The sequence below is a fragment of the Vibrio sp. MM46 genome, assembly GCF_027587135.1.
GTDB lineage: Bacteria > Pseudomonadota > Gammaproteobacteria > Enterobacterales > Vibrionaceae > Vibrio > Vibrio harveyi.
In genome coordinates, this window is the sequence record NZ_JAPPTO010000031.1 from 1 (window position 1) to 57,671 (window position 57,671).

52 protein-coding genes (1 of these 52 running past the window's edge) are annotated in these 57,671 nt (G+C 43.7%); 34 read left to right on the forward strand and 18 right to left on the reverse strand.

Features of this window, described 5'->3' with window-relative positions; all coding sequences use genetic code 11:
- The first annotated feature begins 31 nt into the window (after positions 1 to 31).
- Both OH459_RS24280 and OH459_RS24285 read left to right on the forward strand, forming a co-directional pair.
- A complete protein-coding gene (locus tag OH459_RS24280; protein ID WP_269989130.1) occupies positions 32 to 2,920 on the forward strand; it encodes an Ig-like domain-containing protein in 2,889 nt (962 codons plus the stop codon).
- Between the two features lie 135 nt (positions 2,921 to 3,055).
- Positions 3,056 to 3,655 carry a cytochrome b gene (locus OH459_RS24285; protein WP_005447113.1) on the forward strand — a complete coding sequence of 200 codons (600 nt, stop codon included), beginning with the start codon at positions 3,056 to 3,058 and terminating at the stop codon, positions 3,653 to 3,655.
- An 83-nt stretch (positions 3,656 to 3,738) separates the two neighbouring features.
- Here the strand turns inward: OH459_RS24285 and OH459_RS24290 are convergent, their stop codons facing one another.
- Complete coding sequence (locus OH459_RS24290) at positions 3,739 to 4,311, reverse strand: YceI family protein (RefSeq protein WP_047515943.1); 573 nt, start codon at positions 4,309 to 4,311, stop codon at positions 3,739 to 3,741.
- A 428-nt stretch (positions 4,312 to 4,739) separates the two neighbouring features.
- Here OH459_RS24290 and OH459_RS24295 point away from each other — a divergent pair, with 428 nt between their 5' ends.
- The gene (locus OH459_RS24295) at positions 4,740 to 6,299 is read left to right on the forward strand and encodes a methyl-accepting chemotaxis protein (RefSeq protein ID WP_269989134.1); all 1,560 of its coding nucleotides are present in this window, start codon (positions 4,740 to 4,742) and stop codon (positions 6,297 to 6,299) included.
- A 70-nt stretch (positions 6,300 to 6,369) separates the two neighbouring features.
- Here the strand turns inward: OH459_RS24295 and OH459_RS24300 are convergent, their stop codons facing one another.
- A complete protein-coding gene (locus tag OH459_RS24300; protein WP_269989135.1) occupies positions 6,370 to 7,893 on the reverse strand; it encodes an AGE family epimerase/isomerase in 1,524 nt (507 codons plus the stop codon).
- A gap of 99 nt (positions 7,894 to 7,992) precedes the next feature.
- The gene (locus OH459_RS24305; RefSeq protein WP_269989136.1) at positions 7,993 to 8,538 is read right to left on the reverse strand and encodes a sugar O-acetyltransferase; all 546 of its coding nucleotides are present in this window, start codon (positions 8,536 to 8,538) and stop codon (positions 7,993 to 7,995) included.
- 320 nt (positions 8,539 to 8,858) lie between these two features.
- Here OH459_RS24305 and OH459_RS24310 point away from each other — a divergent pair, with 320 nt between their 5' ends.
- The 6 genes from OH459_RS24310 to OH459_RS24335 all read left to right on the forward strand — a co-directional run bounded on the left by OH459_RS24310 (position 8,859) and on the right by OH459_RS24335 (position 14,278).
- On the forward strand, positions 8,859 to 10,004 hold the full coding sequence (locus OH459_RS24310) for an AI-2E family transporter (protein ID WP_172580966.1): 1,146 nt from the start codon (positions 8,859 to 8,861) through the stop codon (positions 10,002 to 10,004).
- Between the two features lie 290 nt (positions 10,005 to 10,294).
- Positions 10,295 to 11,140: an enoyl-CoA hydratase/isomerase family protein gene (locus tag OH459_RS24315; protein WP_005447102.1), complete on the forward strand. Its 846-nt coding sequence runs from the start codon at positions 10,295 to 10,297 to the stop codon at positions 11,138 to 11,140.
- A gap of 442 nt (positions 11,141 to 11,582) precedes the next feature.
- Positions 11,583 to 12,908 (forward strand): sensor domain-containing diguanylate cyclase, encoded by a 1,326-nt coding sequence (locus OH459_RS24320; RefSeq protein ID WP_009696279.1) that lies wholly within the window; start codon positions 11,583 to 11,585, stop codon positions 12,906 to 12,908.
- A 141-nt stretch (positions 12,909 to 13,049) separates the two neighbouring features.
- On the forward strand, positions 13,050 to 13,400 hold the full coding sequence (locus OH459_RS24325; protein ID WP_005447099.1) for a DUF3147 family protein: 351 nt from the start codon (positions 13,050 to 13,052) through the stop codon (positions 13,398 to 13,400).
- Positions 13,401 to 13,642: 242 nt separating this feature from the next.
- On the forward strand, positions 13,643 to 13,915 hold the full coding sequence (locus OH459_RS24330) for a DUF3601 domain-containing protein (RefSeq protein ID WP_269989191.1): 273 nt from the start codon (positions 13,643 to 13,645) through the stop codon (positions 13,913 to 13,915).
- Between the two features lie 30 nt (positions 13,916 to 13,945).
- Positions 13,946 to 14,278, forward strand: a complete 333-nt coding sequence (locus tag OH459_RS24335; RefSeq protein WP_269989139.1) for a hypothetical protein — start codon at positions 13,946 to 13,948, stop codon at positions 14,276 to 14,278.
- A 312-nt stretch (positions 14,279 to 14,590) separates the two neighbouring features.
- Here the strand turns inward: OH459_RS24335 and OH459_RS24340 are convergent, their stop codons facing one another.
- On the reverse strand, positions 14,591 to 15,421 hold the full coding sequence (locus tag OH459_RS24340) for an AraC family transcriptional regulator (protein WP_152164543.1): 831 nt from the start codon (positions 15,419 to 15,421) through the stop codon (positions 14,591 to 14,593).
- A 108-nt stretch (positions 15,422 to 15,529) separates the two neighbouring features.
- On the opposite strand from OH459_RS24340, the gene OH459_RS24345 reads away from it, so the two are divergent.
- Positions 15,530 to 16,006 (forward strand): YHS domain-containing (seleno)protein, encoded by a 477-nt coding sequence (locus tag OH459_RS24345; protein WP_009699010.1) that lies wholly within the window; start codon positions 15,530 to 15,532, stop codon positions 16,004 to 16,006.
- Between the two features lie 138 nt (positions 16,007 to 16,144).
- Here the strand turns inward: OH459_RS24345 and OH459_RS24350 are convergent, their stop codons facing one another.
- The gene (locus tag OH459_RS24350; protein WP_061066476.1) at positions 16,145 to 16,477 is read right to left on the reverse strand and encodes a PepSY domain-containing protein; all 333 of its coding nucleotides are present in this window, start codon (positions 16,475 to 16,477) and stop codon (positions 16,145 to 16,147) included.
- A 266-nt stretch (positions 16,478 to 16,743) separates the two neighbouring features.
- On the opposite strand from OH459_RS24350, the gene OH459_RS24355 reads away from it, so the two are divergent.
- Positions 16,744 to 18,048: a ferredoxin reductase family protein gene (locus tag OH459_RS24355; RefSeq protein WP_238788153.1), complete on the forward strand. Its 1,305-nt coding sequence runs from the start codon at positions 16,744 to 16,746 to the stop codon at positions 18,046 to 18,048.
- Positions 18,049 to 18,139: 91 nt separating this feature from the next.
- On the opposite strand, the gene OH459_RS24360 is transcribed toward OH459_RS24355, so the two are convergent.
- Positions 18,140 to 19,471: an MFS transporter gene (locus tag OH459_RS24360; protein ID WP_269989144.1), complete on the reverse strand. Its 1,332-nt coding sequence runs from the start codon at positions 19,469 to 19,471 to the stop codon at positions 18,140 to 18,142.
- Positions 19,472 to 19,585: 114 nt separating this feature from the next.
- Positions 19,586 to 20,377, reverse strand: coding sequence for a CLCA_X family protein (locus tag OH459_RS24365; RefSeq protein WP_026000380.1), 792 nt, complete (start codon positions 20,375 to 20,377; stop codon positions 19,586 to 19,588).
- Positions 20,378 to 20,891: 514 nt separating this feature from the next.
- On the opposite strand from OH459_RS24365, the gene OH459_RS24370 reads away from it, so the two are divergent.
- Entirely contained in the window at positions 20,892 to 21,896 is a 1,005-nt protein-coding gene (locus OH459_RS24370; protein WP_050907801.1) for a metal-dependent hydrolase, read from the forward strand.
- On the opposite strand, the gene OH459_RS24375 is transcribed toward OH459_RS24370, so the two are convergent.
- Positions 21,893 to 22,285 carry a hypothetical protein gene (locus OH459_RS24375; RefSeq protein WP_172580963.1) on the reverse strand — a complete coding sequence of 131 codons (393 nt, stop codon included), beginning with the start codon at positions 22,283 to 22,285 and terminating at the stop codon, positions 21,893 to 21,895. The genes OH459_RS24370 and OH459_RS24375 overlap by 4 nt on opposite strands.
- A 486-nt stretch (positions 22,286 to 22,771) precedes the next feature.
- On the opposite strand from OH459_RS24375, the gene OH459_RS24380 reads away from it, so the two are divergent.
- Positions 22,772 to 22,963: a hypothetical protein gene (locus tag OH459_RS24380; RefSeq protein WP_005447081.1), complete on the forward strand. Its 192-nt coding sequence runs from the start codon at positions 22,772 to 22,774 to the stop codon at positions 22,961 to 22,963.
- Between the two features lie 110 nt (positions 22,964 to 23,073).
- Positions 23,074 to 23,532, forward strand: coding sequence for a hypothetical protein (locus OH459_RS24385; RefSeq protein WP_009699017.1), 459 nt, complete (start codon positions 23,074 to 23,076; stop codon positions 23,530 to 23,532).
- 409 nt (positions 23,533 to 23,941) lie between these two features.
- Here OH459_RS24385 and OH459_RS24390 read toward each other — a convergent pair whose 3' ends face one another.
- Entirely contained in the window at positions 23,942 to 26,659 is a 2,718-nt protein-coding gene (locus OH459_RS24390; protein WP_269989148.1) for an SO2930 family diheme c-type cytochrome, read from the reverse strand.
- 45 nt (positions 26,660 to 26,704) lie between these two features.
- Positions 26,705 to 27,991 (reverse strand): outer membrane protein transport protein, encoded by a 1,287-nt coding sequence (locus OH459_RS24395; RefSeq protein WP_269989150.1) that lies wholly within the window; start codon positions 27,989 to 27,991, stop codon positions 26,705 to 26,707.
- Positions 27,992 to 28,458: 467 nt separating this feature from the next.
- Between OH459_RS24395 and OH459_RS24400 the strand changes: the two genes are divergently transcribed.
- Positions 28,459 to 29,436, forward strand: coding sequence for a ribonuclease Z (locus OH459_RS24400; RefSeq protein ID WP_269989152.1), 978 nt, complete (start codon positions 28,459 to 28,461; stop codon positions 29,434 to 29,436).
- An 87-nt stretch (positions 29,437 to 29,523) separates the two neighbouring features.
- Here the strand turns inward: OH459_RS24400 and OH459_RS24405 are convergent, their stop codons facing one another.
- Entirely contained in the window at positions 29,524 to 30,003 is a 480-nt protein-coding gene (locus OH459_RS24405) for an aminoacyl-tRNA deacylase (protein ID WP_009699021.1), read from the reverse strand.
- A 129-nt stretch (positions 30,004 to 30,132) separates the two neighbouring features.
- On the opposite strand from OH459_RS24405, the gene OH459_RS24410 reads away from it, so the two are divergent.
- From OH459_RS24410 to OH459_RS24420, 3 genes are all read left to right on the forward strand, one after another.
- Positions 30,133 to 31,674 carry a glutamate synthase-related protein gene (locus tag OH459_RS24410; protein WP_269989155.1) on the forward strand — a complete coding sequence of 514 codons (1,542 nt, stop codon included), beginning with the start codon at positions 30,133 to 30,135 and terminating at the stop codon, positions 31,672 to 31,674.
- Between the two features lie 113 nt (positions 31,675 to 31,787).
- On the forward strand, positions 31,788 to 32,240 hold the full coding sequence (parS, locus tag OH459_RS24415) for a type II RES/Xre toxin-antitoxin system antitoxin (RefSeq protein ID WP_005426938.1): 453 nt from the start codon (positions 31,788 to 31,790) through the stop codon (positions 32,238 to 32,240).
- Between the two features lies 1 nt (position 32,241).
- Entirely contained in the window at positions 32,242 to 32,712 is a 471-nt protein-coding gene (locus OH459_RS24420) for an RES family NAD+ phosphorylase (protein WP_269989160.1), read from the forward strand.
- Positions 32,713 to 32,766: 54 nt separating this feature from the next.
- Here the strand turns inward: OH459_RS24420 and OH459_RS24425 are convergent, their stop codons facing one another.
- The gene (locus tag OH459_RS24425; protein WP_269989194.1) at positions 32,767 to 34,614 is read right to left on the reverse strand and encodes an acyltransferase family protein; all 1,848 of its coding nucleotides are present in this window, start codon (positions 34,612 to 34,614) and stop codon (positions 32,767 to 32,769) included.
- A gap of 255 nt (positions 34,615 to 34,869) precedes the next feature.
- On the opposite strand from OH459_RS24425, the gene OH459_RS24430 reads away from it, so the two are divergent.
- Complete coding sequence (locus OH459_RS24430) at positions 34,870 to 35,145, forward strand: nitrogenase-stabilizing/protective protein NifW (RefSeq protein ID WP_005441361.1); 276 nt, start codon at positions 34,870 to 34,872, stop codon at positions 35,143 to 35,145.
- Positions 35,146 to 35,293: 148 nt separating this feature from the next.
- On the opposite strand, the gene OH459_RS24435 is transcribed toward OH459_RS24430, so the two are convergent.
- The gene (locus tag OH459_RS24435) at positions 35,294 to 36,394 is read right to left on the reverse strand and encodes an alkene reductase (protein ID WP_017190841.1); all 1,101 of its coding nucleotides are present in this window, start codon (positions 36,392 to 36,394) and stop codon (positions 35,294 to 35,296) included.
- Positions 36,395 to 36,405: 11 nt separating this feature from the next.
- Entirely contained in the window at positions 36,406 to 36,792 is a 387-nt protein-coding gene (gene gloA, locus OH459_RS24440) for a lactoylglutathione lyase (protein ID WP_009699026.1), read from the reverse strand.
- Positions 36,793 to 37,082: 290 nt separating this feature from the next.
- Between gloA and OH459_RS24445 the strand changes: the two genes are divergently transcribed.
- On the forward strand, positions 37,083 to 37,460 hold the full coding sequence (locus OH459_RS24445; protein ID WP_029789708.1) for a MazG nucleotide pyrophosphohydrolase domain-containing protein: 378 nt from the start codon (positions 37,083 to 37,085) through the stop codon (positions 37,458 to 37,460).
- 140 nt (positions 37,461 to 37,600) lie between these two features.
- On the opposite strand, the gene OH459_RS24450 is transcribed toward OH459_RS24445, so the two are convergent.
- The 4 genes from OH459_RS24450 to OH459_RS24465 all read right to left on the reverse strand — a co-directional run bounded on the left by OH459_RS24450 (position 37,601) and on the right by OH459_RS24465 (position 41,974).
- Positions 37,601 to 37,780: a hypothetical protein gene (locus OH459_RS24450; protein WP_005447058.1), complete on the reverse strand. Its 180-nt coding sequence runs from the start codon at positions 37,778 to 37,780 to the stop codon at positions 37,601 to 37,603.
- 40 nt (positions 37,781 to 37,820) lie between these two features.
- Positions 37,821 to 38,159, reverse strand: coding sequence for an Hpt domain-containing protein (locus OH459_RS24455; RefSeq protein ID WP_005447056.1), 339 nt, complete (start codon positions 38,157 to 38,159; stop codon positions 37,821 to 37,823).
- Between the two features lie 3 nt (positions 38,160 to 38,162).
- Positions 38,163 to 39,707 carry a response regulator gene (locus OH459_RS24460; RefSeq protein WP_053052472.1) on the reverse strand — a complete coding sequence of 515 codons (1,545 nt, stop codon included), beginning with the start codon at positions 39,705 to 39,707 and terminating at the stop codon, positions 38,163 to 38,165.
- 122 nt (positions 39,708 to 39,829) lie between these two features.
- On the reverse strand, positions 39,830 to 41,974 hold the full coding sequence (locus OH459_RS24465; protein WP_269989167.1) for a serine/threonine-protein kinase: 2,145 nt from the start codon (positions 41,972 to 41,974) through the stop codon (positions 39,830 to 39,832).
- 318 nt (positions 41,975 to 42,292) lie between these two features.
- On the opposite strand from OH459_RS24465, the gene tagH reads away from it, so the two are divergent.
- The 14 genes in view from tagH to tssF are tightly spaced (at most 57 nt apart) and all read left to right on the forward strand, a layout consistent with a single transcriptional unit that may run on beyond the window.
- On the forward strand, positions 42,293 to 43,465 hold the full coding sequence (gene tagH / locus OH459_RS24470; RefSeq protein WP_059678435.1) for a type VI secretion system-associated FHA domain protein TagH: 1,173 nt from the start codon (positions 42,293 to 42,295) through the stop codon (positions 43,463 to 43,465).
- Positions 43,466 to 43,474: 9 nt separating this feature from the next.
- On the forward strand, positions 43,475 to 43,930 hold the full coding sequence (tssJ, locus tag OH459_RS24475; protein WP_047515905.1) for a type VI secretion system lipoprotein TssJ: 456 nt from the start codon (positions 43,475 to 43,477) through the stop codon (positions 43,928 to 43,930).
- A 20-nt stretch (positions 43,931 to 43,950) separates the two neighbouring features.
- On the forward strand, positions 43,951 to 45,276 hold the full coding sequence (gene tssK / locus OH459_RS24480; protein WP_114321657.1) for a type VI secretion system baseplate subunit TssK: 1,326 nt from the start codon (positions 43,951 to 43,953) through the stop codon (positions 45,274 to 45,276).
- Positions 45,277 to 45,290: 14 nt separating this feature from the next.
- Positions 45,291 to 46,583, forward strand: a complete 1,293-nt coding sequence (gene tssL, locus OH459_RS24485) for a type VI secretion system protein TssL, long form (protein ID WP_269989173.1) — start codon at positions 45,291 to 45,293, stop codon at positions 46,581 to 46,583.
- Positions 46,584 to 46,597: 14 nt separating this feature from the next.
- Entirely contained in the window at positions 46,598 to 50,116 is a 3,519-nt protein-coding gene (gene tssM, locus OH459_RS24490) for a type VI secretion system membrane subunit TssM (RefSeq protein WP_269989174.1), read from the forward strand.
- On the forward strand, positions 50,098 to 50,793 hold the full coding sequence (tagF, locus tag OH459_RS24495; RefSeq protein WP_053049073.1) for a type VI secretion system-associated protein TagF: 696 nt from the start codon (positions 50,098 to 50,100) through the stop codon (positions 50,791 to 50,793). The genes tssM and tagF overlap by 19 nt, the downstream gene beginning before the upstream one ends.
- Positions 50,794 to 50,803: 10 nt before the next feature.
- Complete coding sequence (locus tag OH459_RS24500) at positions 50,804 to 51,598, forward strand: PP2C family protein-serine/threonine phosphatase (protein WP_017818775.1); 795 nt, start codon at positions 50,804 to 50,806, stop codon at positions 51,596 to 51,598.
- A complete protein-coding gene (gene tssA, locus OH459_RS24505; protein ID WP_005447042.1) occupies positions 51,591 to 52,712 on the forward strand; it encodes a type VI secretion system protein TssA in 1,122 nt (373 codons plus the stop codon). The genes OH459_RS24500 and tssA overlap by 8 nt, the downstream gene beginning before the upstream one ends.
- A 15-nt stretch (positions 52,713 to 52,727) precedes the next feature.
- Complete coding sequence (gene tssB / locus OH459_RS24510) at positions 52,728 to 53,255, forward strand: type VI secretion system contractile sheath small subunit (protein ID WP_009699036.1); 528 nt, start codon at positions 52,728 to 52,730, stop codon at positions 53,253 to 53,255.
- Positions 53,256 to 53,257: 2 nt separating this feature from the next.
- Positions 53,258 to 54,751, forward strand: coding sequence for a type VI secretion system contractile sheath large subunit (gene tssC, locus OH459_RS24515; protein WP_005447040.1), 1,494 nt, complete (start codon positions 53,258 to 53,260; stop codon positions 54,749 to 54,751).
- Between the two features lie 57 nt (positions 54,752 to 54,808).
- Positions 54,809 to 56,320, forward strand: coding sequence for a type VI secretion system contractile sheath large subunit (gene tssC / locus OH459_RS24520; protein WP_269989179.1), 1,512 nt, complete (start codon positions 54,809 to 54,811; stop codon positions 56,318 to 56,320).
- Positions 56,321 to 56,329: 9 nt separating this feature from the next.
- Positions 56,330 to 57,127, forward strand: a complete 798-nt coding sequence (locus OH459_RS24525) for a type VI secretion system accessory protein TagJ (protein ID WP_017190828.1) — start codon at positions 56,330 to 56,332, stop codon at positions 57,125 to 57,127.
- Positions 57,128 to 57,135: 8 nt separating this feature from the next.
- Entirely contained in the window at positions 57,136 to 57,600 is a 465-nt protein-coding gene (tssE, locus tag OH459_RS24530) for a type VI secretion system baseplate subunit TssE (protein ID WP_017190827.1), read from the forward strand.
- A protein-coding gene (gene tssF / locus OH459_RS24535) for a type VI secretion system baseplate subunit TssF (protein WP_269989185.1) crosses the window boundary here: on the forward strand, positions 57,597 to 57,671 show its 5' end (the start). Its footprint extends 1,749 nt past the window's final position; only the first 75 of its 1,824 coding nucleotides appear in the window; it begins with the start codon at positions 57,597 to 57,599; its stop codon lies beyond the right edge, outside the window. Before tssE ends, tssF begins: the two co-directional genes overlap by 4 nt.

Genomic DNA, 57,671 nt, shown 5'->3' on the forward strand with positions numbered 1-57,671 from the left:
AAATAATTAATATAAGACTAAGGACTTTATTATGTATCTAAGAAAGAGCAGTGCTACGCAGACAAACTCCATTGGTTATCGCACGCTAGGGCTTACAATGCTTTGCTCCGGTTTATTACTGAATCCTATTTCACAAGCCATGGCTGCGGAGTTTAGTACTGATGCGGTTGCTCAATCAGAAAGCGAATACTGGAGCACTTATAAGCTGGATATCAAGAACACAGGTTCTGAAACGGCAGACATGCGTGAAGCTGTCATTGAGTTCGTATTGCCTGTTGCAATCAATGACTTCGGTTGGGCGTCAAATCACCTTTCGTATCCGTCATGGGAAATCTCTCATACGACACAATCTAACGGTGTACTGAACTCTGTCTCGCTGAAGTTTCCGCAAGGCTCTTGGGTAGATAGCGAGCTTGCTTCTGGAGAATCTGCGGCACTGACGATTTCTTTCGGTGGAGAGTTGACGGATCTGAGTGCGTTTGAAAATTCAGTGGTAGTGAAAGTGGATGGTGAAGTCGTTCCTCCACCTGAGTTCTCGCTCGATATTTTGGCTCCTGCACAAAACTCAGTGGTTTATACTGGCACAAATGTAGACATCATCACGAATATTGCGGGTGAAGGTGCAACCAAACTAGAGTTCTGGGTAAACAACATCAAGTTGGGAGAGCAACCTGTTGTAGAAGGCACGACAGAGTATCAACAGGCTTGGCTCCCTGACACTATTGGCGCAGCATCGATTGCGGTCATGGCATTCGATGAGAGTGGAAAGAAACTGACAGAACAAACGGTTCAAGTAACGGTTGAATCGGAATCTACTGCACCAAATCCACCTGTGATTGAGTTTATCTCACCAGACGCTGGCTCTTCTCACCAAAAAGGTGACACCATTACAATCTCGACCAATGTCTCTGATCCAGATGATGATTTAACAACCGTCAAATTCTTCGCCAACGATGCTGAAGTATGTCAGTTAGACGCGAAAGCGACTCAAGATTTCTCATGTGATTGGACGGCACACACAGCGGGGTCAACAACGCTTCGCGCTGAAGCTCAGGATGACGAGCAGCATACTTCACGCAAGAGCCTAACCATTACGGTCACAGACACGGGCACAAGTTGTGGCGATATTCCTCAGTACGAAGATGGTGTGCCATACAAAGTAGGCGATGAAGTCACGAATATTGGCAATATTTACTCATGTACCGTCGCGGGTTGGTGTGGTAATCCGGTTTGGACACCGGGCACCGGCCACCCTGATTATCCTGATGCGTGGAAAGACGCATGGAATGAAGTAGGGCAATGTGATCCGAACCCTGTGCCAGTTGTTAAGGTTCAGTCCCCTCAAGATGGACAAAAAATCGCACCAAACCAAGCATTCGATGTGGTAGTTGATGCAACGGATGATACCGAAGTTGCTCGCGTTGACGTTCAGTTGAATGGACAAGTGGTAGCAACCTCAGGCACACCTTCACAGGGCGATACTTATACCATCACGGTTCCTGCTCAAGTTGAAGGTCAATACACATTGACGGTTATTGCATACGATGATCAAGGTGCGAGTGCAGAAGCTGCGCCAATTTCTTTGGCTATCACTGACAAGGACTTGGTGGTTTCGCTTTCATCTCCTGTCGATGGTTCTAGCTACTTCGAAGGTCGTGCGATTTCTATCAAAGCGGATGCAAAGAGCTACGAAGGCGATATTACTTCTGTAAGCTTTATCGCCAATGGTAATGAACTGTTCAAAGACACCGAAGCGCCATACGAATATGAATGGCTAGGTGCGCAGAAGGGGGCTTATGCCATCACGGCAAAAGCGGTAAACACAGCAAGCCAAGAGCAAACCTCAGCGACATCTAACATTACAGTTAAAGAAAGCACGGGCGGTGGCGGTTTAGTTGATAACCCAGATCGCTCTATCAGTTACCTAACATCTTGGGGTCTAAATGACTACGAGCAGTTGTTCAACTCAGAAGGAGACGGTTACCTATTGTCATTTGGTAAGTGGGATTCAAGCGGTAATATCACGATCTCTGACGGCATGCTCACACCGCCGGATTACAACCCAGATTGGATGCCAACGCAGTACCTCGCTTGGTCAACTCTTAAGCATGACAATGAAAACGTCACGATGATGGTAGCGTTCGGGGGCCAAACTTACGAAAGTATTTGGTCGGCGATCAGCACCCCACAAAGCCGTGAAGCGGTCGCGACTGGATTGGTTGAATTGGTCCACACGCCATTCCCTGTGTACAAGAAGAACCTGAAACCTGAAGAGATGGAAGGTGAGTGTCTTGCATCAAAACCAGATGGCAGCTGTGATTACAGCAAGTATCAGTTAGCTGGTTATGTGCATATTGATGGGTTGGATTTCGACTTCGAAAAAGCCGCTCGAATCACAGACAAAGAGAACCAAGACTTAACGGCATTGATCAAACTGATCCGTGAGAAAGTCGGCAACACCAAAGTGCTGTCCCTGACCACTTATCATGTAGGTGCCGACCCTGTCGAGTGTATGAATGCAAACGTATTCGAAAACTGTTCTTATGTTGAGCCATCTGGTCGCTCATCGCATCATGGTGAAGTCATTGATCTACTCAAAGCGACTAAAAATGACTTTGATTTCTTCAACGTCATGACATACGACGCTGGTCGAAACTTCCTATACGATGTCGCGATGGCGAACTATGCTGAATATATTGGAGACAAGTCGAAGATTGTTTTAGGTAACACGATCAACAGTCAGTGGGCACCAGGTGGTAACTTTGTTGAAACGCGTCAGAACAACCTAGACCGTGCTAAATGGCAGAAAGATAACGGTTATGGTGGTTTCTTCATGTGGACGTTGGGTTCAAACAACCAAGGTTTGAGTATGGCAGAACAAGTTGACTACTTTAACGACATGATCAATGTAAGTAAGTAGTACCTACCTCATCTTGTAATCTACTTGAACGACGGAAGGCTCAATGCCTTCCGTTATTTCTTCAATCTTCATCATGGGAAAGCCTTCTCTCGTCGTATTCCCATGTACATCTCAAACTAATTCAGTGGTGACAATATGTCGAGATTAGATTCTGGTCAGCACCAGAAAGCGATTCCGTGCGTCCAAAATACCTCCACTCAACACTACGATGCGTTCAGTAAATGGCTACATTGGGCTATGGCGGTGATTATCATTTATGCAACGCTTGCAGGCTACGGCATGTTATTCGTTATGGATATGCCGCAGGTGTTCCATGTTCTATCTACGCTCAATATGTCGTTTGCAACCATCGCCTCCGTGTTATTGATTGTACGTTGGGGGTGGTCATTCTTTCGTAAAGCCCCAGAGTTACCAAAATCGGTTTCTCATACCCAGAAAAGCATCGCTAAACTCACACATGGCGCTATCTATTTGGTGATGTTTGTAGTGTTTGTTAGTGGCTTTCTAATGCTTAAACATGAGTATCCATTCTTTTGGCTGTTTACCATTCCAAACCCAATTTCTAATGCCGAAGTGAATGCGTTCTTTTTTATGGTTCACCGTTTTGGCTGTGCCACACTCGCGAGCTTGGTGTTGCTACATGCGTTAGCAGCGTTGAAACATCACTTTGTGAATAAGAACGACGTATTGCGGAGTATGGCATTTAATGTGACTAAGCAAAGTCAGTCGTCGTAAGCCGCACAGTACGGTTGGTTGAAGGCGTGTAGAAAGAAAAAAGGCTTGGTGAGCCTCCAAGCCTTTGTGTCCACTTAATCTAACTATTTTTTAAAGGTTAGATTCAAAGTGAGTGGAACTCGATCAGAAATCTTAATCCCGCCAACTGTTGCCGCGAGGTCAGTTAAGTTCTTACTAGGAATACCAAAGTCAGCAGCACCAATAATCACAGGCGCACTTGAGCTCACCATTACCGTATCGCCAGCGTTTAGGATAACAACCGGAAACTCAACGGATTTTGTCTTACCAAACAGCGTTACTTCAGCAGGTACTTTTACCTTGTGTGAGCCTTCACCCAGAGAAGCCCAATCAACTTTTCCCATAACTTTTACTGGTGCGTGTTTTGCAGATTCAAAGAAGATTTCATTAAGACGGGTGTTACGAATAGGGATACCTGTCTCAATGCTATTTAGATCGATAGCAACATCAAATTTGCCATTGCTGTCTAACGTGCCGGAAAGATCATTGATGGTCGCAGGCTCGACAACAAACTGGTTCTTGATGGTAGCAAAGCTTACTGAAGAAAAGTTTGAATCTAATGTGTAGTTGTCAGCAGCAAATGAAGCACTTGAAAACAGCGCCAGCGCAATGCTTAGGGTGGATAAAGTCTTTTTCATTATTATTAGCCTTATATACGTTGAACGGTTGTTCCCCTTGATACTAGTCCGGATTTATAAAAGTTAATAAGGAATTAAATCGATTAATTTTGGTGATTTTTTCGATGTGATTAACTGTGCATTAATGATGTTCGAATATCAATTTGAATGATTATGAGAGCGTATTATTTGTCAGAAACTTGCTAATTAGCAATGGCTTATTTAGGTGTTGGTAAATCTACACGGCTTACATGGTTATTCTATAAAAGTGTGATACTGATATAAAAACGGTTCATTTTATTAAAGTTGTTGCATTTGATGCGGATAACGTAACTGAATAGTTAAAACCAGTGTCGCGGGAGAATGGGTTGGCAAAGAGAGTAATGCCAAGTCATCGGCTTAATTAACCCCGTTGATAGAAATTAATCGCTTGCGTTGAGACAACCATAATGAAAAGAATAATCCTATTAGCCGTTTGTGCCATGTTTGGCATTGCTGTCATGGCGAGTATGGCGTCTACCTACTTTATCTCCAGTCAGAAAATCGATGACATCATCTTGCACAAATCTCAGGTTCAGGCTGAGTTCTTAGCCGAGAATGCAAGTTACATTTTAGAGAACTCAAACCATCCGGTCCAAGATCTCCAAGCGTTAGTTGACCAGTTAAAGCAACGCTCAGATGTAAGTTATGCCATTGTAATTGATAGCAATGTTTCGGCGGTTGCACACAGTGATAAACAAAAGCTAAACAAGAAGTACGAAGATGACTATACAGTGGCGGGTGCAACCAAAGGTGTGCAGCAATACTCGAAGTGGTACGCGGATGTGCAGCAAGTGTGGGTGTTCGATATCATGGCTCCAATCTACGTGAATGGTCAACTCTACGGCACGTTCGATATCGGTATTCCAATTACGGATGTGAGCCAAGCAACGAACGGTATTATTAGCTACCAACTTGGTTCAATGACCGTGATATTTGTACTCTGCGTGCTATTACTTTCACTTCTGCTAAGCCACTTAATGCAGCCGTTATCTGTATTGAAAAATGCACTGCATGACATTTCCCAAGGGGAAGGCGATCTGACTGTTCGTTTGCCAACAAAAGGTAATGATGAAGTGGCTCAGATTTCATCAGCATTTAATGTCTTTGTCGAAAAGGTTCATGGCATTATTTCGCAAGTGGTGAGCACTGGTGTTGCATTGAATGGCTCTGCAACTGCCTTACGTGAGCAATCTCAACAGGCGTTGACTCGTGGGCAGGAGCAAAACGAGCAAACCATGCTGGTGGTGACGTCAATGAATGAAATGATTGCGACGGTTAACGAAATTGCATCGAACGCAGCAGGTGCAGCGAGTGCGGCAAGTACTGCAACGGATGAAACGCAAGAAGGCTACAAGACGCTGCAAAAGACCACTACGGCAATCACAAACCTTGAAACCGAGATGAACAGCACGTCCAGCATCATCGTCAGTTTGGCAGATAATACTCAGTCGATCGGTTCAATCCTTGAGGTGATTCGAGGTATCTCAGAACAGACGAACTTATTGGCACTTAATGCTGCAATTGAGGCCGCTCGTGCAGGGGATGCAGGCCGTGGTTTTGCGGTGGTAGCTGACGAAGTGCGTAACCTTGCGACGAAAACCGCGCAGTCAACCGATGAGATTGACCTGATGATCAAACGCTTGCAAGACGAAGCGCAAAATGCCGTGAACTCGATGGGGAACAGTAAAGCTCTGATCGAAGAAGGAACTACGGAGACGGAGCTAGCTCGACAAGCACTAGAAGCGATTTCTAAACAGGTAATGACCATTCTGGATATTAATACTCAGGTTGCAACGGCAACAGAACAGCAATCGACGGTAGCTAACGAGATCAACATGAACATGGATACGGTGAGCAATTCAGTGAAGCTCGGTCTAAATGCAAGTGAGCAATTAGAGCAATCGAGTCAACAACTGGCTGAGCTCTCGCAAACGCTTGATCATTACGTCGGCTCGTTCAGAATCTAACCCACAACAAGCATGCAAAAGGCGACCATCGAGTCGCCTTTTTGTTTGCCGATATGTATCCAAAGTGTGGTTATAGGGTGATGTTACTATAGGTCACTGCTTGAATTTCGCCTTGCGCCGTTCGTTCGACGTTATCCACTTTGCCTTGGAAATAATAAGGCGTGAAATCGGATTGCACTTTGCTCGCATTTGCATAATACAAAGTTACTGGCTGATGGTTTAGTGCGCCAGACGTTAAGGTGCCAATCAATGCGTGCTCGAATTGATGATAACCATTGCCCCAATGAAACGCTTTGGTTGACTTTGGATCGAGACCGACGCCCCCATATTGATGATCAACCCATGCATCCATAAAAGTACGTGTGGTGTATGGCAGTACATTTCCCACCTTGTTATCTAAAATGGCAAGTGTCATTGCTGATTGGTCAAGCTCTGCCCATTCCCAAGAAGAGCTGCCGTTAGAATAAGGGCGGCTTTGCCAAGCAGGGATGGATTGATTCGCCCATTCGCTCTGCAGTTCGGGAGAAAAAAAAGCGCTAACTGGTTCAAACTGTTGTTGATATTGCGCTCGCTCTAATGTCGTTCGCATGCCTTGTTTCGCAAATTGTTTCCAATCGGCATTGTTTATTTGTTCTGCGACAAGGTAAGTCATCCAATACGCTTTAATGGTGTGACCGAAATCGTTATGTTTGGCGTTTGGCTGCATGACGGCTTTATGATGAATGGCACCGTAGAAGCGTTGCTCTTTATCTGAGTGATAATGTTGAACTAATGTATTTGTTAACCAGGTCAGGTCACTGAGCCACTTCGTTCGATGTGGCTCAGGCAATAGGGGAGCGACCAAAAGCATATAGCCGTTAATTTGGTCTAATTGTGCAACCAACTCATGCTGTTTTGCACTTTGCTCATCTCCATCTTGTAAAACCCAAGCAAGTCCTACTTCATCGTTTAGTCTGTAGTTATCAAAGATAAATTTTTTCTGATCAATAAGTACTTTTTCTACCAGAGGATCGCCCGTTAGGTAGTAATACATTGCAAGCCCAACGAGTGCATAAGCTTGGTCTTGCGAAGTTCTCTGTGTCCACTTTAAACCAGCTTGTTTGTTTCGCGTGAACGAAATAAAGCCGCCATGCTCTTTGTCTTGCAGTTCATTGATTAGGTAATAAGCCCCTTGCTTCGCTAGTTCAAGGGCTTGCGTGTCTCCAGTTAGGTGGAAAAGCACCCCATAGGCGTAGGTTTGGCGCGACTTCATCCGCGTATATTCACGACCAAAATAAGGAGTAATCCAACCTCGATCTAACTCAGGACAAACATTGGCTGTATTCAGTTTGCGACCATCATTGCAGCGGAAAGTGGGGAAGTTTCCAACAGGTTCTCCGTAAGCTTTCTCATCCATCCAGTAAGGGGCTAAGCCTGTTGTGATGTGGTTTAGCCATGTCTGTGTAGATGGGAAGGTCGTTGACGCCGCATTATTTGCAAGCGAGCCTTGGGAAACTGTTTCGTTTGAAGCTGAGTTTTCAATTGTCGCCGCCAGTGACACCGAACTGGTGGCGAGAGAGAACGCTATTATTAACGACTTTGTCGAAAAAGACATAAAGCAAGTCCTTGAAAGAAAAGAAAGAGTATATCGGTTGGTGACCTCTACAAACCGTTGAATCTCTCCGGTTTTCCATTCCCTCTGCTGACAAGCTTGTCAGTCTTTTTTGATGGAGCGAGCGGGGTTACCAGCAACGCGGTCTCTCGGAGCCACATCTTTCGTTACGACAGATCCAGCACCAATGACAGCTTCTTCTCCAATCGTCACGCCCGGCATAATGATCGCACCACCACCAATCCATACTTTATCTTTTATGGTTACAGGTTTTGCAGTTTCATCACCAGCAAGGCGTTGCTCTGTCTCTAAAGCATGCGCAGCGGTGTAGATTTGAACTCGCGGACCAATCATCACGTTCGCGCCAATAGTTACCTGTCCGTTGTCTATGATGATGGCATCCCAATTAATGTAAGTATGCGAGCCCACTGAAAGGTTGCATCCATACGTCAATTGCAACGGGGCTTGGATACAAGCACCATCACCAAGATTGACGCCTATTTCAACGAGAAATGCATGACGCTTTGCTGCATTGGGTTCATGGTTGAAGTTGAAAATGAGCTCACATGTGCGCTCCCGCATGAGCTGAAGTTCTTCGTCCAGACAGTTATAAACCTTTCCTGAACGCATAAGTTCGAGTGCTGACATCTTTTTGCCCTTACTGCTTAAATCGTGCAACAAAGTGAGCAATATAAAGTGCGCGTTATACAAGTGGAAATAGAGAACCGCAAAATCAGAATATTGTCACTTAATAACGCTTCTTAACATCGACTTCATAAACAACTCAACATTAAACCGTTGAATGTACGGGAGGTTGTACTAGGTTTTATAAGTGAGCTTTGCGTTACAGAGTGGGGCTCTAAAACATCCACTTGTGTAACGCGTGGACAATGACTGTGCTTGGACAAATTGACACGTTATCCATCATCAGATGATGGGGATATGACGTGAAACCAAAGGGATAAACAGTGAATAATTCAAATGAAAATCTTGAGAAAATACTGGCGAAAGCGTTCACCACATCTTTGATACGATTCTCAACCACGACGCTTATCGTTATTGTGTGCTGGTGGGCATTCTTACCTTTTTTACCTATTTTGCTCTGGGCGTTAGTCCTTGCTATTGCGCTTTATCCAGTCAAACTTGTTATTGAAAGAAAACTCGGATTAAGCTCCGCGCGCTCGGCAACATTGATCGCGATTATTGGTGTGCTGATTCTCGGCACGCCAACAGCAATGGTGGGCAACTCTTTTGCTTCTAAAACCTTAGGTGCGTTTGAGTCTTACCGAGATGGCACTTTGGTGATCACCAAGCCAGCAGACAGTGTGAAAACCTGGCCGTTGGTCGGTGAAAAAGTTCATGCGGTCTGGTATGAAGCGGCGGACGATCTGCCAACTTTTATTGAAAAGCGTCAGCCACAAATTAAAGGGTTCTTTAGTTGGTTTGTTGACAGTGCGACAGGTGCGGCGAAAAGTGTGTTTATGCTGATTGGTGCGATTATTATTGCGGGGATCATGCTTGCTTGGGCACAACCTGCGGCTAGGTCGATACGTAAGATCTTCATTAGTTTTACCGATGAAGTAAGAGGTCCGGATTTGCACCAACTTACCACTGCAACTATCAGGCAAGTCGCCGTGGGCATCATTGGTATTGCTTTCTTAACAGCAATGGCATTTGGCGGTGTCGTTGCATTATCCGGCGTACCGGCCGCAGCCTTGTTTACACTTATCGCACTAGTCTTCGCTATCGTTCAACTTCCGGTCACTATTATTGCTTTAGTCGCCGTTGGTTTGTTGTGGGCGGGGGACAGCGGAACGATTCATAACGTGATCTTTACCATCTTACTGATCGCCGCTAGCTTGATTGATAACTTCTTAAAACCATTGATTCTCGGGCGAGGGTTAGAAGTCCCGATGCCTATTGTCCTTATTGGCGCCGTTGGCGGCATGATGTCCGGCGGTATACTGGGTATGTTTATTGGCGCTGCATTCTTAGCTGCTGGTTATCAGGTGTTTATGAAGTGGGTCGATACGGAAACTCAGGACGTTGTTGATGTCGTAGAGAGTGAAGAGTTTCAGGAAGAGAAAACAGAAGCTAAAGAGTCCAAGGATTAAGTTAGTTCTGAATAGGCAGTTAGACCGTGAGATCGCACAAGCCCATGTGAAGTGCGCTTGTTGATAATCATTCGAGCAACTAGAAGGTCGCTGTTCTAGTTGCTTGTGAAGGCAAATAATCAGCGCTAGAAACTTAAAGACTAGTCGTAAGCGAACAAACAACCTTTTAGTTTTCGTAAATACTGTTTCAATTTATAAGTCATTGTTTGATGTTTTTCAGAGGCGTAACGTTAATTGCGTTGCTTAAGTAAATTGCAACGTTATGTTTTTATTGGAAAAAGGAAATGGATATGGCTTACGAAGGCTACAAAACATTTACTGCAAAACAAGAAGAAGCAGTTCTTTATGTTACGTTTGATTTTGGAACGGTAAACGTACAAGGGCAGGAAATGTTGACGGATTTGAACGGTTTAGCGCTACGTCTGGAACGTGACCGTAACGTGAAAGTGGTTGTATTCCAATCTGCTAATCCAGAAATTTGGGTTTGTCATTACGACACCGAATTGCTGAAAGAAATGTCGACAGAAGCGGTTTCTCGTGAAGAAGCGAAATTGCTTGACCTTCAATCAGTGTTAGAAAGGATCAGCAAGCTACCACAAGCAACGATTGCTAAGTTGGAGGGATTTGCCCGTGGTGGTGGTCATGAATTTGCATTGGCATGTGATATGCGCTTTGCCGCACGCGGTAAATACAAATTTATGCAGATGGAAGTTGGCATGGGCATCTTACCGTGCGGTGGTGGCGCATCTCGGATGGCACGGCAGGTTGGTTTAGGACGTGCTCTAGAAATCATCTTGAGTGCTCGCGACTTCGATGCGGACGAAGCAGAAGCGTACGGCACCATAAACAAAGCGTTGGAGCCTGATGAGATTGGTCCTTATGTTGATGAGTTAGCGCAGCGAATTTCTAAGTTCCCAGCTGAATCTATTAATGCATGTAAGCAAATGGTGTACGAGTCAATCGATAAGCCAATCGATGAAGCGTTGAAAGCCGAAGCTTACTGGCTTTACCAAGCAACCAGCAAAACGCCAGCGGTTAAGCGTTTCCAAATTGCCGATGACCAAGGTTTAGAGCACGATATCGAAAACCAAAGAAACTGGGAAGAACTGGTTATGAAGGTGCAAGACATTAACTGATCATTCATAGCTTGATTGTCGATATAAGATTAAAGGCGAGTTTTTGGCTCGCCTTTAATTGGCGAGTAAATTTGGCTCTGTTTGCTGTCGCTCATGTAAACCAGACGATTATCAGTGACAATTCTAGAAAATGGCTAGATTTGTTTGAAAATTCATCAGTTTAGGCATTAAGTTTTTGCCGTGTCGGTCAATATTTTTAATTAATAGAATCGATTGTGTCGATCAATCAAATCGATCGATAGAAATTTACTGTTGATTGATAAAAATATTTATCCGTAACGACACCTTTTGATCATCGAACAGTATACAATTATGCGTATAATCGCCGCTTCTTAAATGCATCAAGTTCAAATCTTGATCAGAATTGCAGTGAATGAAAGCTAAACGGATTTTAGTTGTTGAATTAGGGATAGGGAGAGTGGGTTAATCTAGGACAGTTGTAATGAGTTGGGGCATCAAAGTAGTATTTTTAATTTCGGTATTATTGCTAACGGAATTACTCGCCACAAAACTAACCGCCATCAATAACGAAAAAGAATCTGAACAAGTTATCAGTGCTATCAATAAAGAGATGAAAGTCATCTTTAATGACGCATTGATTACGGCTGAAGTATTGAAAGAAGTTGTGGTGCTTTCTAAGAACCATGACATGTCATCAGCAGAGTTTAATAAACTTAGTCGTAAGCTTTTATCCACTTATACCAATGTGGATGCCTTGTTATACCTTCCAAAAGGGGTCGTGCAATATGCTTATCCCTACGACGAGCATAAAGCGGCAATTGGTCACAACGTTCTTGAAGACCAAACACGAAAACTTGGGGCAAACCAGTCTGTAAACTGCAAGAAAAACACGATTATAGGTCCCGTCACCTTAGTTCAAAATGGTAAGCAAGCATTCATCCTCAGAAAAGGTATCTCAGACGATGCGAATTTCATTGGTTTTTCTTCTTCCGTTATCTATTTAGAATCAATCGTTAGCAAACTAGAGCAAGTATTAAACCAAAACCACGTGAATCGTTACTCTGTTGTTGGCTATGATCCTGATAACAGCAACTATTATGACAAAGTGATCAGCTCTAAAGGTGAGATTGATTGTGACATTCATACTGGCGTCGTGACGATTTTTAACACCAATTGGCAAATCTCAATATCGCCAGAGGACAGTGGCTTGATCCCACGAGTGGTTATTTTTGCCACTTTGTTGACGCTACTAATATTGGTGACAACACCGGTGAGGTACTTCAACAAGTTTCGTCATTCAGAAATGCAGCGAGATAGCCTGCAAAATGAAGCGCATACCGATTACTTAACTGGACTCCTAAACCGTCGTGGTCTTGAGACCAAGTTTGAGGTGTTAAGAAAAGAGAATACGGCAGGCTCAATTGCTGTGTTTGATATCGATTTTTTTAAGAGCATTAATGATACTTATGGTCATGAGGTGGGGGACATCGTATTAGCTCAGTTCTCTAAGCTATGCGAAGCAAACACGAGCCATGATTTCACTCTTTCTCGCACTGGTGGTGAGGAATTTATGTTGTTGATGCCAAACACTAACGCTCGACAAGCATACCTATACTGCGAGCGAGTAAGAAAAACAGTGGCGAATACGCCCGTGTTTATCAATGATATGTACATTGATATCACGGTAAGTATTGGGGTCGCCTATTTTGACGGCACAGACTCTCTAAAAGACGCATTAAGAGAAGCGGACCGAGCGTTATACAAAGCGAAAAACTCAGGGCGAAATCAAGTGTGTTGGACTCGTTAAGAATGAAGTCTCAAATAGTATGCCTATAGCTTTACTTGATGTCTGAGAAGACTCACAGATATTAGGTTATCAGCTTGTAAACAAAGCCTTGTTTTTGTTTAACTTTAAGAGCGGATCGAAGTGAATTGAAGGCGCAATACAATGCTATGGATAGTGACCAAGTACTTAACCACGGCGGCAATCGTCGTATTAATTTCTGAAGTGGCGAAAAGAAGTGACAAACTTGGTGCCTTGGTAGCAGCCTTACCAACGGTGACTATTTTGGCGCTGGTATGGATGTATATTGAAGGTCAAGGCACAGAAAAACTGTCCAACCACGCTTTCTACACGTTTTGGTTTGTCGTGCCGACGTTGCCAATGTTTTTACTCTTCCCGTATTTGCTAACCAAATACTCCTTTTGGCTGACGCTATTAATCAGCTGCGTAGTATCGGTAGCTTGTTTTGCTTTGACAAACTTAGTAGCAAAGCAATTCGGAATCAATTTGCTGTGACAAGGTTTTTCTGGCTCCCAACCTGACATACCAGCGTTTACCTTAATAGATTCGCTATCTGCTGTGGTAAAGCGTGAAACAAATGCAACGCTTACTGATAACAACACAAGCGCATCGCACTTCAATCATCGACTTCAACAATGACCCGAAACATACGGTATTTATTGGCTCCGTTGTTAGCGGTTAGGTCGCCGGATTACTTATATTAGGTTGAACGCCACAGAATAGGGTCGTTGAGAAAAATGAACAACACTTGTCAAAATAAGAGTTTTAGTGTTTTACATCCTGGTGTTCGCTACCGAGTCAAAAAAGAATTTTATGATTATAACGGTGAGCGGTATCAAGTTGATGAGGAAATGGTGTTTATTGACCATAACTTCGTTCCTTATGAAAGTGGTTTATCACTCTTTTTCCGAACACATAACCGAGACCTTCAGATCATGCTTTGCAATCGGGAGGGCTTACAACAACACATCGTTCATGAGCTAGGTGCGTATTTTGAACGCCAGCAATAAATTTAGTTAAAGGTGAACTGGAAAACCAAAATGAGTTGTGAAGATTGTTCAGATGCTGTGAGAAAAATAAACAACCCTAAAGATTTGGCGAATGCAATGTGCTTTCTCAATGAAAGAACGGAGGCTAAAACGCTTAAATACTTGGGTTACGGCAGTTGGGGTGAGCCTTTTTCTCAGATGCTAAATCGGAAAGGGTGGAATGATTTAATCTGTAACTACTTTGCCTGTCGAACCTGTGGTCAAGTATTCAATCTATATGCTGAAACCTACCACGGTTCGGGAGGAGCCATCGCCGCGATTGATTCGATTGCAGGAAAGCTGTTCATCGATGAATTTGTCACTTCTCAGATTGACGAGGATTGAAAGCATAAGATGCTGTTGTTTGTCCTTATCTTGCTCTTTACGGCTTTATCAGTGCATGGCTCGGTGGTAGGGACTTGTACGCAGGGAGACGATAGCCGTTTTTTCAGCTCTGGTAGTTATACCCAAGTAACCTCAAGATGCTAGGTTCAGCGAGAATGACTTGGTTTGTAGACGCGGCGGCGATTTAAAGGTTTAGTGGGTCTAAATCAAGAATCGGCAACAAAGTATACAAGCCAAGGCCCTTATATTTGCAAAGAGTGCCCTTTGGGAGCATGTCTTTGACTCGCTTTTTTAGTCAAACAAATGGCTGCGTCAAACAACTTCATCCTTTTGCTCTTGTAACCAGCGACGTGGTGACATTCCTGAGACATTTTGAAAAGCGCGGGAGAAGCCAGAATAGCTACTGTAGCCGACTTCATCAGAGACCCAATTCAACGGCTTATTTTGCAATAACATCGATTGTGCGACCGATACTCGCCACTTTTGTACATAATCCCCCGGAGTTTCACCAACCACTTGTTTAAAGGTCTCGATAAATTGAGTCCGAGACATCGCAGCGATGGACGCCATTTCATTGATATGAAAGTGACGAGGTGGTAATTGATGCACTTCAGTAATGACCTTGGCAAGGCGAGGGTGGGAAAGGGCAGCAAATAGACCGTGCTCGATTTTCTGCTCTTGAATTAAGTGACGGAAGATCAAAGCCATCAGAGTGTCGCTTAGCTTGTCCATCAAAAACTCCTGTCCTACGGAGTTCTTGCTGGCTTCTTGAGACAACATATCTAATACCGGTGTTAAGTTTGGCGCAGCTTCAAAGGGGATGACTATCACGTCTGGTAATACGGACAACAAAGGATTTATCTGACCACCTCTATAATCCACGTTTGCACACACCAATTCACTGTCTTCACCTCCTTCCAATCGATGAGGGGTATTATTCGGCAAATAAATAACGCAAGGTTGTGTGAGCCGTTTTGGATTTTCTCCTGCAGGCGTCAAGATTAAATCACCCGCATTGAGTACATGAAGGTGACCTCTGTTGTGGTGGTCTGATTGAAATGAAGAAATGCCACACAAATGCCCGGAATAGAAAACACCAGTCCGTATTGAGAAGTGTTCCATCAGCTGTGATAACAAGTCCATTTTACCTCCGAACGATTTGCGTATTTTTTTGGTCATTAGTCCCTCTTTAGACCGGAAGAGTCCGCTAATTTATTCACACAAGGTAAACAAACAGACAAGGAGCTTACTATGTCACGCATTAAATCAACTGGTCGAAAACTCACTTTAATGACCGCTTTACTCGGAACCAGTTTTTCATTAATGGCTGCGGATGTAGGCATGAGCGTTGATGCTAATGATCTTGCGATCAAGGGATATGACCCAGTTGCGTACTTTACAGATAATGGCGCAGTGCAAGGCAAGCCTGAATATTCAGCCACTTACAACAATGCTATCTACCACTTTGCTAATGCGGCAAACCGTGATCAATTCAAAACGGATCCACAAGCTTACGCACCACAATACGGTGGTTACTGTGCATTTGGTGTAGCGATGGGTAAAAAGTTCGAAACTGACCCTCAAGCGTGGAAAATTGAAGACGGCAAACTATATCTGAATCTTGATAAATCGGTGCAAAAGCGCTGGTTGGAAGATACACAAGGCTTCATCCAAGATGCCAACTCTAATTGGACAACCATAAAAGTCGTTGACGCTGATAAGCTGTAACTGTCTTCGATAAATTCCTTTCCTACTGTCCGCCTAAGGCGAATCATTTGGTTCGCCTTTTTTCGATGGGCTATTAGAAGGGTGGAATACACAAAGTGAGATTAATAGGAGCGGTTTATGTTGCCCTTAACTCATTCGTTATTTATCGACATCGCCAATCACGCCTTCATGTGAAAGATCGCCAGAAAGTTCTGCTTGAACTTCGGCTAGACTTTCCTCTTCCGCCGCAACAATCTTACCTGTGAGAGCATCAACCTCGACTTCGTACGCTTGATCTCCACGTTTAATAAACACATCCCACTGGGTATCAGGTTCATCGTGACGAATGCCTAGCACCTCAACATCTAACGCCCCTAGCGCTGCTTTAATGGCATCTTCTTGACTGATGATTTCTGCATCGGCGGCAGCATAACTTGGCAGGCTTAACACACCAAAAGCGGTTAGGGCGATACATAATATGAGTTTTTTCATTGAGTTCTCCTTAAGCGCTAATTTCATCTGAGAGAGGTCTTTTATTGTCGTCTCCATAGTGTAGGTGACGGTGTAAAAGAAATGTGAATACGGCATTGAACAAGCTCGTCCCGATAGAATTGTCGTACTGCGTCTATCGCTGCGTTAACGAACTTTAGCGTTCAACCCATCCCTGATGGTCTGGAGGGTTCGAGCTATACAAGTTTTTCACACTTCTATTGATAGCTTAGTGACGATTAAAGTCATGATTGGATTGAACTCGTTGTATGAATAGAAATTTGATGCTCAATTTTGGTGCTGTACTCATTACGTTACTTGTCCCTTATGCTGTGTTGCAAATTGGAACTCCAACTCTTGAATGGTCCTTATTTTGGCAGGTGCGCACTTATTTGGTTAACTACAGTGGCATTGTGTCAATGTTGCTTATGTCGTTGTGCGTGATTTTATCTGTTAAACATTGGCCTTTAGAGCGCTGGTTAGGAGGGTTAGATAAACAATATCGATTGCATAAGTACCTTGGTATTTCTGCCGTGTTTTCGGCGTTGTTTCATTGGGGCGCATTTTTAAGTGATGATTTCGCTATGGATTTTGGTTTTGTCGAACCAAAGGATGAGACTTTCCCGTTTTGGAAACTAATAGATGCAATGGGCGACCCTGCTCAGCTTATTGGTGAGTATGGCTTTTACCTTTCCGCTGCGTTTGTTCTGATCGCATGGATTAAAAAGTTTAAGCACAACGTCTTCCAACTCACCCACAAAGTGCTTCCGTATTTATACTTGTTTTTAGTTTTACACATGGTGATGTTTTTTGAGGCGAGTCTATGGCTAACCCTTTCTGGAGCCATTCTCTTATGTGTGAGTGGGTTAGCAACGGTAGGGTGCTTCATGACCATCTTTAATTTGAATGGTAAGAAGAAATGCCATGATGCCAAAGTACAAAGTATCAAGCCGATCAGTAATGGCATTGAAGTCATGCTCAAAGTTGATTCAGCGGAGTTTGTTTATCAACCAGGTCAATTTGCCTTTGTCGATTTTGGTGATAACGAGCGCCCACACCCTTTTAGTTTAGCTTCCGCTTACCATCAAAATGGTGAAGTAAGGCTCATGATCAAAGCGAATGGCGATTACACCTCTGCGTTGAAAGGTTCTTTAAAGGTTGGACAAGCTGCGCGTATTGAAGGACCGTATGGACGGTTCAATTTTCAAGATAATGCAGAACGACAAGTTTGGTTTGCCGCAGGCATTGGTATTGCGCCATTTTTAACTGCGATAGAGACAGTTGGTACGAGCAAAACGGTGTACTTGTTTTACAGCTATCGAGAAGAAGATAAGCCACTTTTGGAGGAGCTAAAACAAAGAGCAAAGAAGGCTGGTGTTACGCTATATACGAAGAACACAAGTGTACAAGGTCGATTCAGAAATGCAGAAGTCACAGAGTGTGTAGAAGGTACTAGACATTGCAGTGTGTGGTACTGTGGGCCATCAGAATTAGGCAAGACACTTGAGAAAGCATTTGTAAGGTTAGGTTTACCGGCGAAGTCATTTCATCGAGAGTTGTTTGAATTGAGGTAGTTAGAAATCGCTATCTGTTTACACAAAGGCGAACCGTTTGGTTCGCCTTATTTGGTATCTTTAGATGGGGTTGAATCGCCAATATCTGCGGTTAGAAAATGGTCTGCTTCTTATCTTTAAAGTAGAAAAATACGCTGATGGCGATAAACAAGAACGTAAAGTAATAAAAGAATGAAGATAGCGAAGCGATGAAATCGATGTGCTGTGCGATCTGTTCTTGCGTATAGTTTTGCGAGATTAACTTGTAGTAATAGGCATAAAGAATACCAATTGAGCCGTAGCCTAGGTTAAACATTAAACCTTTAAAGCTAAGTACCGTCGCTCGGTTGTGAGATTCCGTTTTCTTGTTGAGATGATAACTAATGAAAATGTTCATCGTCATAATGATGAAGATAAGGATCAACGCCGGAATGACGCCGTAAATAGACCATCCAAGGCTAATCCAATAATACGTCGCCATGCTCGCAAACCCTATTATTGCAATGAACGTTTTCGGAGCCATGCTTTCTGCTAAACGACGACTTTGTCCTGCCAACAGAATCTGCAACACACTGATGCCTGCACCAATAAAACCAAAGTAAATAATCGGAATATCAATGGCACGGTAGTACTGGCTATTCATGGTTAAAAACATACGTGATGTATGCTCAAACAAGCTGTAGTAGAGAAGAATGAACAATACATAAGGCGTCGACAATACCCATTTTGCCGTGTTGAGGGTCAGCTTCATACTCTCCATCGTGGACGCTAACTTACTGCTGTTGCTCGGGATGACTTTTTTCGCTTCTCTCATGCTGAATGCCGAGTAGATAGCAATCATTGCTACAAACAAGGTCGCATAGACGGGGATTCTCATGATGTCTTGTGTAGACTCTGGCTCTGCGAATCCTAAGAAATGATAAACGCTTGCCATAAAGTTGACGTCGTACATGGCTGCACCCAAAAGGGTGACGACTATACCGATACTCGAAGACAGTCGAAGTTGGATTTGCAGCACTCGTGGCCACAAATCTTCTTTGCCTTGCTCTTTTAGCGTGTCGTAAGCCAGCGCTTCATCTGCGCCGCTTGCCAATGCCATAGCTAAGCCACTCAACACTCGGTTAATCAAAAATACAATGAAAACAAAAGTGGGATTTCCTGTAGGGACAAAGGCGATCATTGCAATTTCGATGAACATCACTATCGAAGATAGCACCACTAGTCGTTTGCGTCCTAATGTGTCGGCAAATGCACCGGAAGGGACTTCAGCTAGCACGATGGTTGCAGCCCAAACCACGTTGAGCATCGCAAATTGAGACAGTGTTAAGCCGTAATCTAAATAGAGTAGAGTGAACACTGGATAGTAGAATCGCGCAAAGTAGCTGCTTCGGAACATTAAGAAGCAGCGGACATTACGGATTTGCAGAATTTGTTTTAGCGTCATGAAATATCAGCACTTTGAATAATATAAGTTTATGTATAAACCTTTTTTAGTTCTGTGGTAAAGGTCTGTACTGGGAAATCATGATATCTCGTGGCGCATAGTCGCTATTCTTTGCTATCGGCTCAATGCCTCACCAAGCGGTCTGAAATAAGCTTGCAGTGCCTGGTGAATGACTTGGCGATGAGCAATGTCTGGATAGACGATAATGGTGTCCGCCTTAGTTGTGCCGGAAACCAAATAAGAGTTTTCGATGCCCGAGCAAGATTCGACGACGGCTTCAAATGCTCTTGCCATCATCTCCGTAGGTTGAGAAAAGTAACTAGCGCCCATTGCTTTATCCGCTTTAACGCTTCGAGTCACGTAATCGTGCTTATCTTGTCCGTCGGCACTGAGCAAAGTTGTATCGAAAATCTTAAGCAGTCGCTCGTTTAATGGGTGAGGGAAATGCTCTGCGTTATGCAGCCAGCAATCACTGGCAAATATCGTCTTACGTTGTGGACCTGATCTATCACCAATATCAAACGCTTTTTCTGCGATGTAATGGTCGAACGCATGCCAGAACTCATGAGCAAGTGCACCAGCACCTGCATTCTTAGCTAAAGCAAGTTCGCGTTGATTCGGTGCATAATGCGCTTGAACACCTTTACTTCCACCTGTACCGAAGGCGAGGTTCAAATTGCCTCTTAGCCCTATGGCGGAAGGTGGCAACGCTAAGAGATAAGCTAAGTCAGCCAAAGAATCAAAGATCAAGTTTGCAGCGAGATCTTTTTCCTCCGTATTAACCCATTTGCCAATCCGGATACCACCAATGCCAAAGGTCTCTTTAATATCGATGAACGACACTTGCTCCCCATGACGATAGTCAGGACCTTTTCGCGTTTTGTATTTAAAGCTGGTTAATTGCAAGGCATTCCTCGGAATTGGCGTTGATTGAGTTTCCTCAAACTTATACTCAAAAGGTAAGGTGTCAGATTATATACCCAAGTGACTTCAAGATGCAGGATTCAGAGTGTTGTCATTGATTCGAGAGCAAGGAAAACAACGCAGTGTAATAGCCAGCTCTTTCCAAGTTGTTTGACGCAGCAATCGGGTCAATGACACGCTCCCAAAGGGCGAGCTGCCTTGGCTTGTATACTTTGTTGCCGATTCTTGATTTAGACCCACTAAACCTTTAAATCGCCGCCGCGTCTACAAACCAAATCAGTCTCGCTGAACCTAGCATCTCGAGGTTACTTGGGTATAGCGTAATAGAGGCGGAAGTAACTGACTCCTTCTACACTAAAGGTAGTGCTCTTGTGCAAATAACTCAGAGATTCAATCACTTTGATGCGCTATGTCGTTCCTTTCTCGAGTTCACTAAATACGGATATTTTATGCAGCCAACCTTTCTGGTTTTTAGACAAAATAAAGAACATAGCCGATGGACCCGTTAACTCAAGGACTCGTTGGGGCATCTTTGTCTCAGTCGGCAAGTAAAAAACAGCATTTAGTGGCGGCAGGTGTGCTTGGAATGCTTGCGGGCATGGCGCCAGATTTAGACATTCTGATTCAGTCTTCGAGCGACCCGCTGTTGTTTCTTGAATACCACCGACAATTCACCCATTCATTGGTGTTCATTCCTATTGGTAGTTTGCTCTGTGCATTGGCTTTATACCCAATGCTCGGCAAAAGGTTTGGGTTATCGTTCAAACAAAGCTGGTGGTATTGCGCACTTGGTTACGCGACACATGGTTTACTGGATGCGTGCACCAGTTACGGCACTCAACTGTTCTGGCCGCTAACCAATGCTCGTTATTCGTGGAATACGGTTTCTGTTATCGATCTTCTCTTTACGCTTCCAATTTTAATTGGTGTTCTGTTTGCGTTCTGGAAACGTAACCCTTGGTACGGGCGAATCGCTTTAATTTGGGCTCTCGCTTATCTCTCCTTCGGAGTGATTCAAAGAGAAAGAGCAGAAGAGGCTGGATGGAAGGTGGCTAAAGCAAGACAGCATGTGCCGTTGCGATTAGAAGCTAAACCCACGTTCGCAAACATTCTGGTTTGGAAAGTCATCTACGAAGCTGATGGTAACTACTATGTGGACGCCATAAGAGTAGGGACGTACATAAAAATCTATACTGGTGAATCTGTGACTAAATTAGATGTCAGCAAAGATTTTCCTTGGTTAAGCCGTACATCACAGCAAGCCGCAGATATTGAGCGATTCCGATGGTTTTCTGATGGCTTTGTCGTACGAGATCCCAACAATGAACGGCGTATCATTGACGTACGTTACTCACTAGTGCCAAACCAGATAAATGCCTTGTGGAGCATTGAGCTTACGAAAGCTGCTAAGGAAAGCGCTCATGTGGCATACACGACACATCGTGATATGTCTGCTGAATCAAGACGAGCATTTATCGATATGCTAAAAGGCGACGACTAGGTGCATTGAAAGTCTTTAACGAGCGTGGGCTTTTTGGAGAAGAAAAGTTTGCTAAACAAGGATTTGTATCCCCACCCAAGGGACAGCAACCTTTTCGCTAAATTTTGGTTTTCGATGATTGCAACTTCAACGCCTTGGTAGTGATGTGGATTGCTTTTGATGTAGTTGATAAAAGCCGTTAGCACACCTTGACCTCGTACCGAAGGATCAAACTTGATCGACACTATTGAAAAACGTTGACTGGCGATAGAGCAACGAACAAAGCAATAACCGAGTGGGTGACGGATGGTTTCCGATAGCTCAGGAAAAGGGCGAGTAGCTAAGTCTTGAGACAGCTCGTCGTATTGATGACACAGATGGTGAAAAAGTTGTTTTGCCTCGTTGTTCATAGGTGAGCCTCCTGAGTGTTATGTTTGAAAGCTGTTGATTTCATAAATATTGTAAACACAGGAAGCCGTACTAAATGCGGTGAACTTTGATGGAGGCAAGTTCCTCTTTTTGAAAGTGATGGAGTTTCAAATGAAAATTCGTGATCTCTATAAAGCCCTTACCCAAAGTTAAAAGCGAGGTTGCACGGGTACATTCAAAGCTCCTAGTTCTCCAAAGTTATGAAAAACTACGATTTATGGTCAAATAAGGGACAGAATGTGTTCTTCGGGGGTTAAGGTTGGCAGCTAGAGAGTAATTGATTGGCATCACTTGGCGCTTCCTCAAATATGCAATATTAGCTTACCGACTTTCAGACCTCGGTGGTGTTGACGACGACAATCATGGCGCGCATTCTTTTAAGTTCACTCAGGGCTAAGGCTCTTATTTAGCAAACAACTCGATAACTGCGTTTGGTGCGTGGGACTCGACTTTGAAAGGTAGCGCGTATGAACAAGGTTATTATGTTGGTGATGGGGCTGCTTTTTGCCAGTAGGTTGTTTGCAAGCATTGTCCCTCACGCAACCCAACTCGAACACGATGCGCCCATTCTCCTTCGCTCTGCATTGATCGTTGGTGTGGCAGCGTTCGCTGTTTGGAAAGTGTTCCAGTATTTTAAGAAGAGCAAATCTACCGACTAAGGCGACGTGAACAAGATTCGTTGGACATCCAACAAAAGAAACACTGGCAATTGAAATCACAGCCCTTAGAATGCGCACTCTAAAAGTTATAACTGATATAGAGTGATTTTATGCTTCGTGATTACACGTTCGATTGTCTTGTGACTATGCCTCGCCATGAACTGGAAGAGTTCAGTGCTCGCATGATCAGTAAAATGGTGCCAGAAGATGTGATGAACGAGCTGTTTACCTTTGATCAAGAAGAAGTAGACAGCGAAGACCGTATGTTATCGGCGCGCCTAGATGCAATGTTACGTATGACTGCAATCGCGCTAAGCGAAATTCAGCAAGCATTTGATGAATCCGATAATGCGAAGCAGAACAGTGAGCGAATGACTCGGCTTGTGCTGTGGCATTTCTATGCGATTTCATTCCGTTTAGAAGAAGCTATCACACTTGAAACGCACTGCGCGCAAGTTGAAAAGCTATTAGAAAATACACCAAACGACGTTTTTGCATGGGTGAAAACGCTAACTGAGCTTCTTCACACCTACGCAGAAATCAACGCGAAAGAGAATCCACAAGACTAAATCAATTTGGATTAAGCATAAAACCGCAAAAAGTCTCCGGCATAGCTGGAGACTTTTCATATGCTCTTCTATTTCGTTTGCCTTTATACCCAAGTGACTTCAAGATGCAGGATTCAGAGCGTTGTCATTGATTCGAGAGCAAGGAAAGCAACGCAGTGTAATAGCCAGCTCTTTCCAAGTTGTTTGACGCAGCAATCGGGTCAATGACACGCTCCCAAAGGGCGAGCTGCCTTGGCTTGTATACTTTGTTGTCGATTCTTGATTTAGACCCACTAAACCTTTAAATCGCCGCCGCGTCTACAAACCAAGCCAGTCTCGCTGAACCTAGCATCTCGAGGTTACTTGGGTATAATACGGCTAGTTGAAGTAAGTTAATGGTTACTTAAACACTTGGTAGCCATTGATATTATTACTCTACACAGCTCCAGCCCGTGGTATCAATTGAGTTAATCCAATCGGCAATTAACTGAACACCTTCATCGTGAACAACGTGTCTGCCTAGTTCTGGCATCATATTTCCGTTGTCGACATTGATGCGGTAGTGCAGCACAGAGTTTTCTGGATCACCCGGTACAATCACATACGGAGATGGGCCTTTGTGGAAGGTGATACCACGAGCGCAAATACCCATTTCACTGATCCCTTCACGCCAGTATTCAAACTTGAATGGATTACTCGCCGCTTTACCTTCGGTGCGATGGCAGTGCGCACAGTTCACATCAAGGTACGCTTTGGCGTAATCCAGTAGCTCAGTATCCGTTAGATTACTTGCTCCCGCTTCGGTATCAAAGACAGGGGTCTTAGGTAAGTTCTCTGGTGTATCTGGTAAAGCTTCTGTAAATAGCCCCAGCGTTTCCCAATGTACAAGTTGGTTGACTGGCGAGCCATCAGAGACATCTTGAACACTGTTTAGGTTACGAGCTTTAGGACCAATAGGAGAGAAACCTTTTGGCTGTGTGTTACCAGTAGGATCGGAGACATCAGATTCTACTTTGTGACACAAGGTACACTCATTTCGGCTTGGTACTTCATAAGTGAAATTAAGCGTTTCGCCGTTATGTTCTACGCTGCGCTCAAAGGGTACCGATACGGCAGTCAGGTAAGCGTCGGTTTTGTCTTCATTCCATACGTAAGGCAAGGCAATCCAACCGCTGTCACGACGAATCAATAGGCGAGTCTCAATGAGCTCTTCGTTTTCACCACGAGCATTCTCAGTACTCGAAGGTAGCGCAAAGGTTTTAATCAACACGGTACCGACTGGGAAGTCGAACACCTCTTGCTCACGATAGCTTGCAGAGGCTTCGTTCGGCATCACAACAAAGCGGTATTTGCGTGCATAGTCAGTAAAGAGTTCAACGTTCATCTCATACAAAGTACCTTTCGCAGATGCCGCTAAATTGAGGTTTTGTGTTGGATCTTTCGCGTCTTCAAACAGGTTGTATTGCGACAAGCTCACACAGTTTTCACCGTATGTCGCGCTTTCACGTGTAATCGCATCCCAGTTAATACCCGCCACGTCGTCTAGGGTACAGCTTGCGTTGCCAATGATGCCATTTGGTGTATCTGGGTTATCAGGATCCGTCGCTCCGTCTTCGGTTTGATTGTAGCCATACACCACGCCATTAATTGTGACGGTATTGATGTCTAATGGCGTCTTAGAATCACAACCAGCGGTAAGTAGCGTTGTTTGCTCTTTCTCGTATAAGAAATCTGCATTGGCTGGGTTTTCTGCATAACGACCAATTGCGGTTGGGTCCATGTTATCAACCAATACACCGACACTTGCGCCATTGTTCACTAAACAGTTGCTGTCTGCATCGGTAAACTCAGTAAGGTAATTCCAGTTGGTTGTTCCTGTCATACCGTTGAGCGCATCACGCAATGGTGCAAACATTTGTGAACGAATCAGTGACTCACCTGCGCCATCGTAAAACAGAGCAGGGAAGGCTTGATGATTTAACGTGTATGCCAAAATCATATCTTCAATGAGAGAACCATTTGGATTGGCGCCCGTGTTGGTAATGGTGTTGTCGTGGAAATACATGTTGGTCGGAACAGGGTTCCAGCCCTGCATAACGGCATTGCCTTCAGATGTCCCATTGAGTGGGCTGTAAGCGTTGGGATCGCCGTTCACCAACAAGTAACTCGTCATCGCAAGTGCCATTGAGTCGTGGTTAGTAATCGTGTTGTTGAAGAACTCACTATTACGTCCGGACAGAATGACGACGCCAGTACCAGGAGGGACGATGCCTACCACGCCACAGCCGCCAAGCCCATTTTGACAGGTAGTATCAACGTAGTTCTCTAAGTTGTTGTCACGAATGACGTTATCAAAGATGCGTACATCATCAATTAAGCGACCAATAGTGGTAGCGCCCGGTAGGTCAAACAGCAGTACACCGCCCGTGTTTCCTAGCGCTAAGTTGTCGTAGACATCCACATTCGAACTGTTTTCTATCTCGATACCGGCAATGTTTTTTTCCGCTACGTTGTCACGAATAACCGCACCGATGGTTTGACCCACATAGATACCTGCATCGGCACTGCCGTAACTCCATGTATCTTCAATCAAGACGTTTTGAGATTTTACGGGATAGATGCCGTAAGTGCCGCGTAGGTTACCATCTTCGTCACGTGCACGAGGCACTTCGAGCCAAACCGCCGCGACATCACGAATAATGATGCCTTCAACCCCGTCAGCTTTAAGACCGTTCTTAGAGGCTTCTGCAATTTGGAGATCGGATACGGTGATGTTCGAACCACCACTGATGGCAATACCATCTTTGCCGTCCACACCACTGAAGTCGAGGTAGGTTTGGTCGATACCTGCACCACGTAACACGAGGTTATTCTTCGAATCGACCGTCAATTGGTTATTCATTTTGAAACAACCGGCGGGCAGTGTTACCACGCTGTTGTCTTCGGCAAGTTCGACTAGGTTTTCAATCGCGGTGACTTGTTCCGCGCTCGCCCATTCCTGACCATTGCCACATAATTCTGGTGTACCGTATTCAGATAATTCATAACCGCTAGAGGTTTGCGGTTCGTCATAATCGTCACTGTTACAACCCATCAAAAGACTGGAACTGATGAGTGTAGCGACAACCGTTTTGTTTATTCCGTGCATGATTTGCTTCCCTGTAATTAGTGTTATTGACTCAGTCAGGAATAATTAGAAAGAGTGGTTGTATTGGATTCCGTATATGTACGCATCACCTTCGGAGCGATAGGCGATATCCACGCCCGGTAGAGCGTGCGGCTCAAGCGGCTCAGTGAACGTGACTTCTTCGGCATCAATAAAGGTGAAGCCAAAGTCGATTCGGCTGTTTTGATTGAAGGCGTAGGTGGCACCAAAGCTGTAATTGATTCGGTCGGAATCTGGCAAGCTGATGCTCTTGTCGTTCACGTTAGGCGTTTCGTCGTAAGCAATACCCGCGCGCAGAGTGAAGGATGGGTTAAGTTGGTAAGTTGCCCCAAACGCATATTTGAAGGCATTTTCGAAGTTCTCATCCTTTTGCAGAACTTCTTGCCCATCTACGGTGGCGCGGATTTCTTCAAACACATCCCAACCCGTCATCATCACACTGTAGTGAATAGCTAGTGGATCGGTAATCTGATGGAAACCAGAGAACTCAGTAATGCTCGGCAGGTTGAGGGTTAGGTCACCCGTCACGGTTTGACCCGGCATCGAAATCGCACTTGGGATGTCTGAGTAATAATCGCCTTCGAAATCCACATCCACTTTAGAGCGATAGCTTAATCCAAAACGATGCTTCTCGTTGATCTCCCAAAGTGCGCCGAGGTTAAAACCGTAACCCCAGCCATCACCATCGAGTGATTTCGCCACGTCGGTGCGAGCAAAATTTGCGCCCGTATCAGCATTAATCGCATCGGCAAGAATACCCAAAGTACGCGTGAGCTTGGCTTTACCATAAACAATGCTAGCGCCAACACCAACACTGAACTCGTCGTTGATTCGGTAGGCGATGGTAGGGTTAAAATTAATCGTTTCTAAACTGGTTTCCCCACCAATCGGTCCGGCTAAATAGTCATCAGGGTATTCGGTTGCCAACCCAAAGTCAGTGAAGATGCCAAGCCCCCATGACCACGAGTCATTGATTGGGGCTGCGATATAAAAAGATGGCACAACCACATTGTCGACGACGTCATTGTTGGTTAGCTGATTATTGAAGGATTCTGAAGGTCCGTTACCGGTTACGCGAACCTCTGGCATGATGTAAGCAGCACCTACGGACAATTGATAAGAATCGAACATCGTAATGGCTGCAGGGTTATGTGCGACTACTGATGCACCGTCTGCTATGGCGGCTTCGCCAGCATTGGCACGCCCTAGACCAGCGGCTGAATGTTCGGATAATTGAAATCCAGCGGCGTATAACTTAGGGGAGCTGAGCGCTATACCTATTGCAAGCGCGAGTTTTGCATTCCTTGTCTTCATATCACTCTGAAACTCCATGTGTTTTTAGGATGCGTTTTAAATAAAAGTGCCTAATAACCTATACAGGGGATGAGTAGGTTATTTGCTAAACACTCAACTCAGCATAAAAACAATTAACATAGTTGTAACATTGAATTTCAGGATTTGTTATTACCATCCCATATAACTAATGGTTTGTAGTTTTGGGTGTAAATATCTGTAAATGTTATAGTTAAGCTCGATTTATACATCGTGGATGTTTTACGAAACAGCCCTATGGTGTTTGATGTCCACTCGAAAAATGTGGCTTAAGTGTTATAGAATGGTGAATGGTAATCAGTGTGTTTTGGTACGATTGTTTTAAACGGGTGTTTAATTGATATTTAAAGCTTAGTGTTAAAATCGGTCAGAATCATGCAATTTATCACTGAATCGAATGCTAAACTTTATGAGTGATTAGAGCTTTTACTTAAGGAATGGGAAGTCATATGGAGCTGTATTTCTTAGGAACGTCCTCTGGGGTTCCAACTAAATCCCGTAATGTTTCTGCGACTGCTTTGCTGGAGAGCAAGGGAAAAGGGTGGTTTCTAGTTGACTGCGGAGAGGCGACTCAGCACCAATTGCTATACACTCCGTTATCACTTAATTATTTACGAGTTATTTGTATTACCCATATTCATGGCGACCATTGTTATGGTTTACCGGGCTTGCTCGCCAGTGCAGGCATGAATAACCGCAAAGATCCTCTGACGATCATTGCGCCAGAGGGGATTAAACAGTGGTTTGAAGCGACTCAAGCGTTCACCAAACTCTACCTGCCATTTGAACTTCACTTCATTGAAGTCGAGCAGCTTGATTCGATTGAAATTGGTCAGTTTACGATTACCGCAACTGCACTTTCCCATCGTGTTCCTAGCTTTGCTTACTGTTTTGAAGAGTCAACCATTCGTATGTATCCAGACATCGATAAGCTTGAGCAATTGAACATACCGAGGGGACCTATTTGGGGAGAACTTGTGCGGGGTAATGATGTGGAGTACCAAGGTCAAACCTTAATGAGTAAGGCGTTTACTAAGCTTGCACATCCACCGAGAAAAGTGATTATTTGTGGTGATAACGACAAACCCGAAACGCTCGATAGTCTAATTGAAGGCGCGCATCTGTTGGTGCACGAATCAACGTACTCAGAAGCGATGAAAGATCGAGCAGAAGAAGTCGGTCACGCTTATTCTTCACAAGTCGCCAGTTATGCTCAGACAAAACAAATTCCGAGCTTAATTCTCACTCACTTTAGTCCTCGCTATCAATTTAGCCCTGAAGCGGAAGTGTCGATTGAGCAGATTCGGCAAGAAGCTCAAACCGCTTACTCTGGTCATCTCTTTCTTGCTCACGATCTCGCGCATTATCGAATTGACAGAGCGGGTTTGGTTGAGGAGGTTAAAGACGCTAAAGATAAGAACGAATAAAGGCTCTTGTCGCGAAAGCAATTTAAAATGAAATCGTCACCACAAGAGCCAACATGTTCTAGATACCGCATTCATTGCAGCTTAAGACTAATGAAATACCTGACTACTAAAGCGCAGAAAACGACTTTCTCCCATCAGTTCACGGAACGCTTCTTTATCTAACTTAATCAAGGTTTCGTGATCGCCTGCTTCCAAATACACATGCTCTAAATTGGCGAGCATTTCATCGCAAATGGTTGCCATGTGATAAGCGCTACCCACTGGAGGTATCGCGCCGTTATCGCAATCGGTAAACAAACGATAGACTTCTCTTTCCTTGATTAAATGGAAAGAAGCGTTGAGCTCGTCATTCAATCGAGACAAGCTGATTTTATTATTCGCAGGCAAGACAGCCATCATATGACGACCTTGGTGATCTTCCAAAATCACGCCTTTTGCCAAGTTATTGAGAGGGATACCCGCTGCAACACCGCTTTGCAGCGAACTATTACTATGACTGTGATTCACGGTTTGAAAGTGAATATGGTGCTCAGTCAAATAGTGGTCGAGCCGGGTTGACATGGTCATGTTAGCCTCCAGAGTGTTGAGACCCACATAAAGTATAGGTAAATCTCTATTCCCCTGACGCTTTACTTGAGCTGTTCTACGCTTACTGAAAGCCAACCACAGAGTATGGCATTGAAAAAGGGAAGCAAAATGAGCAAACCAGTAATAGCGGATAACAAACCGATCAAAGTTGAGCTTGTGCAAGGGCAAGAATATTACTTTTGTCGATGCGGGCGATCTAAGAACCAACCTTATTGTGATGGCTCCCACGCCGGAACCGATTTTAAACCCATGAGCTTTGTCGCTGAAAAGGATGAAGATTCGTATCTGTGTCAGTGTAAGCACACCGCAAATGCGCCTTTCTGTGATGGGACACATAAGCAGTTTACCTCTGAACAAGTGGGGCAAGAAGGTCCGGGTATCCAAGCCGGACATAACGAGATCCCAATTGCGGTCGCGACACAAGAAGAACCCACAGTTGAGTTTATTCACCAATTGGCAAGAGAAGGGCTATCAAAGTTAGGGCATCATGGACCGATGACGGCGATGGGAGTGCCGAGAGACCAATTGCCACATTGGGATGAACTGCAAATGATGGTCGCACAAATGGCAACCAAACCTCTGATGGAGGATGTGCCAGTCAAAACAGAATTGGTAATTGGTCCGAAAGCGAAGAAGCCGTTATTGCTAAAAATTCCTTTGTTTGTCTCTGACATGAGCTTTGGCGCGTTATCAGAAGAAGCCAAAATCTCACTCGCGAAAGGTGCGGAGTTAGCCGGAACCGGAATTTGCTCTGGAGAAGGCGGCATGCTGCCAGAAGAGCAAGCGGCGAACTCGCGTTATTTCTATGAACTGGCGAGTGCGCAATTTGGTTACGACGAATCTAAGTTGCTCAATGTTCAAGCTTTCCACTTTAAAGGTGGACAGGGAGCAAAAACAGGAACTGGTGGTCATCTTCCTGCCAATAAAAATGTGGGCAAAATATCGCAAGTGCGCGGTATTCCCGAAGGGCAATCTGCGATCTCACCACCGACGTTTAAAGATCTGCATACCGCAGAAGATTTCAAAAAGTTTGCAGATCGGGTACGTGAAGTGACAGGTGGTATCCCGATAGGCTTCAAGCTCAGTGCAAACCATATCGAAGAAGATATTCAATTCGCACTCGATGCCAGTGCGGATTACATCATTTTGGATGGTCGTGGAGGAGGTACGGGCGCAGCGCCTGCTATGTTCCGTGATCACATCAGCGTGCCAACCATTCCCGCTCTCGCTAGAGCAAGACGCTATCTGGATGCTCAAGGTGTGAGTGACCGTGTCACGTTAATTGTCACGGGTGGGCTACGTGTTCCAATGGACTTTGTAAAAGCGATGGCGCTCGGGGCAGATGGCGTTGCGATTTCTAACAGTGCGATGCAGTCGATAGGTTGTGTAGCCGCGAGAATGTGCAATACCAACAATTGTCCAGCAGGCATTGCGACACAAAAAGCCGACTTAAGACAGCGGTTGAATGTGGATAAAGCCTCGGTTCAATTGAAGAACTTTTTTGAAGCCTCGGTTGAGTTGATGCAAGTGATGGCAAGAGCGTGTGGACACGATGATCTTTGCAAGTTTAATCAACGCGACCTCGCCACTTGGAATCGCGATATGGCGTTGCTTTCTGGGGTGAAATACGCAGGCGTAGACAAGCCTTAACGTTTCTCTTGCTCTGATTCGTGCCTGTTTTACTGTGGCTGCAATTTGTACGATTGATAATTGAGCTCATATGGACCATAATATTAAGACCATTTGGTCTATAGGAGCTCAGTATGGCAACGGCAACATTAAAAAGCTTTAAACCGAAGCTGCCTCACAAGGCAAACTTTTGGTTTATGCTGGGCATTGAAGATGCCGAAACCGGTCGTACCGATGCGGTTCATAAAGGGTTTGAGCCAAAGGTATACCGTAATATCGTCGAGCGTGTGAAGCTTTCTCAAAGCGAATTCCAACACGTCACATTGATCCCGGTGAGCACCATCAAACGTCGACTCAAAAACGAAGAGCGCTTCAACACGCAAGAGAGTGATGCCATCTATCGTTTAGCGATGCTACTTAAGCTAGCAACAGAACTGTTTGATGATGAAGAACGCGCACTAGGTTGGATGCGGGAGAATGTTTATGGTTTGGGTGGAAAGCGCCCACTAGACATGGTTTCAACCACGGTTGATTTTGAAATCGTCAAAGATTTGATTGGACGACTAGAGCACGGGGTATTCTCGTAATATGAAGCTCTATCGACTGACTCAAAAGAAGTTTTCTGAGTCTCCATTTAGCCCAATCGGTGCCAAGCTATACGGCGGGCGATGGAACTCTAAAGGAACCGAAGCACTGTACTTTTCTCAATCCGAATCTCTTTGCTCGTTAGAAGTTTTTGTGCATGTAAACAACGATCCGGCGATCACCAAGCTTTACGATTTGTATCGTATCGAGATGCCGGAATACTTAATTGCCGCACTGGATGAAGAAGACTTACCGGTCACTTGGCGCTCCATTCCTGTTAGTGAATCCACACAATACATTGGTGACCAGTTTCTCAACGATCCGCACCCTGAGTTTGCTGCACTGCAAGTGCCTTCGACAATTTCTCCTCGTGACAACAACTACGTCGTCAATCCAAACCACCCCAAGATGAAAGACATCCTGAAGAAAGCAGAGAAGCTTGATTTTGCTTTCGACCCAAGAATCTTCAAGTAAAAAGCTCAGACCCTAGATTAACGCTGAGCTTTTCTTTCTCTCTTTTCCATTGGGTTAATACTGAGCAGTTAACTGTTGATTGCTCATTACTTCTTTCTGGTAGCTGCCTAATACGATCTCTGCGCCTTTGTAGGATAGGTGGTTCGCATCGGTGTACATGGCGTTGTTATCGCCTACCTTCATTGCACATTTGCCTTGCTGACAGATGTAACTTGTAAGGTCGACAAACTCCACATGTTCAAATTGCTCAAAATAGTGAGCCAACGTAGCCACGCGATGTGGGTGTGATTGCCTTGGCGTGAAGTCACATTCATTGCCAGTGTTGTCTCCAAACAGTCGCGCTTTCCATAAACATTCACCAATGGCATGCGGTGCGGAAGGTGTTGGACCAAAGACCAGAACTTCTCGGTCTTCTAACTCGTTCAAAAGGCGAGTGAGCGAAGCTTGGTAGTCTTGTTTGGATAACTCTTTATTGAAGTTAGAAGAAATCACCACGCGACGGATAGAAGGGGTATTCAAAATGGTTTCTATTGCATCAGTGAAGAAATTGCTGCAAGACAAATGGTTTGCACCTGAAACTTTATCGACATAGCCAACCGCGCAAGAGTCTTGCGTAAGTTGAACAACCCCTGTTGGTGTGTCATTCGCGAGTTGCTGAACAAAGACCATGCTGTGGCTGTTACCTAATACAGCGACAGTAGGCTGGGAAGATGAGGAGCAGGTGTCATTGATGCCGGTATTACCGTTACATGCGATGCCGTAGCCGTTGTTCACGCGCATGGCTTCGAAAAACGCGCTACGGTCGGGAAAGCCTCCGTTTTTATGACCGACGACACCAAAAGCAAGCAGTGGCAGGGTAACTAATACAAGTGAGGCAGTAAGTGTGCTCATGCTGATTTTCTTGCGGCTACGGAAAGGCTTTTCAACAAAGCGCCAAGTTAGATAAGAAAAGGTAAATAGAGCGACAAGATAAAATGCGAGGCTGAACTCTTGTCCGGCAGTGAGTACGTATCGATAAAAGACCAGTAACGGAATATGCCATAGATAGAGGCTGTAGCTAATTAAACCGACAAAAACGACCGATTTGAGGCTTAGAGCTTTACCCAGCGTGTTGTCTTTGGATGAGAACAAGATGATAAGCGCGGTGCCAATCACAGGAATTAACAGCATGAGCCCGGCGCCATCTTTTGATTTATCGAACAACAAGGCAGAGGCAAGAACCAGTGTTAAACCAATCATGGCAAGTGTGTTGTTGGGCTTGATGACGGTTTTACGCATTACTAGGGCAATCAAAGAGCCCGCCGCCAGTTCCCACGCACGAGAGAAAATCATGTAAAAGGCGAAATCAGGGTCACCACTGGCGTACCAAATAGTCATCAGGCTTAGTGCAAACACCGCAATGAAGAAGGTGAGGTAAGACATGAGCTTGCCACGTGCCAGCAACATAAGCAAAAGAGGGATCACAATGTAATATTGCTCTTCGACACCTAAGCTCCAAGTATGAAAGAGTGGGTTGGCTTGCTCTTCCAGCCCAAAATAATTGTGCCCTTTGAGGTACAGCAACACATTAGAAGCGGACAGAATGGAAGACACAGAAAACTCGCCCACCTCTTTGTGTGCTTGGGGAAGGAACAACCACCAAGAGAGCAGGTAACATACTGCAATAACCAGCAGTAGTAAGGGCAAGATCCTACGAATACGGCGCTCGTAGAAATCGGAAAGGCTGAATTGGCTCTTATCTAAATCGTTTATCACAATAGTGGTAATTAAATAGCCGCTGATCACGAAAAACACGTCTACGCCAATAAAGCCACCAGCAAAAGCTTGTATGTCTGCATGGAAAAAAATCACCAACAGGACCGCAATCGCTCTTAATCCATCTATTTCTGCTCGGTAAGTCATCATCATCTCTCCCTAGTCAACAAACTCACTAACGCAAAATGTGCACCAAAAATTAGGCTTATAAAATCAGTGAGTTAAAAGTTATTCTGCAGATGAGAAGAGTTTTACAGGGTGACTTCTTATATTGATTTTCATTTTGAAAATTTAAAACTCGGCGGTTTCTAGCAAAATGACGTGCTACGGATGTAAATCAAAGAACGATTGAACGGAAGTTTTTATACTGAAAGCTAAGTGAACAAACTCAGAAACGAGGCTATGAGCCAAAACGATATTCAAGCCAAGATTGCTAGCTTTACTTGTATCGAAGAAGCTTTGGATTACTTCGATATTGGTTTTGACAGCCGCTTTATTGATAAACACAGAGTGGAGTTAGTGAAGCGCTTCAATGGCTATTTGATTCTGACTAAGCCTGAAGATTGGTTTGCGGCTCGCCGTGCATTAAAGAACGCATACTGTAAGGTGCAACGCAGTTTACTGGATAAAACCACACGCTCGGCTTGTCGTGGTTGCACTTCTTGCCAGCGTCGTTAGAGAAAACTCTAATGCCAAAACCATAATGTCAGACAACACCGGACGCTAAAAAGAAACCCCGCAGATGCACTCAAACGCATCTGCGGGGTTTTTGTCTATTCAACTTGCCTATTCAAATAAGTCGGCTGAACTAGGCAAGCGAAGCAATTTAGTTTGCTTGGTAAGTTGGGTAATCCAACAGACCTTTTTCGTTACCACCAAACAACGTCGCAGGATCGTGAGCCGCTAGCGGGTAATCGTTCTTGATACGGTTCGGTAGGTCAGGGTTCGCGATGAACGGACGACCAAAGCCAACCATATCTGCCAAGCCACTTTCTAGAGCTTCAGCCGCTTTCTCTGTGTTGTAGCGACCAGCATAAATGATAGTGCCTTTGTAAGCTTCACGAACGGCTGTTTTGAACTCAGCAGGCGTATCTGGTGCGTCATCCCAGTCTACTTCTGCAATGTGCATGTAAACAACGTTTAGCTTATCAAGCAGTGTCGCAGCAGCTGTGTAAGTTTCTACTGGTGTTTTATCTACAGTACCATTTAGTGACGTAAACGGAGCAAGACGAACACCAACGCGCTCAGCACCAATCGCTTGAGTCATCGCTTCAACCACTTCACCCAAGAAACGTAGACGGTTTTCAACTGAACCACCGTATTCATCTGTACGGTTGTTTGCTTCAGAATCGATGAACTGGTTTACAAGGTAGCCGTTTGCTGCGTGTAGTTCGATGCCATCAAAGCCCGCTTCAATCGCATTCAATGCCGCTTGACGGTACTCTTCGATAACCACTTTGATGTCTTCTTTCGTCATCTCACGCGGTTCTACCACGTCAACAAAACCAGGCTCATCTGTGCCGTTATCAATAAATACTTTCACGTTTTCTGCTTTTAGTGCAGAAGAAGAAATTGGTTGCTCGCCACCGATATTGTCAGGGTGAGTTACACGGCCTACGTGCCAAAGCTGAGCGAAGATCGCTCCGCCTTTTGCATGTACAGCGTCAGTGACTTTTTTCCAACCTGCGATTTGTTCTTGGCTGTAAATACCCGGAGTCCAAGCGTAACCTTGACCCATAGGTGAAATCTGTGTGCCTTCTGCAACAATCAAACCCGCAGATGCGCGTTGTGCGTAGTACTCAGCCATCATGTCGTTTGCGACGTTGCCAGGCTGGCTTGCACGAGAGCGAGTCATTGGTGGCATAACGATACGGTTCTGAAGCGTTAGAGAACCAAGTTGTACAGGTTGAAACAATGTATCTTTCATGACTAACCTCGTTATTTGCTTGTTTGAATCAATTCGATTTGGTAGCCGTCAGGATCTTTGATGAATGCGATGTGAGTTTCACCGCCTTTCATTGGACCGGGTTCACGAGCGACATTGCCACCAAGTGCTTTGATTTTGTCGCATGCAGCGTAAATATCTTCACAACCCAATGCCATGTGACCGAACGCGTTACCTAGGTCATAGCTGTCTGTGTCCCAGTTGTAAGTCAGTTCAATCGTCGCGCTGTCTGGTTGGTCTGCGTTGCCCACAAATACGAGCGTGTAGCGGTATTCCGTGTTTTCAAAGCGATCAAGCTCGCTCATACCAAGAACTTTGGTGTAAAACTCAATGGACTTATCTAGATCAGCAACGCGGATCATAGTGTGAAGAAATTTCATATTTAACCTTCTTATCTCGGCTTGTTAGGTGTTGTTCGAACAACAACCGTGCCCCAACAAACAACGTCATTGGGATTAAGATAATGGCTAACCTTGAAAACATGAAATTATCATTGGTTATTGATTGCATAACATATTGTTATTAATGAGAGGCTTTAAGTTCACTTTGTTTGTGATGATACTGAAAAAGATGAGGTGAATAACGGATGCTTTCTTTTTGAATTTAAATTACTTAGAGTGAGTGACTATCTAATTGAAAGCACAAATCTTGGTGTAAAGAGGAGAAAGCAATGGAGAGCTTTAAAGCCTTGTTTGACATTGCTCAGCGCAAAGCTGAATACGACAAGAACAACACTTGGTATAGAGGCTCAGAAACGTATTTTGATGCGCTACACAAAGAGCTTGAAGAAGTCAGCGAAGAGATCGCTAAAGAGCGTCAGTGTTATCTAGAAGATGAACTTGGCGATGTGTTGTGGAACTACTTAAATATCCTGATGGCGTTAGAAAAAGAGCAGGGCGTTGACCCTTATTCTGTTTTAAATCGAGCAGTAGAGAAATACCAAGCTCGGGTGACAGCGATTGAAAACAACGGAAGCTGGGCGGAAGTAAAAGCAGATCAAAAGGAAAAGTTACAGCAAGAATACCAAGGCAAGATGAATGAAAATTAAGCCTATACCCAAGTAACCTCAAGATGGGTGTCTATTTGATAAAAACTAGGGGTAAGGCTCGCTTACCCCTAGTTAGAAATCAAAGTGAACTAGAGCATTAAAGTAAACTAATGAGTAGGTTAGCTTCTAACGTCTCGCTTTCACTTCGCGTTTGTCACTGCAAGCAAAAGCTCAAGCTCTTCGGGTGTAAGTAAGTCCTTGTTTTTAAGAAGTTCGCTTTCGTCCAAAGAGAGTTGAGTTTGACTTATTAAGTATTTTTTTTGAGTTGGAGTCAGATCCTTAAGTGAATCTATCAACTCTTTAAAATTCGTGTTATTCATAGCCTAGCATTCCAATTAACGTATATTTTTTATAGTGTTGTTACTGATCCATGTTAGATAAGTAATCTGTTATTTGCTGGTTTATCGTCACCAGCTCTTTATTAACTATAGCTAGATCCCCGCTATCCGGTGCGATATTGTCTCTTGTGTGCTCCTCAATGTTGCTCAATGCGGTTACAGCTGACTCTTCTCCAAAGCTAGAAAGGATGCCTTTTAAGCTGTGTGATAATAAGAATAAGTCCCCCCAGTTCTGCTCTGCGTTGAGTTGGTTGATTCTTTCTAATCCATCTTCGTAGTCTTCCATGTAAGTTGAGAAAACAGCAAAGATAATGTCGACATCGTTGTCCATGTAGGTATTCAACACTTCGAAATTGATCATTATTCATCTCCACTGTGTGGCTTGTAAGTTAAAAGGTATTGGTAACTGGGTCGAATACGATCCCGAAAGATAATCTTTGAGCCAGTTAGACCAATTTGGTGGTAGTGGACGCTGAGAAAGGAATTCAATGCTCTCATCCAAAATGATGTCTGTCGCTTCAATGTTGTTATCCGATAGCCGCTTGAGGCGCATCTCGACTGAGAAAGGGTATCTTTTGCCTAACGTCTCTTCATCGGAGTTCTTTTGTTCGCTGAGTTTTAAAGCGGTTCCTGACTTCGCTGCAAGTAAGGTTAACAAGCAACGCTTGATAGCAAACTCGCCGAAAAAGTCCATCAAAGGAATAGCTTGTTTTAATAGCAGTAAAGGTGCTTTGTTCGGCGTTGCGTAGTAGTAGCTAAGTGAGTGCATTAGCTTTCTATGAGCGTACTCCGGACGTGATTCTAGTAAAAGAAGCTTACATTGCATCATCTGCTTAAAAGCGGCTAAATCGACTTGTTGGTTACGATTGAGTTGTTTCTCAGCGAGCAAACAAAATTCATTGAGCTTTAGGAGTACTTTCTTTTTGTCATTTCCATTAGTGAGCGTCTTAAAATGTTCACTAATCAAGTCGACATAAGTATTCATCGCAGCGAGCCACTGAGTATCCGTGGATGAAACATTGGATGCGTAAAGGTAACCAACGTCGTACAGTCGCTCGAACTGAGCGAGTTTTGACAGAACCCTAGATACAGTAATCAGTCTTGCACTGCTACTAGGGGTGAGTTCAAAGGCTCGGTTTGCAAGTATAGAGGCGTTATTGTGTTGCCCTAAGGTTTCATAAAGCCCGACAAGATTATCGATAGCCCTTAAGCAAAGCGGATTGTGTGTGACGTAATTTGCAAGGACTTCAACAGCTTCACGGATCTTACCTTTTTGGTGAAGTAGGAATGCTTCAGCACAAATTCGACTCGCGTGTTCTTTGTCGTTGCAAAAAGGAAGGAAGTTCTCTAGTACCTCAAACTGTTTCGCTTCAATCAAAGTATCAATTAAGAGTGATTCAACACAAACACTGGTCGCGTATTTCTTATGCAGTTGCGCAACGTCATTGAGAGAAAGCACTGAAACTTTGCTAAGGTATTGTTTTACTTCAGCAAGGTGATGCTGCTCTTGTAAAGCAGTGAGCATTTTAGTTTGTAGTGCTTTTGTCTGAAGCGGCTTAGTAAGTAGATGTCTAACACGACCAGAAAGCGCAGTGAGCACGGTTTCTTGCGTAGCGTCACCAGATATCATAAGCACGGCTGTTGTGTCTGATATCAATTTCGCTCGACTCATCAGGTTAATTAGATCAAGCCCGGTCAACTTAGAAGACAGGTGATAATCCATAATGATGAACGAGTAAAAGCGAGTCTTAGTAGCACTCAACGCCTGCTGCGCATTGTTAACGCAGGTAATGTTGGATATTTTGGCTCCCAGCGAGACGAGTTGATGCTTGATCAACGTTGAAGAGGTTGAACAGTCATCAATGACTAAAATGCTGATGTTATCGACTTCGATCTTCCCTGTGGTCAAACTTCTACCTATTTATACAGATTAGCACACTCTAAAATAAAATTAGTCATCAGTTTGCATAAAGGCAAGCGCTTTTACGTTAAAATAAGGGGCAATATGCCCCTCATCAACTTTTGTAGTCATTAACTCTGTTCAGCTTCCGTTTCGACGCGTTTTAACAGCTCGTTTGCCTTCTTCATCGCACGCCTCGCACTTTTAGACTTCCGCTTGTTTAAAAGAATGTCAGAAAACTGTAGGTACTTATCGGCGGTTTGGAATCGCAGATCATTAATATCTTGGAAACCCGGCGGGAAATTTTCAGAAAATGCATCAATATCTTTGACGAGCTTATCTAGGTTAACCGTTGTGCGAGCTTGGTTGAGTCGGTAGTGCAGTCCTTCAAACTCTTCCTGATACAACAATCGTGCAGCATCAGCAGGGAAAGGCAACGGCGTTGAGCTCTCTTTTGCGGTCTCGTAAAGTTTCATTTCCAATACCGCATCTTTCATTGTATTGCTGATCGCCAAATTTTGCTGATGTTCTTCAGACTCAGCAAAAAAGGAGTTTCCAACTTTGATGAGTGTGACTAAAGCTGCTGCATCGCGCATTTTTAGCGCTTCATTGAGGTGTTGACCAAAGACTTCGCTTGCCAACGAGCTAGGAGTGAAAGGGTACTCTTTATGTATTTCATGGAGTTCCTTTTTGAGATCGTAAATAGATTTAGCCTCGTCTTGCTGGGTGTACAAGGATTTTTCTAAGTGGCTGTTTATCTGTCTCGCAATAGAAAGCAGAGTAGAGTGTTTGCTTGATTGAATATCCAATGCCAAAACTTCGATTTTATGGGAGTCTGGGTAATAGATTTTTGCTTGCTGTAAGATGGATTCAATCTGTTTGTAGTTTGGATAAGTCGTTACATCAGAGTTAAGTACGTCATCGATCTTTGCTTCAAATTCTCCAAGGATATGCGGTTTATACAAACGTAGGAAACCAGCAGCAATCACTGGGTGTATCCCTTGTTTGTTGTCAATTAACGCTTTGGTTTGCTCCGGAAGCGTATTTAACAGTTGCTCTGCAGATTCGATGGCTTGATCTTTTTCTATGAGAGTAAGGTTGAGTTGGTTAATGGTATTTTGCTGTTGTTGATAGAACGTACCTAACAAACCCATTAAGGCAAGACTGGCGGCTATACCTGAATAAAGTGACCAACGGTTCTTATTTAACAGGTGCTTGATATCAGTAGCGCTGAGCTGAGAAGGGACGACACCAGTAGCAAAAGCTTTAGAGAAGATGCGCCACTTTGAAAATGGAAAGTGAGATGGCTTGCTTACTTTAACGCTTTTTTTAAGCGCTTCGTTGACTGGGGTTCGTCCATATGGGTGTTTGCAGCTCAGCAACTCGAAAGTAATGCAGAAAAACGCAAACAGATCGTCACTTTGTTTCGGTTCTTTGCCCGATAAGATATCAAGTGAGGCATAATTCGGTGTATAACCCAGCGTGTCAGTGTCTTGTGATTTTCGTTTTGCTGCATATTGGTCATGCTTCAGTTGGTGCGTTTTAGAGACGCCAAAGTCCAGCAGCTTCACTTTACCTTCCGAAGTGAGAATGATGTTTGCGGGCTTTAAGTCTGCATGGACCACACCAAGTGAATGTGCATACGATAATGCATCTAACGTTTGGTTCAGAATTGAAAGGGTGGCGTTGTACTTTAACCCGTCCGGTCTAGAGCGTTGAATAAGTCCTTCTAATGTCTCCCCATCAACATATTCCATCACGAGGAAATAGATTTCTCCGTCTACTCCAAAATCGTAGACTCGGATGATGTTGGGGTGACTAAGCTTCTGAGTTTGTTGTGCTTCACGAATGAGCATGCGGGCGGTTTCTGGCTGAGACGCATACTCTTTTTGTAGTACCTTTAATGCGACATAGGGGACATCTGCTCCAGAAGATTCAAGAATTTTGTCTTTCGCCAAAAAGACGTCACATAAACCACCATGGCCGATCAAAGATTCAATTTCATAACGGTTTTTTACCGTCTCCCCGAGCAATGAATCAGATCGAGTTTGCTTATCATCATTATCAATATTACGCACTAATTTGTTTGCTGGTGGAATTGTGTTTAGGTTCTGAGACACTTTTGTATTTGTTTCATTATTATTTAGGGCAGAGCCTTCATTGTTTATATTGCCCTTATTGTCATTTGTATTTTCTCTTTTTTGAGTCTTTACAATTTTGGTTTTATCGCCACTGCATTCTTTATTTATAGAACTGTCTTTATTTTTGTAGTCCATCACGAGGCTCCATATAAAATGATGGTGTGAATATATAACTCATCTGCTAATGAAAAATGATTAAATGAAGATTTCTCGGTTAAGCTAACATCGGTTTTTTGACGAATGAAAAGTTAAGCGTCAAAAATTTGAACCTCGTTGTATATTTTGTTCTGCGTAATAATCCTAGATTGCTTTGCTGAGAAATTAATTCATTATTCCGTTCGTGAAATACAATTATTATTTGATTAGGCATTATTAATCTTAGTGTTAATAAGTGGTTTCCTAACTATTAAGAACTAAATTTATATATTAAGCAGTTCCTTTGGCGAGGTTTACATGACGTTGGTTTTAACCATTACAAGTTTTCATAAGTTCACTCCAGAGATTGACACTGAGTTCGTTTTTGATGCGACAGGTGAACATGACAAGGTCAGTTTTGGGCGCTCTGAACAGTGTGATTGGACATTGCCTGACCCTGAAAGAGTCATATCAAGTAAGCATGGTGAACTGATCAAATTTGGTGAAAAGTACTTGATTAAAGACTTATCGACGAATGGTACCTTTGTAAATAATGCCGTGACGCCGGTTGGTCAAGGAAATGAATTGGCACTCAATCATGGCGATGTCGTGGCCCTCGGCGATTATCAAATTCAAGTAAGTTTAGAAGAAAGAATTATCGATGATAGCAATAGAGTACACAATACTATCAATGAGTTAGCCGTTAGTGATGTTGACCGAAATTTAACTCATGATGAGTTTGGGTTGAACGCAGCGGATCTGTTAAGAGACAGTGCGCCTTCTGAATTTCAGCTTGATATTGGTCTGATGGATGACTTTTTAGAAGCACAAGAGCCGAGTGTTGAAGAAGTATCCCCTCATGCGTCTACCCCGATTAGTGCTCCGAAGCCTTTGGTAAAAAATGAAAGCAAAAACCAACAAGCCTTCGTCAGAGGTCTGGGTATCAACCCAAATATGGTTCCAGACGAAAATAGCGAACAGTGGTTCGAGCAACTAGGCCAGTCGTTTTCTTTGATGCTACTGGGGTTAATGGAAACATTACATAATCGAGCTGAGTTTAAACAAAATAATCGTTTAAACCATACCGCTTTTCGAAAGTCAGAAAATAATCCATTAAAGTTTTCCGCTAATTTAGAAGATGCTATTCATAATTTATACAACCGAAACACTGCTAGTTTTATGCGAGCAGACATAGCAATTAAAGAAGCATTTGTTGATATAGAAAACCATGAAAAAGCGTTGATGAAAGGTGTCGAAGGTACCGTTTCAAGTGTTATGTCGTTAGTTGAACCATCAAGTATTTACTCCGATACAATGTCAAGTGATAGTTTCTTCAATAAAATAATTCCAGCAAGAAAATATGCTCAAAGCTGGAAGAGATTTGAAGGTATTCATTATCAATTAACGGATGAAATTGTAAATAAGGAATCACCTTTTTATTTGGAAGATTTTGCAAAGCATTATGAAAATGCACTGAGAAGTAAAAACTAAGGAATGATGATGAAAACAATAATGAAGACTTTACTTCTATTTATTACGGCAGCTTTAGTTGGTTGTTCAGCGGCAAACCTAGTAGTTGATCCCTATGCTGATTTAGCGCTCACAGCCAAACATAATATCAACCCAGATTCAAATGGCAGACCGTCGCCTGTTGTGATTTATGTGTTTGAATTGACATCTTCAACCGTCTTTGAAAGTCAGGATTTCTTTTCGCTGTACGAAAGCTATGACACGGTTTTAGGTCCTGATTTAGTGAACAAATATGAAATTTCTTTAACGCCTGGTCAGGAAGATATTTATCACGCAAGCATGTCACCAAAAACTCAGTATTTAGGTTTAGTCGCGGCATTCCGTGACATCGAAAACTCCAATTGGAGGCAGGTGATTAAGGTAGACCAGACAGGTTACAACACTTACCAAATTCACCTAGACGACCTTTCTATATTCGTTAAATAACCTCACTTGGCGACTAAACAATGGCAGATTACTCCCACACAGCATGGTGTGAGGGGATGTTTTTACGTCCTCAACATTTCCAGCAAAGCGAGCGTGCAATTGAGCATGAGTTTAAGGGATTGAACCGTTTTCAACAGCCTTATAATTGGGGCGTGTATCAAGTTCGTATAAACCCGAACAGTTTGAAAGAAGGCGTGGTAGAAATCGAGAAACTCGAAGCGATTCTTCCTGATATGACTCTTATTGAATTGCAGAACGTTAATGAAGTTCTTCCGCCATTACTGGTTGAAAAGGGAACTCAAAACACATTAGTTAAAGTGGTCGTTGCTTCATCGAGCCTTAAAGAAAAAACGATTGCGGATGTTAGTGAAGGTGTTGTCAGCAGATATGTGTTAAACGATCTAGACGTTATAGACGTGCAAACAGGTCAGGATGAAGAGCGCATTCAAGTGGCGTCGTTGAATGTTGCGCTTAAAGTAAGCAATGACAACTTGTCAGGTTTTGTTGAGTTACCGATTCTTAAAATTAAAGAAGTCACTGCGGAAGGCGCAATTCTTCTTGATGAAGAGTATACGCCGCCACATCTCAATGTGCTTAAAGATCAAGCAATGTTGGCTTGCCTAAAAAATGTAACGGGAATGACAAAAATCCGTGCTGATGTGGTTTCTCAACGTTTAGTGCAAGGTAAAGCGGCATCTGCTTCAGCTGTCGATTTCATCATGCTTCAAATGCTCAATCGCTACGAAACGATTCTTAGACATCTGGGGCAGTTAGAACAAGTTCACCCTTTAGAGTTTGTCACGCTATTACGAGGATATGTTGGTGAGTTGTCGACTTTTTCGAGTAAAAATAAGCGCGCTCCTTTACTTATTGATTATGAACACTCAAATCTGACCTCTACGATTTCAGAGCTTAATCAGGTGTTAAGCCAATACCTGAGTGTTGTTCTAGATCAGACGGCTAATAAACTTCCTTTGGAGGTTCGACAACTTGGTATTCGAGTGACACCGTTACCTGATAAGCGACTTCTTGAATCAAGCCAGTTTGTTTTGGCAGTAAAAGCAGACACAAGTACTGATGAGATTAGACGTTTGGTACCAGCTCAACTCAAGTTGGGACCAGCAGAACAAATTAGAGATCTTATAAATAATCAAATCAACGGTATTAACGTTGCACCACTCAATGTTGTTCCTCGACAGATCCCTTATCAAACGGGGTATGTGTATTTTGAAGTGATTAAGAAAGGACCTTTCTGGGTTCGTCTCCAAGAGAGTGGCGGTATTGCTCTTCAGCTATCTGGTCAATTCCCGAATTCAGACATAGAGCTATGGAGCATTAACCAATAACAGGTTACGTCATTATGGAACAGACAATAATAAAGCCAACACCAGGTGGAAGACCAACAAACGCTAATATCTCAGTACCAAAATCTCCCGATAGTACAGTTGTGATCTCAAAGAATCCTGAAGTGGTCAACAATGACTCAGTGGTCGCATTTGGCAGCAACCCGATTTTAGCTGAAGCTAATGGCATACTTTCTATTATTGGACAGATTCGAGCAACAGCGAGTCACTCTGACGTCTTGTTTTTAAAAGAAACGTTGGCACAAAAGTTAAGAGACTACGAAAACCGACTACGTCAACAAAACATAAATCTGGAAACAATAGATACCGCTCGTTACTGCTTATGCTGCGCAATCGATGAAGCAGTTTTGAATACAAATTGGGGTAGCCAATCGACATGGAGTCACGACTCGTTGCTGACCTCTTTCTATTCTAGCAGTCAAGGTGGGGAGGCGTTTTTTCAGCATTTAGAAACATGCATGTCATTCCCTGAGACTCAGCTTGATCTCTTGGAACTCATGTATGTGTGTATGTCTTTAGGTTTCGTAGGGCAATATCGATTAGAAAAAAATGGTCTGGAAACACACCGTCGTTTGAGAAAGCAAGTTGTTAGCGTTTTAAAGTCAAACGGTCGAGGGTTACAGCAACGCTTAAGCGACAATATTGAAAGCCGTTTGTTAAATGGTTCGCAAGTGGCGGAACGTGCGCCTTTATGGGTGGTTTGCTCTGTGACATTGGCAATATTGGTCTGTATCTTTATGTTCTTCAGCTATGACCTTAACAAGGCTTCAAATCAAACCTTTGCCAGTTTAATTAATCTCATCTCACCTAATCAAACAGAGATGGCTCCTACGTCCGATTCTCAAGTAATAAAAGTTGCTGAACGCGTTTCTATGTATCTAGCAACCGAGATAAATAAAGAACTGGTGACTGTTGAGGCTCTATCCGACAGAGTTCGGATTTCTCTCAAAGCTCAAGACTTGTTTGAGTCAGGTAGTGCGGAAGTCGTTGAATATATCCAACCTGTTATATCTAAGTTGTCTCGCACTTTAGAAACAACCGAAGGGAAGATTTTGGTCACTGGACATACTGACGATAACCCTATTTTTACCAGTAAATATCCGTCCAATTGGCATCTTTCCCTTGCTCGTGCAACGGCGATGTCTGAACAGTTGATTGCGAACAGTGCACTGGAAGGAAGAGTCCTTCCTGAAGGGCTTGGTGATGCAAGACCCCTTGCTGAAAACTCTACTGATGAAAATCGTGCGCTTAACCGCCGAATCGAAATTGACCTTATGGTTGCAAACTAAGGAAAGTGAGATAAATGAGTATCCGAGAAGTAGGCAGAATATTTACTCAACGTTGGTTTATCGGTTTAGTCGGTGTTGCTGCGTGCTCAATTTTTATTTGGGTCGTAGGTCCCCTCATCACTGTTGCGGGATATGAGCCCTTAAAAACTGACTTTCAGCGTTTGGTTAGCATCCTGGTATTAGTTTTCGTTTGGGGTGTGTTCAATCTTACAAAGCAACATAAGCAAAAAGTAAAAGAAGACGAAACAATTCAAAGCCTGTTAGAGGTGGATTCGCAATCTGATAAAGAAGCTGCCTCAGAAATTAATGTGCTGCAAGACAGAATAGAGCAGGCAATCAAAGTGGTTACCAAAACACATAAAGGTAAACGTAGCTTATACGAATTACCTTGGTATGTACTGATTGGTCCTCCTGGTACAGGTAAAACGACAGTTCTTAAGCAATCTGGGTTGGAGTTTCCGTTAGCGGATTCATTAGGTTCGGACTCTGTTGCAGGTGTTGGGGGAACACGCCATTGTGATTGGTGGTTTGCAAACAAAGCGGTTCTTGTTGATACCGCTGGTCGTTATACGACACAAGATAGCCAAGAAAAAGTTGATGCTAAGGCGTGGCATGGATTTCTTGGGCTGTTAAAAAAATATCGAACACAGAGACCAATTAACGGCGCAATTGTGACAATCAGCTTAGCTAGCATTATGTCGCAAACACGCACGGAAAGGAGCCTGCATGCAAGGGCGATAAAGTCTCGTTTACAGGAACTAAAAAACCAACTGGGTATGCAGTTTCCAATTTACGTTCTTCTTACAAAAATGGATCTGGTGGCGGGGTTTAATGAGTTTTTCGCGGATCTGAGCAAAGAAGAGCGTGAAGAGCTATTCGGTTTTATGTTCCCAAAAGATTGCGAAGATGAGCGCGGTGTCGTTTCTCTTTTCAATAAAGAGTTTCATCATCTACTTGAGCGATTGGACGCCCGAATGCTGCGCATTCTGGAAACAGAGGATGATCTTGATAAGCGCGCGATGATCTTTGAATTTCCAAAGCAACTTCGAGTGCTTCAAGCAAACCTAGATGAATTCCTTACAGAAATATTTGCTCAGAACAGCTTTGAAGAGCCCACCCTTATTCGAGGCGTGTTTATGGTTAGCTCGGTTCAAGACGGTATCCCTGTTAGCCGGCTAATGAACGAATCGAGCAGCGGGCTAGGGCTAGGGAAGTTAGGTTTATCTGCTCAGCACCACGGATCTCACAGCTATTTCGTTAGAAGCTTGTTTGATCAAGTCATCTTCAAAGAGCAACTGCTTGGGACGGTCAATCGTCATTATCAAAAGCAATCCAGTTGGCTCCATCGAGGCGTTTACATCGGCTGTGCGGTCGCGTTATGCGGAGCGATTGGAACGTGGTTTATGAGTTATCAATGGAACTCGACACTTATCACCCAAACCAACAAAGAGACGGGTCATATAAAAGCAATGATCGGTGCAGATAGTTTAGATTTTGAATCAGACATTATCAGCGCGATAGAAACACTCGACCGAATCATGACTTTACCTTTGGGAAAGCAAAGCGACTACGGAAATTCGGATGCAATAAAGAAGTTTGGTTTGTATCAGGGCGACAAAGTCTCTCAAGCGGCAAATAACGCCTACACGTCTGCTCTAACCAAACACTTCGCTCCTCTGGTGCTTGATAGCCTGATTTCAGAGATGGAAGGAAACCAAGAGCATCGTCAGTATCTATACGAAACGCTTAAAACTTACCTAATGTTGTTTAACCCAGAAAAGTATCAACAAGAAGAAGTATTAGCGTGGTTTGGCTTTTATTTTGAAAGACATTATCCAGGCGCTCTTAATGAATCACTAAGAGACCGTCTAATGACGCACACTAATAACCTTCTGGAAAGCAACGAAAGAGGCTTCTCATTTAATGACTCAGCTGTAGAGAGTGCTCGAGAAGTGTTAACTCAAATGTCTTTGCCTGAGCGTGCTTACCAACGCATGAAGTTACAATTTTCAAAAAGTCATGTGCCGTCATTCAGATTAACAGACGTTCTGGGACCAAAAGGGTTAGAACAATTTGAGCGAATGAGCGGTAAACCACTGTCTCAAGGGATCTCCGGTTTTTACACGTATAACGGGTTTCACAGCATTTTCCAAATTCAAATTAACCGCACTGTGAAAGGGTTAATGGAAGAGAACTGGGTATATGGAGACGATTTAAAAGCGCATGAAATTGACCAAGCAAGTGCAATCCAGGGTGTACAAGCACGTTACTACCAAGATTATGTGAATGAGTGGAAAAACTTAATTGAAGACATTCAGCTTAAGCAAGCGCCAACCCTTGATCTAGCCTCTACTCAAGCAAGAGTGTTGTCGGGGGTTGAGAGACCAATTGAATCATTATTGCGTGCGATTCAAAAAGAGGTTGGTTTGACCAAAGTTGTCTTGTCAGAGAACCAAAAAGCGGCGTCAGAGGTGGCAGGGAAGGTTGTTAAAGTGAAGTTTTCCAATACCGCTGACAAGTTAGATATGTATTTACCTGAAGAGAATAGCTTTAATGTTTCCTTGCCAGGTAAAGAAGTCGAATCCCACTTTACTGAAATCTTACGTTTGGATGAACAAGATTTTGAAGATATTCAGACAGCAATGGTCAATTTGCGCTCTTACCTGTCTGATTTATCAAGTTCGGGTAACAATCAAAAAATTGCATACAAGAGCATTCTCGATGGAACAGTTACCCAAGATGTTGCTGCGTCGTTTGAACGTGCAAGGGAGTTGTTACCAAAGCCATTTAATCAATGGTTAGGAGAGCTGTCTCAAGAGTCAGTTAAGTTTGCAGAGAATGGGTCTAAAGATCACTTGAATCAATTATGGTTAACAAAGGTGGTTAAACCATATCGAAGCTCAATTGCTGGTCGCTATCCATTTGTTCCTAATGCCTCGAAGGAAGTTCGCCTCAAAGATTTTAAGCGGTTTTTCGGTTACGGCGGAACCATGGATGCCTTCTTTAAGGAGTATTTAGAACCATTTGTAGACACTTCAACTCGACGTTGGAAGCTTGAAAAAGAGATTGGTGTTCGTCCAGAAACACTTGCAGTATTCCAGAAAGCCAAACGGATAAGACAAACTTTCTTTGAGCCGGACAATTCTTTGCGCGTCGAATTTGGAATGAAACCTGTTTATTTAGATCAGCATATTACTCGTTTTGTACTGGAGTTGGGTGGGCAAGACTTAGTCTATAAGCACGGTCCTGCTCGCGCGAAGTCATTAAGCTGGCCCGCAGGGCAAGACCAAACTCGAATCGTCTTTACTCCACCAGAATCAAAACGCGAGATTGCACATACCTACGAAGGTGAGTGGGGTATTTTCAAATTACTTGATCAATCGCTAAAAGCGCGTCCAGAGTCGCGAAATGACAATATCGTTATGATCGATTTGAAAGGAAACAAAGTTCAACTGGAACTCATCCCTTCAAGTGCGATCAACCCGTTTTGGTCTAACGAGATGGAGAGTTTTCGATGTCCTCAAACGCTATAACACCCTGTTGGGGCTACATTGGAAAAATGCCTGCAAAAGGGGATTTTGTTAAAAATGGGCTTTCTCAAGAGTTTACTGAACGATGGCATGATTGGCAGCAAGCAATAATAGCTGTTAGCCGAGAACAATTGGGCGAAGGATGGCATCAATACTTTCTCACGGCTCCAATTTGGCACTTTGCACTGGATATCTCCTACATGGAAGACGCAACTTACATTGGGAGTGTCATACCGAGTGTTGACTCTGCGGGACGCTACTTCTTTTTCACTGTTGTGAGACCAGTCGAAGGGAGTGCTGTGGATTATTGGGAACAGAGTCAGTGGACTCAAAATAGTCAAGATCTTGCCGTCGCTGTACTCAATGACGACTTTGTATTTGATGCATGGGCTCGAAGACTCACTGACTCGGGTAAGACAGTTTTAGATGATGTTCCTACGGCAGAAGTACCGTTAGTACATTACAAAAGCAAACTTTCAACCATTTATGAGAACACCCCACAGTTATCTGCGAATGGTCTTTTAAATCAGATATTAGGTAAGGAATACAAAAAACCTTGTTTTTGGTGGACTGAAGGGTCGGCAACTATATCGCCCTGTATGCTGATTACGTCGGGACTGCCTTCAATAGGTCAATATGCGGCAATGTTAGATGGAAACTGGCAAGAGTGGAACTGGTAGGTATCAGCGAATGAATTGGAATTACTTTACTTTTTCGAGGACTCATCCAGGAAAGGTCCGTCCATATAACGAAGATGCATTACTTGATATGTCCGAACTTGGTTTGTGGGTCGTAGCAGATGGTATGGGTGGTCATTGTGCAGGAGACATCGCCAGTCAGATGTTGGTCGATAAGATTGCCCGCTATGCAAAAGACAATAAGACAACCCACATTGATGAGTTGAGAGGTGTTATTCAGCAAGCAAACAAAGAGATCTTTGATTACGCAAAAGAGCATTTAGAAGGTAAAACGATGGGGACAACACTTGTACTGTTATTTATGCAGGACGGGTATTTTCATTGTTTGTGGGTTGGGGATAGCCGTATATACCAACTGAGAGAAGGGAGCTTCACGCAAAAAACAAGAGATCACAGCCAAGTTATGGATCTGGTCGAACAAGGGTTATTAGCGATTGAGGATGCAGAATCACACCCATTAGCTAACGTCATAACTCGTGCGATAGGTGTCGATGAAATAGTAACGATAGACCAAATCTCCGGTCAGCTCTCGAACGGTGATCAATTTCTGTTGTGTAGCGACGGGCTCTCTAAAGAACTGACCAATGACGAGATACACAATACGCTCTATGCTGATTCAGTCAATCAAGCAGGGTTAGCCTTGATGCACTCTGCGTTAGTTCGAGGTGCTAGTGACAACGTCACATGCGCGTTGGTCAAAGTATGCTGTGATCAAAATGAAATAGCTGAAAATCAGCAAGATGACGCGACCATTCCTGTTTTCTTGAGGAGTAAAGTGCGTGGATGACCTAATCAAAGCGTTCGAGTGGTTAGAACCAGTACTACAACCTGTCTCTGCTGATCAACCAACGGGCGTGGACCCTCGTGAGGACGTATCTCCTCAATCTGCTTATTACAGATTAAAAGACCACAGGATGGCTGCGCGCAATACAGAGCGTAACGCCATTATTGAAGAAGAAAGCATACTCAGCCACACCAACCTTTGGCGTGTTTTCATTGATGAAGTTCCAGAAGTTCTGACTTCTCAGTCAAAGGATTTGGAGCTTGTCGCTTGGCTGATTGAGGCGCTGACACGTATTTATGGCTTTCGCGGAATGGGGATCGGATACGAGATAGCATCACACTTTATTGATCATTTCTGGGAACAGCTGCATCCCATGCCTGATGAAGACGGAATCGAGACTCGTATTTCTGCAATCATTGGATTAAACGGTATCGAAAGTGAAGGTACCTTAATTTTTCCACTGGCTTCGATTCCGCTTACGGATATGGGGGTAGAGCAAGCTTACGCATTTTGGGAATACCAACAAGCCATCGAATTAGAGCGACTTGATGAAGATAAACGACGTTACAAAGTCGAGCAAGGTGCTGTGGAACTGTCGAAAATCAGCGATACCGTTAAATCCACCTCTGATGAGTTTTACAGGACTTTGATCACTGATCTTGAGTTCGGCATAAGGGCATTTAACCAATTTAGTCAAAAGCTTGATGATGCTGTTGGAGACGTTACCCCAAGTTCTTACATCTCAAAAAAGCTTGATTCAATACACTCGGCATTAAAGCATTTGCTTGGTGACCGCTTTCAGGCACCGAAAGAGGTGATTGAAGAGGCTGATATGGAATCTAACGAGCCGACTACGGTCACAAGCCAGTCAGCTAACAACAGCGAATTGCTAATAACAAATATGCAATCACGCGAGCAAGCGATTGAACAGTTACAAAAGGTGGCAGACTTCTTTAGAGAAAGTGAGCCTCATTCACCAGTTTCTTACTCCATCGAACAGATTATTCGTTGGTGTGGAATGCCTCTGCCGGAATTACTGGCGGAATTGATCTCCGACGGAGATGCAAAGAGAAGCTATTTCCGTTTAGTTGGCATAGCAGAACAAAATGAAAATTAAGGAAGGGAGAACGGTATGACGAGTATTCACTCGAAACTGTCACGAGTAAGGAAGCCTCGTGTTCACATTACCTATGATGTTGAAACCGAAGGAACAACGCTTAAAAAAGAGCTTCCTTTTGTGGTTGGTGTAATGGGCGACTTCGCTGGACAAAATACCGAAGCGTTGAAGCCTTTGAAAGACCGACGTTTCATTCAGATTGATCGAGACAACTTTGATGATGTTTTGAAAAAAATGAGTCCATCAGTGAAGTTTAAAGTCGCAAACAAATTGGCGAAAGATGACTCGCAATTTGAAGTGGATTTAAGCTTTAAATCTATGCAGGACTTCGAGCCCGCAGCGATTGTTAATCAAGTTGATCCTTTACGCCAACTGATGGAAACCCGAAATAAACTTCGTGACTTGATGACGAAGGTCGACCGCTCAGAAGAGTTAGAAAATATTCTAGAGGATGTATTAAACAACACGGAAAACCTGACAAAGTTGGCTGGAGAGTTAAACCTGGGCGAGTCAAGCTCTGTAGATAATCCAGAGGGAGCATAGTAATGACGACTCAAATTGACAAACAACTTGATCCAACGGTAGAGCAACAAACGTCATCATTCCTAGAGCAGGCGATTGGTGCAACAAAGCAAACAGAAGCTTCTCGTGCCGAAGAGTTGATCAAGACATTAACAGAAGAAGCAATGAAAGGTACCGTTTCCTGGAATAAGAACCTAACGGTGACGTTCCGTGAAGCAATCACGCTTCTTGACCAACAGATTTCGGAACAATTGTCTGAAGTCATGCATCACCCAGAACTACAAAAGCTTGAGGGCTCTTGGAGAGGCTTAAATTACTTAGTGATGAACTCGGAAACAAGTTCAGCATTGAAAATTCGCATGATCAGCATGACGAAAAAAGAGCTTCATAAGGATTTAAGCAAAGCGGTTGAGTTTGATCAGAGCCAAATCTTTAAGAAGGTGTATGAGTCTGAATTCGGTAGTGCTGGTGGTGAGCCTTATGGTGCGCTTATCGGTGACTATGAGTTTACAAACCATCCGGAAGATATCGAATCATTGCGCCTGATGTCTAACGTTGCTGCTTCTGGTTTCTCGCCGTTTCTTTCGGCGGCTTCACCGGCTTTGTTTGGCTTTGATGAATGGACGGAATTATCTAAACCTCGCGATTTGGATAAGGTATTCGAGTCATTGGAATACGCACAATGGCGTTCCTTCCGCGAAAGTGCTGACTCGCGTTTTGTAAGCCTAACCATGCCGAAAGTGCTAGCACGTTTGCCTTATGGTCAAGCGACTTCTCCAGTTGAAGAGTTTGGGTTTGAGGAGTTTGATGTTGACGCTGTTTCCGGCATTGCGACTAATGCAGAACACAACGACTACTGTTGGATGAACTCTTCGTATGTACTAGGTGCGAAGCTCACAGATGCTTTTTCAAAGTATGGCTTCTGTACAGCGATTCGAGGTGCAGAAGGTGGTGGTCGTGTAGATAATCTACCAACGCACTTCTTCATGAGTGATGATGGCGATCCTGATATGAAATGCCCAACAGAAATCGGTATTACTGACCGCAGAGAAGCGGAGTTAGGTAAACTTGGTTTCTTACCATTATGTCATTACAAAAACACAAACTATGCCGTGTTTTTTGGTGCGCAAACCTGTCAGAAACCAGCAAATCATGACTCTCCGGATGCGACAGCGAATGCTGCAATTTCCGCACGCTTACCTTACATGATGGCGACATCGCGTTTTGCCCATTATTTGAAAGTGATGGCTCGCGATAAGATCGGTAGCTTCATGGAAGCAGAAGATGTTGAATCATGGTTGAACCGTTGGATCTTAAGTTATGTGAACGCATCTGAAGGAGGCGGTCAGGAAATCCGCGCGAAATACCCATTGGCTGATGCTCGCGTGCAGGTTAAGGAGATTCCAGGCGCGCCAGGCTCTTACAATGCAGTAGCATGGTTGAAGCCTTGGTTACAGATGGAAGAGCTTACGACTTCATTACGCTTAGTTGCAAAAATCCCTCAATCGGGTGGTTAAGTGAATTGTGGTTGGCTTTATGGGTCAACCACACTTTCCCTCCTGTGGTGTGTAAAAATGACTAACGATACAGCGTTGAATTTCTTAGACCCAAGCGAGCTAAAGCATGAGTTTAGTCCGCTTGGGTGTGCGGAACTTAATAGTTACTGGATTACTCGGTTTGTCGAAACAGAAGATTCAATACACTCGGCAAAAATTTGGTTAGAAGGTACCAAAAGCAGAAGTGTTGCTGAATTTCGTCGCAGTTTGATTATGACCATCAATCAAATAGATCAATTGTTACAGAAACAACTAAATGAAATCATTCATCACCCGAGATATCAGCAGTTGGAGCGATCTTGGGTAGGGGTTAAGTATCTGTGTGAACAAACAGACGGTCAATCTGGTGAATTGGTAAAAATAAAGCTTTTATCGTCGACATGGGAAGAAGTCAGTAAAGATGCTTTAAAAGCAATCGAATTCGACCAGTCAGCTTTGTTTAAACTGCTTTACCAAAATGAATACGGCATGGCTGGAGGTGAGCCATTTGGACTGATAGTTGGTGATTATGAGCTTCGACATGACCCTAACCAAAACTACTTTGATCGGGATTTGTCGGTATTGGGTAAGATTGCCCAGACAGCAGCAGCTGCGTTTAGTCCTTTTGTCATGTCTGCGCAACCAAGTGTATTTGGGGTTGATCGTTTTTCGGAGTTGTCATCTACCACAGACATTACTTCTCAATTTGATCAAGTTGAGTATGGGAAGTGGCAACGCTTGAGAGAATCAGAAGATACAAAGTTTATAGGTATTGCAGCGCCTAATGTTCTTTTTAGGCAGCCTTATATCAAAGATGGTTCTCGGATAGAGGCGTTTGAGTTCGAGGAGACGATTGTTGAATCAGAACAAGAGTTGTTGTGGGGTAGCGCCGCTTTTTGTTTCGCCGCCATCGCAATTAGAACCTATCAAGAACATGGTTGGTTTACTCACATGAGAGGTGTGAAGCAAGGGGATTACACCCAAGGAGCCATTCTAGCTCCAACAAGAAGTTCTGTTCAGCTTATGAGTAAAAACACACGAGATAGGAGCCCTTTAAATCTGAAGGTATCAGAGCGTAAAGAGAAAGAGATATCCGATTGCGGTTTCATTACGATGTCACCTGTCGCAGAAACCGATTTAGTCGGCATGATATCCATTGTGTCTATCCATAAGCCGAAGTTATTTGAAGACCAGAACATAACGATGAACGCCAAGCTGACTTCGATGCTGCAATATACATTATGTGTATCTCGAATCGCACATTACATAAAGGTAATGGGAAGAGACAAGGTTGGTGGGTATCAAGATTCTGATTCAATCCAGCGGGATTTTCAGCAATGGCTTCACCAATATACAACTGCTTCTGATGAAGCTTCTGATGAACTCAGAGCAAAGTATCCACTCAACGAAGCAAAAATAACAGTTAAAGAAAAACGCGATTCGCCAGGGCATTACTTTTCAGTAGTGCATTTAAGACCTCATTTTCAACTCGATCAAATGGTTTCGGCGGTCAAATTAATTACGGAGTTATCACCGGAGCAGGTGGTGTAAGGGAACACGATGACAACATGGAAAAAAGCCTTATCTGAAGGTCAATTGCAGCAAGCTATTACTCTATTAATTGAAGAGATAAAGTCTGCCCCGAAAGATGCAAGCTTGCGAAGTTCGTTCATTGAGCTGCTTTGTATTAACGGTGATTTGGAGCGAGCGGACGATCAACTGATTCAATCGATCAAGCTATTTCCGGAATATTTGGCAGGTGCGAGTCAATTGCGTCATCTTGTAAAAGCGGCGCAAGCCCGTAAAGACTTTAGTGAGGGGGCAGCAACTGCGCAGTTTGTTGAAGGTGATTCAAAGGTTAACGAGTTGATCATCGAGTTGAATCTTGCCATCAAAAATAAAGACTATGAAAGTGGTTATGAGTTGGCGCAGCAGCTTGAAAAAGGAAGAACCACTAAACGCTTTTCTCAAAATGGAAGTATGACCGATGAGGTAAGGGATATCGACGACCGTTTGTCTGGTTATGTCGAGCTGTTTTCTACTGCGGGAAACTACTTTCTTGTCCCAATTAAAAATATTAAATATTTAGAAGTGAAGGATCCAAGCTCATTACTTGAAAATGTTTGGCGACCTGTGGAGTTTGATATTGAGGGTTTAGGTGAAGGAGAGGGGCACATGCCACTCACATACATAGACTCATCTACAGACGCCCAAAAGCTTGCCAAAGAAACGGATTGGATACAACTTGGCGCTAGCGAGTTGTTCGTAGGTTCAGGACAAAAGTGTTGGTTGGTTGGGGACAAAGCAGTACCTATTTTTGAGCTAAACCAATTGTCAGAAATCGCAGAGCTTGCATAGAGGTTTAGATGGCACTGGCAGCATCCTTACTTGATAAGCTAATCGATAATGATCCTCAATCCCGAGAAGATAAAGACTTTCCACTCACTCAACAGTTGCTGATAGACAATTTATTGAGAGATTTAGAGTCGATGTTGAACAGTCGGATTGGGTGGAGAGAAGTCCCGTTTGAGTTAAAAGAAGCGAATAAATCAATCTTAAATTATGGTCTGCCTGATTTCTCTTCAATGCCATTCAGTAGCCAGCAAGGACAAGGGCAGCTCTGCGGCATTGTAAGAGCTGCCATTCGTGAATTTGAACCGCGTTTATCGTCGCCGGTTGTCAATATACTGCAGGAAAAGAGTGCGGCAGATCGCACTTTAAGGTTACAGATAAATGCAACGTGCCTTATAGGAAATAGTGAGCGCGACGTGACGTTTAATACCGAAGTTGAACCCGTAAATTTAGGCATGAAATTGAGTAGAGCAAAATGAGCGAAGAGTTCTTGAAGTACTATAACCGCGAGTTGGCATATTTGCGCCACAAAGGGCAGGAGTTTGGCGAG

Bases quoted from the DNA above. Each gene is read 5' to 3' on its own strand.
- OH459_RS24280 (WP_269989130.1), top strand. From the start codon at position 32: ATGTATCTAAGAAAGAGCAGTGCTACGCAGACAAACTCCATTGGTTAT.
- OH459_RS24285 (WP_005447113.1), top strand. From the start codon at position 3,056: ATGTCGAGATTAGATTCTGGTCAGCACCAGAAAGCGATTCCGTGCGTC.
- OH459_RS24290 (WP_047515943.1), bottom strand. From the start codon at position 4,311: ATGAAAAAGACTTTATCCACCCTAAGCATTGCGCTGGCGCTGTTTTCA.
- OH459_RS24295 (WP_269989134.1), top strand. From the start codon at position 4,740: ATGAAAAGAATAATCCTATTAGCCGTTTGTGCCATGTTTGGCATTGCT.
- OH459_RS24300 (WP_269989135.1), bottom strand. From the start codon at position 7,893: ATGTCTTTTTCGACAAAGTCGTTAATAATAGCGTTCTCTCTCGCCACC.
- OH459_RS24305 (WP_269989136.1), bottom strand. From the start codon at position 8,538: ATGTCAGCACTCGAACTTATGCGTTCAGGAAAGGTTTATAACTGTCTG.
- OH459_RS24315 (WP_005447102.1), top strand. From the start codon at position 10,295: ATGGCTTACGAAGGCTACAAAACATTTACTGCAAAACAAGAAGAAGCA.
- OH459_RS24320 (WP_009696279.1), top strand. From the start codon at position 11,583: ATGAGTTGGGGCATCAAAGTAGTATTTTTAATTTCGGTATTATTGCTA.
- OH459_RS24325 (WP_005447099.1), top strand. From the start codon at position 13,050: ATGCTATGGATAGTGACCAAGTACTTAACCACGGCGGCAATCGTCGTA.
- OH459_RS24330 (WP_269989191.1), top strand. From the start codon at position 13,643: ATGAACAACACTTGTCAAAATAAGAGTTTTAGTGTTTTACATCCTGGT.
- OH459_RS24335 (WP_269989139.1), top strand. From the start codon at position 13,946: ATGAGTTGTGAAGATTGTTCAGATGCTGTGAGAAAAATAAACAACCCT.
- OH459_RS24340 (WP_152164543.1), bottom strand. From the start codon at position 15,421: ATGGACTTGTTATCACAGCTGATGGAACACTTCTCAATACGGACTGGT.
- OH459_RS24345 (WP_009699010.1), top strand. From the start codon at position 15,530: ATGTCACGCATTAAATCAACTGGTCGAAAACTCACTTTAATGACCGCT.
- OH459_RS24350 (WP_061066476.1), bottom strand. From the start codon at position 16,477: ATGAAAAAACTCATATTATGTATCGCCCTAACCGCTTTTGGTGTGTTA.
- OH459_RS24355 (WP_238788153.1), top strand. From the start codon at position 16,744: ATGAATAGAAATTTGATGCTCAATTTTGGTGCTGTACTCATTACGTTA.
- OH459_RS24360 (WP_269989144.1), bottom strand. From the start codon at position 19,471: ATGACGCTAAAACAAATTCTGCAAATCCGTAATGTCCGCTGCTTCTTA.
- OH459_RS24370 (WP_050907801.1), top strand. From the start codon at position 20,892: ATGGACCCGTTAACTCAAGGACTCGTTGGGGCATCTTTGTCTCAGTCG.
- OH459_RS24375 (WP_172580963.1), bottom strand. From the start codon at position 22,285: ATGAACAACGAGGCAAAACAACTTTTTCACCATCTGTGTCATCAATAC.
- OH459_RS24380 (WP_005447081.1), top strand. From the start codon at position 22,772: ATGAACAAGGTTATTATGTTGGTGATGGGGCTGCTTTTTGCCAGTAGG.
- OH459_RS24385 (WP_009699017.1), top strand. From the start codon at position 23,074: ATGCTTCGTGATTACACGTTCGATTGTCTTGTGACTATGCCTCGCCAT.
- OH459_RS24390 (WP_269989148.1), bottom strand. From the start codon at position 26,659: ATGCACGGAATAAACAAAACGGTTGTCGCTACACTCATCAGTTCCAGT.
- OH459_RS24395 (WP_269989150.1), bottom strand. From the start codon at position 27,991: ATGAAGACAAGGAATGCAAAACTCGCGCTTGCAATAGGTATAGCGCTC.
- OH459_RS24400 (WP_269989152.1), top strand. From the start codon at position 28,459: ATGGAGCTGTATTTCTTAGGAACGTCCTCTGGGGTTCCAACTAAATCC.
- OH459_RS24405 (WP_009699021.1), bottom strand. From the start codon at position 30,003: ATGACCATGTCAACCCGGCTCGACCACTATTTGACTGAGCACCATATT.
- OH459_RS24410 (WP_269989155.1), top strand. From the start codon at position 30,133: ATGAGCAAACCAGTAATAGCGGATAACAAACCGATCAAAGTTGAGCTT.
- parS (WP_005426938.1), top strand. From the start codon at position 31,788: ATGGCAACGGCAACATTAAAAAGCTTTAAACCGAAGCTGCCTCACAAG.
- OH459_RS24420 (WP_269989160.1), top strand. From the start codon at position 32,242: ATGAAGCTCTATCGACTGACTCAAAAGAAGTTTTCTGAGTCTCCATTT.
- OH459_RS24425 (WP_269989194.1), bottom strand. From the start codon at position 34,614: ATGACTTACCGAGCAGAAATAGATGGATTAAGAGCGATTGCGGTCCTG.
- OH459_RS24430 (WP_005441361.1), top strand. From the start codon at position 34,870: ATGAGCCAAAACGATATTCAAGCCAAGATTGCTAGCTTTACTTGTATC.
- OH459_RS24435 (WP_017190841.1), bottom strand. From the start codon at position 36,394: ATGAAAGATACATTGTTTCAACCTGTACAACTTGGTTCTCTAACGCTT.
- gloA (WP_009699026.1), bottom strand. From the start codon at position 36,792: ATGAAATTTCTTCACACTATGATCCGCGTTGCTGATCTAGATAAGTCC.
- OH459_RS24445 (WP_029789708.1), top strand. From the start codon at position 37,083: ATGGAGAGCTTTAAAGCCTTGTTTGACATTGCTCAGCGCAAAGCTGAA.
- OH459_RS24450 (WP_005447058.1), bottom strand. From the start codon at position 37,780: ATGAATAACACGAATTTTAAAGAGTTGATAGATTCACTTAAGGATCTG.
- OH459_RS24455 (WP_005447056.1), bottom strand. From the start codon at position 38,159: ATGATCAATTTCGAAGTGTTGAATACCTACATGGACAACGATGTCGAC.
- OH459_RS24465 (WP_269989167.1), bottom strand. From the start codon at position 41,974: ATGGACTACAAAAATAAAGACAGTTCTATAAATAAAGAATGCAGTGGC.
- tagH (WP_059678435.1), top strand. From the start codon at position 42,293: ATGACGTTGGTTTTAACCATTACAAGTTTTCATAAGTTCACTCCAGAG.
- tssJ (WP_047515905.1), top strand. From the start codon at position 43,475: ATGAAAACAATAATGAAGACTTTACTTCTATTTATTACGGCAGCTTTA.
- tssK (WP_114321657.1), top strand. From the start codon at position 43,951: ATGGCAGATTACTCCCACACAGCATGGTGTGAGGGGATGTTTTTACGT.
- tssL (WP_269989173.1), top strand. From the start codon at position 45,291: ATGGAACAGACAATAATAAAGCCAACACCAGGTGGAAGACCAACAAAC.
- tssM (WP_269989174.1), top strand. From the start codon at position 46,598: ATGAGTATCCGAGAAGTAGGCAGAATATTTACTCAACGTTGGTTTATC.
- tagF (WP_053049073.1), top strand. From the start codon at position 50,098: ATGTCCTCAAACGCTATAACACCCTGTTGGGGCTACATTGGAAAAATG.
- OH459_RS24500 (WP_017818775.1), top strand. From the start codon at position 50,804: ATGAATTGGAATTACTTTACTTTTTCGAGGACTCATCCAGGAAAGGTC.
- tssB (WP_009699036.1), top strand. From the start codon at position 52,728: ATGACGAGTATTCACTCGAAACTGTCACGAGTAAGGAAGCCTCGTGTT.
- tssC (WP_005447040.1), top strand. From the start codon at position 53,258: ATGACGACTCAAATTGACAAACAACTTGATCCAACGGTAGAGCAACAA.
- tssC (WP_269989179.1), top strand. From the start codon at position 54,809: ATGACTAACGATACAGCGTTGAATTTCTTAGACCCAAGCGAGCTAAAG.
- OH459_RS24525 (WP_017190828.1), top strand. From the start codon at position 56,330: ATGACAACATGGAAAAAAGCCTTATCTGAAGGTCAATTGCAGCAAGCT.
- tssE (WP_017190827.1), top strand. From the start codon at position 57,136: ATGGCACTGGCAGCATCCTTACTTGATAAGCTAATCGATAATGATCCT.